The sequence below is a fragment of the Vitreoscilla massiliensis genome (assembly GCF_001457815.1).
GTDB classification, from domain to species: domain Bacteria; phylum Pseudomonadota; class Gammaproteobacteria; order Burkholderiales; family Neisseriaceae; genus Vitreoscilla; species Vitreoscilla massiliensis.
The window spans coordinates 169,544-226,108 of the sequence record NZ_LN898216.1; the positions used below are offsets into that span (position 1 = coordinate 169,544).

Annotated in this window: 59 protein-coding genes and 8 tRNA genes (2 of these 67 only partly in view); 24 read left to right on the forward strand and 43 right to left on the reverse strand. The window is 50.1% G+C overall.

All coding sequences use genetic code 11. The annotated features are described in order from the left end of the window. Positions 1-284 carry the end of an N-acyl amino acid synthase FeeM domain-containing protein gene (locus BN3003_RS01395; protein ID WP_058304956.1) on the forward strand. The gene continues 1,261 nt to the left of window position 1, outside the view, so only the last 284 of its 1,545 coding nucleotides appear in the window; its start codon lies off the left edge, out of view; its stop codon occupies positions 282-284. A gap of 74 nt (positions 285-358) precedes the next feature. Here the strand turns inward: BN3003_RS01395 and BN3003_RS01400 are convergent, their stop codons facing one another. The 3 genes from BN3003_RS01400 to BN3003_RS18730 form a co-directional block, all read right to left on the reverse strand. Next, positions 359-985 carry a hypothetical protein gene (locus BN3003_RS01400; protein ID WP_147645295.1) on the reverse strand — a complete coding sequence of 209 codons (627 nt, stop codon included), beginning with the start codon at positions 983-985 and terminating at the stop codon, positions 359-361. Between the two features lie 77 nt (positions 986-1,062). Then, positions 1,063-1,914 (reverse strand): bifunctional methylenetetrahydrofolate dehydrogenase/methenyltetrahydrofolate cyclohydrolase FolD, encoded by an 852-nt coding sequence (folD, locus tag BN3003_RS01405; RefSeq protein ID WP_058304958.1) that lies wholly within the window; start codon positions 1,912-1,914, stop codon positions 1,063-1,065. Further along, entirely contained in the window at positions 1,911-2,069 is a 159-nt protein-coding gene (locus BN3003_RS18730) for a hypothetical protein (RefSeq protein WP_159061371.1), read from the reverse strand. The genes folD and BN3003_RS18730 overlap by 4 nt, the downstream gene beginning before the upstream one ends. Positions 2,070-2,161: 92 nt before the next feature. On the opposite strand from BN3003_RS18730, the gene BN3003_RS01410 reads away from it, so the two are divergent. From BN3003_RS01410 to BN3003_RS01430, 5 genes are all read left to right on the forward strand, one after another. Further along, positions 2,162-2,239: transfer RNA gene (locus BN3003_RS01410), tRNA-Pro, on the forward strand. A gap of 34 nt (positions 2,240-2,273) precedes the next feature. Continuing rightward, positions 2,274-2,350 (forward strand) — tRNA-Arg (locus BN3003_RS01415). A 30-nt stretch (positions 2,351-2,380) separates the two neighbouring features. Next, positions 2,381-2,456, forward strand: a tRNA-His gene (locus BN3003_RS01420). 47 nt (positions 2,457-2,503) lie between these two features. Then, positions 2,504-2,581: transfer RNA gene (locus tag BN3003_RS01425), tRNA-Pro, on the forward strand. Positions 2,582-2,787: 206 nt separating this feature from the next. After that, complete coding sequence (locus BN3003_RS01430; RefSeq protein WP_082625480.1) at positions 2,788-3,714, forward strand: DMT family transporter; 927 nt, start codon at positions 2,788-2,790, stop codon at positions 3,712-3,714. Between the two features lie 66 nt (positions 3,715-3,780). On the opposite strand, the gene BN3003_RS01435 is transcribed toward BN3003_RS01430, so the two are convergent. Next, entirely contained in the window at positions 3,781-4,236 is a 456-nt protein-coding gene (locus BN3003_RS01435) for a universal stress protein (protein WP_058304960.1), read from the reverse strand. A gap of 77 nt (positions 4,237-4,313) precedes the next feature. Here BN3003_RS01435 and BN3003_RS01440 point away from each other — a divergent pair, with 77 nt between their 5' ends. The 9 genes from BN3003_RS01440 to BN3003_RS01480 all read left to right on the forward strand — a co-directional run bounded on the left by BN3003_RS01440 (position 4,314) and on the right by BN3003_RS01480 (position 11,618). Further along, positions 4,314-4,745 carry an acyl-CoA thioesterase gene (locus BN3003_RS01440; RefSeq protein ID WP_058304961.1) on the forward strand — a complete coding sequence of 144 codons (432 nt, stop codon included), beginning with the start codon at positions 4,314-4,316 and terminating at the stop codon, positions 4,743-4,745. Positions 4,746-4,755: 10 nt separating this feature from the next. Next, positions 4,756-5,172, forward strand: coding sequence for a hypothetical protein (locus tag BN3003_RS01445; RefSeq protein ID WP_058304962.1), 417 nt, complete (start codon positions 4,756-4,758; stop codon positions 5,170-5,172). Beyond that, on the forward strand, positions 5,169-6,086 hold the full coding sequence (locus BN3003_RS01450) for a tyrosine-type recombinase/integrase (protein WP_058304963.1): 918 nt from the start codon (positions 5,169-5,171) through the stop codon (positions 6,084-6,086). Before BN3003_RS01445 ends, BN3003_RS01450 begins: the two co-directional genes overlap by 4 nt. A 51-nt stretch (positions 6,087-6,137) precedes the next feature. Then, complete coding sequence (locus BN3003_RS01455; protein ID WP_058305103.1) at positions 6,138-7,157, forward strand: quinone-dependent dihydroorotate dehydrogenase; 1,020 nt, start codon at positions 6,138-6,140, stop codon at positions 7,155-7,157. 247 nt (positions 7,158-7,404) lie between these two features. Continuing rightward, positions 7,405-8,748 carry a Na+/H+ antiporter family protein gene (locus BN3003_RS01460; RefSeq protein ID WP_058304964.1) on the forward strand — a complete coding sequence of 448 codons (1,344 nt, stop codon included), beginning with the start codon at positions 7,405-7,407 and terminating at the stop codon, positions 8,746-8,748. A 12-nt stretch (positions 8,749-8,760) separates the two neighbouring features. Then, on the forward strand, positions 8,761-9,576 hold the full coding sequence (locus tag BN3003_RS01465; RefSeq protein WP_058304965.1) for a phytanoyl-CoA dioxygenase family protein: 816 nt from the start codon (positions 8,761-8,763) through the stop codon (positions 9,574-9,576). Positions 9,577-9,684: 108 nt separating this feature from the next. Further along, positions 9,685-10,143: a DUF441 domain-containing protein gene (locus tag BN3003_RS01470; protein ID WP_058304966.1), complete on the forward strand. Its 459-nt coding sequence runs from the start codon at positions 9,685-9,687 to the stop codon at positions 10,141-10,143. Between the two features lie 191 nt (positions 10,144-10,334). Continuing rightward, positions 10,335-11,291 (forward strand): DnaJ C-terminal domain-containing protein, encoded by a 957-nt coding sequence (locus tag BN3003_RS01475; protein ID WP_058304967.1) that lies wholly within the window; start codon positions 10,335-10,337, stop codon positions 11,289-11,291. A gap of 9 nt (positions 11,292-11,300) precedes the next feature. Continuing rightward, positions 11,301-11,618, forward strand: coding sequence for a chaperone modulator CbpM (locus BN3003_RS01480; RefSeq protein WP_058304968.1), 318 nt, complete (start codon positions 11,301-11,303; stop codon positions 11,616-11,618). Between the two features lie 251 nt (positions 11,619-11,869). On the opposite strand, the gene BN3003_RS01485 is transcribed toward BN3003_RS01480, so the two are convergent. The 4 genes from BN3003_RS01485 to lpxB form a co-directional block, all read right to left on the reverse strand. Next, entirely contained in the window at positions 11,870-12,718 is an 849-nt protein-coding gene (locus tag BN3003_RS01485) for a hypothetical protein (RefSeq protein ID WP_058304969.1), read from the reverse strand. Between the two features lie 120 nt (positions 12,719-12,838). Then, positions 12,839-13,204, reverse strand: a complete 366-nt coding sequence (locus BN3003_RS01490) for an immunity 22 family protein (protein WP_058304970.1) — start codon at positions 13,202-13,204, stop codon at positions 12,839-12,841. 27 nt (positions 13,205-13,231) lie between these two features. After that, positions 13,232-13,813, reverse strand: a complete 582-nt coding sequence (gene rnhB, locus BN3003_RS01495; protein ID WP_058304971.1) for a ribonuclease HII — start codon at positions 13,811-13,813, stop codon at positions 13,232-13,234. Next, a complete protein-coding gene (gene lpxB, locus BN3003_RS01500) occupies positions 13,810-14,970 on the reverse strand; it encodes a lipid-A-disaccharide synthase (protein ID WP_058304972.1) in 1,161 nt (386 codons plus the stop codon). The genes rnhB and lpxB overlap by 4 nt, the downstream gene beginning before the upstream one ends. Before the next feature lie 459 nt (positions 14,971-15,429). Here lpxB and BN3003_RS01505 point away from each other — a divergent pair, with 459 nt between their 5' ends. Beyond that, positions 15,430-15,846, forward strand: coding sequence for an NUDIX hydrolase (locus BN3003_RS01505; RefSeq protein ID WP_058304973.1), 417 nt, complete (start codon positions 15,430-15,432; stop codon positions 15,844-15,846). Positions 15,847-15,928: 82 nt separating this feature from the next. Here BN3003_RS01505 and BN3003_RS19270 read toward each other — a convergent pair whose 3' ends face one another. The 3 genes from BN3003_RS19270 to BN3003_RS01520 all read right to left on the reverse strand — a co-directional run bounded on the left by BN3003_RS19270 (position 15,929) and on the right by BN3003_RS01520 (position 20,555). Continuing rightward, a complete protein-coding gene (locus BN3003_RS19270; RefSeq protein WP_058304974.1) occupies positions 15,929-17,263 on the reverse strand; it encodes a calcium-binding protein in 1,335 nt (444 codons plus the stop codon). 241 nt (positions 17,264-17,504) lie between these two features. Next, a complete protein-coding gene (locus BN3003_RS01515) occupies positions 17,505-19,310 on the reverse strand; it encodes a calcium-binding protein (RefSeq protein ID WP_082625482.1) in 1,806 nt (601 codons plus the stop codon). Positions 19,311-19,541: 231 nt separating this feature from the next. Then, a complete protein-coding gene (locus BN3003_RS01520) occupies positions 19,542-20,555 on the reverse strand; it encodes a zinc-binding alcohol dehydrogenase family protein (RefSeq protein WP_058304976.1) in 1,014 nt (337 codons plus the stop codon). Positions 20,556-20,667: 112 nt separating this feature from the next. On the opposite strand from BN3003_RS01520, the gene BN3003_RS01525 reads away from it, so the two are divergent. Both BN3003_RS01525 and BN3003_RS01530 read left to right on the forward strand, forming a co-directional pair. Beyond that, positions 20,668-21,036 carry a winged helix-turn-helix transcriptional regulator gene (locus tag BN3003_RS01525; RefSeq protein WP_058304977.1) on the forward strand — a complete coding sequence of 123 codons (369 nt, stop codon included), beginning with the start codon at positions 20,668-20,670 and terminating at the stop codon, positions 21,034-21,036. Positions 21,037-21,077: 41 nt separating this feature from the next. Continuing rightward, on the forward strand, positions 21,078-21,866 hold the full coding sequence (locus tag BN3003_RS01530) for a hypothetical protein (protein ID WP_147645297.1): 789 nt from the start codon (positions 21,078-21,080) through the stop codon (positions 21,864-21,866). A gap of 32 nt (positions 21,867-21,898) precedes the next feature. On the opposite strand, the gene BN3003_RS01535 is transcribed toward BN3003_RS01530, so the two are convergent. The 15 genes from BN3003_RS01535 to BN3003_RS01605 all read right to left on the reverse strand — a co-directional run bounded on the left by BN3003_RS01535 (position 21,899) and on the right by BN3003_RS01605 (position 36,070). Then, a complete protein-coding gene (locus BN3003_RS01535; protein ID WP_058304979.1) occupies positions 21,899-23,161 on the reverse strand; it encodes an MFS transporter in 1,263 nt (420 codons plus the stop codon). Between the two features lie 70 nt (positions 23,162-23,231). Then, the gene (gene lpxA / locus BN3003_RS01540) at positions 23,232-24,014 is read right to left on the reverse strand and encodes an acyl-ACP--UDP-N-acetylglucosamine O-acyltransferase (RefSeq protein WP_058304980.1); all 783 of its coding nucleotides are present in this window, start codon (positions 24,012-24,014) and stop codon (positions 23,232-23,234) included. Positions 24,015-24,017: 3 nt separating this feature from the next. Next, entirely contained in the window at positions 24,018-24,473 is a 456-nt protein-coding gene (gene fabZ, locus BN3003_RS01545; RefSeq protein ID WP_058304981.1) for a 3-hydroxyacyl-ACP dehydratase FabZ, read from the reverse strand. 16 nt (positions 24,474-24,489) lie between these two features. Next, complete coding sequence (gene lpxD / locus BN3003_RS01550; RefSeq protein WP_058304982.1) at positions 24,490-25,524, reverse strand: UDP-3-O-(3-hydroxymyristoyl)glucosamine N-acyltransferase; 1,035 nt, start codon at positions 25,522-25,524, stop codon at positions 24,490-24,492. Between the two features lies 1 nt (position 25,525). Further along, complete coding sequence (locus BN3003_RS01555; protein WP_082625483.1) at positions 25,526-26,026, reverse strand: OmpH/Skp family outer membrane protein; 501 nt, start codon at positions 26,024-26,026, stop codon at positions 25,526-25,528. Between the two features lie 14 nt (positions 26,027-26,040). Then, positions 26,041-28,392, reverse strand: coding sequence for an outer membrane protein assembly factor BamA (bamA, locus tag BN3003_RS01560; protein WP_058304984.1), 2,352 nt, complete (start codon positions 28,390-28,392; stop codon positions 26,041-26,043). Between the two features lie 6 nt (positions 28,393-28,398). Continuing rightward, positions 28,399-29,739 (reverse strand): RIP metalloprotease RseP, encoded by a 1,341-nt coding sequence (gene rseP, locus BN3003_RS01565; protein ID WP_187119838.1) that lies wholly within the window; start codon positions 29,737-29,739, stop codon positions 28,399-28,401. Between the two features lie 23 nt (positions 29,740-29,762). Next, positions 29,763-30,962, reverse strand: a complete 1,200-nt coding sequence (gene ispC / locus BN3003_RS01570) for a 1-deoxy-D-xylulose-5-phosphate reductoisomerase (protein ID WP_058304986.1) — start codon at positions 30,960-30,962, stop codon at positions 29,763-29,765. After that, positions 30,959-31,753: a phosphatidate cytidylyltransferase gene (locus BN3003_RS01575; protein WP_058304987.1), complete on the reverse strand. Its 795-nt coding sequence runs from the start codon at positions 31,751-31,753 to the stop codon at positions 30,959-30,961. Before BN3003_RS01575 ends, ispC begins: the two co-directional genes overlap by 4 nt. Positions 31,754-31,758: 5 nt before the next feature. Continuing rightward, entirely contained in the window at positions 31,759-32,499 is a 741-nt protein-coding gene (uppS, locus tag BN3003_RS01580) for a polyprenyl diphosphate synthase (protein ID WP_058304988.1), read from the reverse strand. 14 nt (positions 32,500-32,513) lie between these two features. Further along, positions 32,514-33,071, reverse strand: coding sequence for a ribosome recycling factor (gene frr, locus BN3003_RS01585; RefSeq protein ID WP_058304989.1), 558 nt, complete (start codon positions 33,069-33,071; stop codon positions 32,514-32,516). Between the two features lie 51 nt (positions 33,072-33,122). Next, a complete protein-coding gene (gene pyrH / locus BN3003_RS01590; protein WP_058304990.1) occupies positions 33,123-33,845 on the reverse strand; it encodes a UMP kinase in 723 nt (240 codons plus the stop codon). 166 nt (positions 33,846-34,011) lie between these two features. Then, positions 34,012-34,878 (reverse strand): translation elongation factor Ts, encoded by an 867-nt coding sequence (tsf, locus tag BN3003_RS01595; protein ID WP_058304991.1) that lies wholly within the window; start codon positions 34,876-34,878, stop codon positions 34,012-34,014. Between the two features lie 116 nt (positions 34,879-34,994). Next, positions 34,995-35,726 carry a 30S ribosomal protein S2 gene (gene rpsB / locus BN3003_RS01600; RefSeq protein ID WP_058304992.1) on the reverse strand — a complete coding sequence of 244 codons (732 nt, stop codon included), beginning with the start codon at positions 35,724-35,726 and terminating at the stop codon, positions 34,995-34,997. 134 nt (positions 35,727-35,860) lie between these two features. Then, positions 35,861-36,070: a hypothetical protein gene (locus tag BN3003_RS01605; RefSeq protein ID WP_058304993.1), complete on the reverse strand. Its 210-nt coding sequence runs from the start codon at positions 36,068-36,070 to the stop codon at positions 35,861-35,863. Between the two features lie 46 nt (positions 36,071-36,116). Here BN3003_RS01605 and BN3003_RS01610 point away from each other — a divergent pair, with 46 nt between their 5' ends. Beyond that, complete coding sequence (locus BN3003_RS01610; protein WP_058304994.1) at positions 36,117-36,710, forward strand: 5-formyltetrahydrofolate cyclo-ligase; 594 nt, start codon at positions 36,117-36,119, stop codon at positions 36,708-36,710. 106 nt (positions 36,711-36,816) lie between these two features. Then, positions 36,817-37,056 (forward strand): TM2 domain-containing protein, encoded by a 240-nt coding sequence (locus BN3003_RS01615; RefSeq protein ID WP_234332983.1) that lies wholly within the window; start codon positions 36,817-36,819, stop codon positions 37,054-37,056. A gap of 376 nt (positions 37,057-37,432) precedes the next feature. On the opposite strand, the gene BN3003_RS01620 is transcribed toward BN3003_RS01615, so the two are convergent. After that, a complete protein-coding gene (locus BN3003_RS01620; protein ID WP_058304995.1) occupies positions 37,433-38,437 on the reverse strand; it encodes a hypothetical protein in 1,005 nt (334 codons plus the stop codon). A gap of 226 nt (positions 38,438-38,663) precedes the next feature. Between BN3003_RS01620 and BN3003_RS01625 the strand changes: the two genes are divergently transcribed. Beyond that, the gene (locus tag BN3003_RS01625; protein WP_058304996.1) at positions 38,664-39,029 is read left to right on the forward strand and encodes a hypothetical protein; all 366 of its coding nucleotides are present in this window, start codon (positions 38,664-38,666) and stop codon (positions 39,027-39,029) included. A 78-nt stretch (positions 39,030-39,107) separates the two neighbouring features. Here the strand turns inward: BN3003_RS01625 and lysS are convergent, their stop codons facing one another. The 13 genes from lysS to BN3003_RS01690 all read right to left on the reverse strand — a co-directional run bounded on the left by lysS (position 39,108) and on the right by BN3003_RS01690 (position 49,358). Continuing rightward, on the reverse strand, positions 39,108-40,625 hold the full coding sequence (gene lysS / locus BN3003_RS01630; RefSeq protein ID WP_058304997.1) for a lysine--tRNA ligase: 1,518 nt from the start codon (positions 40,623-40,625) through the stop codon (positions 39,108-39,110). A 178-nt stretch (positions 40,626-40,803) separates the two neighbouring features. Further along, on the reverse strand, positions 40,804-41,163 hold the full coding sequence (locus BN3003_RS01635) for a cupin domain-containing protein (protein ID WP_058304998.1): 360 nt from the start codon (positions 41,161-41,163) through the stop codon (positions 40,804-40,806). Between the two features lie 75 nt (positions 41,164-41,238). Next, complete coding sequence (locus BN3003_RS01640) at positions 41,239-42,174, reverse strand: pseudouridine synthase (protein ID WP_058304999.1); 936 nt, start codon at positions 42,172-42,174, stop codon at positions 41,239-41,241. Positions 42,175-42,409: 235 nt separating this feature from the next. Next, positions 42,410-42,485, reverse strand: a tRNA-Lys gene (locus BN3003_RS01645). Between the two features lie 108 nt (positions 42,486-42,593). Then, a tRNA-Lys gene (locus tag BN3003_RS01650) sits at positions 42,594-42,669 on the reverse strand. 38 nt (positions 42,670-42,707) lie between these two features. Further along, positions 42,708-42,783: transfer RNA gene (locus BN3003_RS01655), tRNA-Lys, on the reverse strand. Positions 42,784-42,822: 39 nt separating this feature from the next. Further along, positions 42,823-42,898, reverse strand: a tRNA-Lys gene (locus tag BN3003_RS01660). A gap of 101 nt (positions 42,899-42,999) precedes the next feature. Continuing rightward, positions 43,000-43,632, reverse strand: coding sequence for a MarC family protein (locus BN3003_RS01665; protein ID WP_058305000.1), 633 nt, complete (start codon positions 43,630-43,632; stop codon positions 43,000-43,002). 69 nt (positions 43,633-43,701) lie between these two features. Then, positions 43,702-45,807 carry a M3 family metallopeptidase gene (locus tag BN3003_RS01670; protein WP_058305001.1) on the reverse strand — a complete coding sequence of 702 codons (2,106 nt, stop codon included), beginning with the start codon at positions 45,805-45,807 and terminating at the stop codon, positions 43,702-43,704. Between the two features lie 249 nt (positions 45,808-46,056). Next, positions 46,057-46,764, reverse strand: a complete 708-nt coding sequence (locus BN3003_RS01675; RefSeq protein WP_058305002.1) for an SIMPL domain-containing protein — start codon at positions 46,762-46,764, stop codon at positions 46,057-46,059. 15 nt (positions 46,765-46,779) lie between these two features. Further along, entirely contained in the window at positions 46,780-47,232 is a 453-nt protein-coding gene (locus BN3003_RS01680) for an Rrf2 family transcriptional regulator (RefSeq protein WP_058305003.1), read from the reverse strand. Positions 47,233-47,297: 65 nt separating this feature from the next. Then, positions 47,298-48,512, reverse strand: a complete 1,215-nt coding sequence (gene hmpA, locus BN3003_RS01685) for an NO-inducible flavohemoprotein (RefSeq protein WP_058305004.1) — start codon at positions 48,510-48,512, stop codon at positions 47,298-47,300. A gap of 111 nt (positions 48,513-48,623) precedes the next feature. Next, positions 48,624-49,358, reverse strand: coding sequence for a cupin domain-containing protein (locus BN3003_RS01690; protein WP_147645299.1), 735 nt, complete (start codon positions 49,356-49,358; stop codon positions 48,624-48,626). Positions 49,359-49,602: 244 nt separating this feature from the next. Here BN3003_RS01690 and BN3003_RS01695 point away from each other — a divergent pair, with 244 nt between their 5' ends. The 3 genes from BN3003_RS01695 to glmS all read left to right on the forward strand — a co-directional run bounded on the left by BN3003_RS01695 (position 49,603) and on the right by glmS (position 53,180). Next, positions 49,603-49,860, forward strand: a complete 258-nt coding sequence (locus BN3003_RS01695; protein ID WP_082625486.1) for a hypothetical protein — start codon at positions 49,603-49,605, stop codon at positions 49,858-49,860. Positions 49,861-49,930: 70 nt separating this feature from the next. Then, positions 49,931-51,295 carry a bifunctional UDP-N-acetylglucosamine diphosphorylase/glucosamine-1-phosphate N-acetyltransferase GlmU gene (gene glmU, locus BN3003_RS01700; protein WP_058305006.1) on the forward strand — a complete coding sequence of 455 codons (1,365 nt, stop codon included), beginning with the start codon at positions 49,931-49,933 and terminating at the stop codon, positions 51,293-51,295. 43 nt (positions 51,296-51,338) lie between these two features. Further along, positions 51,339-53,180, forward strand: coding sequence for a glutamine--fructose-6-phosphate transaminase (isomerizing) (glmS, locus tag BN3003_RS01705; protein WP_058305007.1), 1,842 nt, complete (start codon positions 51,339-51,341; stop codon positions 53,178-53,180). A 193-nt stretch (positions 53,181-53,373) separates the two neighbouring features. On the opposite strand, the gene BN3003_RS01710 is transcribed toward glmS, so the two are convergent. From BN3003_RS01710 to BN3003_RS01720, 3 genes are all read right to left on the reverse strand, one after another. After that, positions 53,374-54,747: an MFS transporter gene (locus BN3003_RS01710; protein ID WP_058305008.1), complete on the reverse strand. Its 1,374-nt coding sequence runs from the start codon at positions 54,745-54,747 to the stop codon at positions 53,374-53,376. Positions 54,748-54,877: 130 nt separating this feature from the next. Then, entirely contained in the window at positions 54,878-55,879 is a 1,002-nt protein-coding gene (locus BN3003_RS01715) for a VOC family protein (protein WP_058305009.1), read from the reverse strand. Between the two features lie 11 nt (positions 55,880-55,890). After that, on the reverse strand, positions 55,891-56,565 hold the 3' portion of the coding sequence (locus tag BN3003_RS01720) for a fumarylacetoacetate hydrolase family protein (RefSeq protein ID WP_058305010.1). 318 nt of this gene lie beyond the right edge of the window; 675 of the gene's 993 nt are visible here — the last part of the coding sequence; its start codon lies off the right edge, out of view; it ends in the stop codon at positions 55,891-55,893.

Consider the following 56,565-nt stretch of genomic DNA (forward strand, 5'->3'; position numbering starts at 1 on the left):
AGCTGGCGCAGCGTTTGCACACACTGTTACACCATCCACTGTTACAAGCCCATTGCCTACACACCAACCATTATCCTACCGCTGTCAGCTACCAATTCCCAAGCACATGGCGGCTGAATACCGAGCTCAATGGCTTACACCTGCACCAACACAGCACCTATTTGCAAGCGCGCGCATGCTCGCAAATCAGCACCATACAGCCGACATTTGCACAAGATTTTGCGGCATTGAGCGCGTGGCTGGCGCACACAGAGCGCGTAATAGATGCTGCTGTATCGGTTTAATTGACCACCGCTCACAAGCACAAAAAAGCGGCCTGTAAATGATTTACAGGCCGCCTTTGATGGTGTTTTTACCATTATTTAGCAGGTTGATTTTGTTGTTGCAATTGCTGTTGCTCTTGCATGATTTGCTGCATTTTTTGCTCCAACTCTTTGGTGTCCAGTTGTCCGGCAATCATGAACATGCTCAGGATGAACATCATAGCCAGTATGAAAGACAGCATGGACAACACATACGACAACAAGACTTTCCAAGGTGAAATCAAGCGACCGGCCACATTGAACAAGCCAAAGATTTGCACCCAAAATGTCCAAATGCCAAAGAAACTGGCAACTATCATCAATTCCTTGGGCAAGTACATATAGGCAACAGTAAACATGCTAAATGCCTGTGTCACCAACATATAACCCCACAAATTCGGCACTTCAGCGCCAAAATGTTTCAATACTTTGGGCAACACAAAGCTCAAGCACCACCATTGGGCAGCCACATAGAGCACATAAAACACCACCATGCCAACTTGACTGGTAAACGGCAATGTTATTTCGGACTGAGCACTGACATTGAATTGCGCCACCGCCGCCATGCTGATACCGCACACCACGGTCACAACCACATACACCCACGCCGGGAATTGGTAGGTTTCAAACGGGCGATAACGCAAACGCAGCGTGTCCCACATATCACTTAAAAGCTGGTTCATTGGCACTTATCTGTAAACAAAAAAAGCAGAAAAAGAACAAGCTTACAGGCCGGCCTGTAAGCTTGTGGTGACGCGAATCAATCGTGCAATTCGCAAGCGTCTAAGGTATTTTGCATCAAGGTCGCAATGGTCATTGGACCGACACCACCCGGAACAGGGGTAATCATGCTGGCGCGCTCTTTGGCAATTTCAAACTCCACGTCGCCACACAATTTGCCGGTGTCCAAACGGTTGATACCGACATCGATCACCACCGCACCGGGTTTCACCCATTCGCCTTTGATGAAGTTCGGGATGCCCACGCCGGCCACCACGATGTCAGCACGACCGACTTCTGCCGCCAAATCTTTGGTTTTGGAATGACACACCGTCACTGTGGCACGCGCCAACAGCATTTCCAACGCTTGTGGACGACCGACAATATTGGAAGCACCGACAATCACCACGTCTTTGCCCATCACATCCACGCCAGATTGCTCCAACATGATCATCACACCGCGTGGCGTACATGGGCGCATCAATGGCATTTTCACTGCCAAACGGCCGACATTGTAAGGGTGGAAACCGTCCACATCTTTGTCTGGGCGGATGCGTTCGATGATTTGTTGCACATCTAAGTGCGCTGGCAATGGCAATTGCACCAAAATGCCGTCTACTTCGTCGTTGGCATTCAGTTCATCCACCAAAGCCAACAATTGTTCTTGGGTAAAATCACTGCCGTATTCATACGACAAAGATTTGATGCCCACTTTTTCGCAGGCTTTTTTCTTATTATTGACATACACAGCACTGGCAGCATCACTTCCGATCAATACCACTGCCAAACACGGCGCCCGTTTGCCCTCGCTGCTGCGTTGGCTCACTTTGGCTGCCACATCGGCCAACAATTGTTGTGATATGGCTTTGCCGTCTATTAAAGTCGCACTCATGAATCTGTTTTCCTAAAAGTGGTGCACACCGCACCCAATGCAAAGGTGGTATTTTGCCATTTTTTGTCGTTTTCCGCACCTATTCGATGCAGAAAAAAATCCAGCGCCGCACGCTGGCGCGCGCAAAATTCATTTTCATCGTAAAAAAATTTCACTGTTTTTCAATCTCCTATTGAATTCTGCGCATTTTCTTCAGGGACAGCGCTTGACACATTTCAGGGGACTGCGTATAGTTCGGATTCTCAGTCGGGGCGTAGCGCAGCCTGGTTAGCGCATCTGCTTTGGGAGCAGAGGGTCGTGAGTTCGAATCCCACCGCCCCGACCACAGAATAAGTAGTAGCATTCGACAGTCTCTTTGAGCGCCCGTAGCTCAACCGGATAGAGCACCGGCCTTCTAAGCCGGGGGTTACAGGTTCGATTCCTGTCGGGTGCGCCAAAATTTATATGCAGTAACGTTTTATCGGTGGTGGCTATAGCTCAGTTGGTAGAGCCCCGGATTGTGATTCCGGTTGTCGTGGGTTCGAGCCCCATTAGCCACCCCACCCATACAAAAACGTCACTCCTTGTGGCGTTTTTTTACCTCCTTCGTCGGGGCGTAGCGCAGCCTGGTTAGCGCATCTGCTTTGGGAGCAGAGGGTCGTGAGTTCGAATCCCACCGCCCCGACCACCATACAAAAAACCTTAATCGTAAGATTAAGGTTTTTTGCTTTTCCAGCCTTCATTCTCAACCAAGCCTTGCAACCATCTAGCACCGAACGAACCTTTTTTACGACATTATTAACTTAAAAATAACTGTTTTCATTGCTCCAAAAAAATCCTTGAAATAACTGACTTTTTTATTTCAATAACTTATGGCATAGTGTGGTTTTTATCATGAAGCACACGACGATGCAGCGACATTATTTCTTGGGATGCATATTGGTGGTCATCGCCGCCTGTTGTTGGGGTTTGATCGGTTTAATGGGCACCCAGCTCAATCAAGCCGGTTTTTCTGGCTTGGAAGTGGCCAGTTTGCGCATCGCCTTGGCTTCATTGGTGTTGATTGTCAGCAGCCCATTGGTGTGGCACAGCTTGCGCCAGTTTCAATTCAAACAATTGCCCATGCTCAGCCTGCAATCCCTACTGGGCGTGTTGATGATGACTTTGTTTTATTTCTTGGCCGTGCAATCGATAGGTGCGGCCTTGGCAGTGGCCTTGTTGTATACCGCACCGGTGTGGAGCGTGATTTTGGCGCACTTTTTACTCGGTGAACGCATTACCCCCATCGGTGTGGTGTTGACGCTGGTCACGGTATCCGGCGTGGCCATGTGTTTGAACAGCGCCGCCCCAATGAATGGCACCGGCATTGTGTATGGCTTGTTGGCCGGATTCAGCTATGCGTGTTTTGGGGTATTGGGCAAGAAAGCCGTCAACAACAACCCACCGAGCTTGGTGTTGTACAGCAGCGTGCTCATCAGTGGGCTGGCGATGCTGTTCACTCCCTTCTTCCACACTGCGGTGGACAAAATGCTGGCAGGAGTAGCGCCTAGCGTGTGGGTGGTGGCAGTGGCGATTGCCGTTATCGGCACTTTGGTGCCTTATGGCCTCTACACCAAAGCCTTGCAATGGATGCCGGCCACACGCGCACAAGTCTTGACCATCTTCGAGCCTTTGACTGCGGTCTTATTGGCCGCAGTGATTTTGCGCGAGCCTTTGGGCTGGTCACAATATGTGGGCATCGCCATGATTTTGGCCGCCGCCTTGTTCAATGCCTTGAATCAACCCAAGCCGAGCATGGCTTTAAGCAGCCAACAAGCTTGATTAATGCATAAATAAGCGGCCTGTAAACTGTTTACAGGCCGCTTTAATCTATTTAAATGAAGGTGATTAAGTCGGTGTGGCCATGCGCAATATCAATACCGGCACACCCGCTTGGCGTATCACGTCTTGTGCCACCGAGCCCATCAACAAATGCTTCACACCGCTAAAACCGTGCGTGCCCATCACCACCAAGTCGCAATGCCATTCATTCAGTTTGCTCACCAGTAAAGACGCCACTTTTTCGCCCACCGCTTCCAACACCGTGTGCTCGGCCTGTACATCACTGTACTCGGCCATAATCGGTTTGGCGCGTTCAAACACCGCTTTGGCCGTGTCGGCGCTGGCCATGGCCAATTCTTCGCTGCGCAGAAAACTCGCGCCCGACCATGAAAATTGCGCCAAATCGACCACATGCACGATGTGCAAGACCCCACCGGTCATGCGCCCCATCTTGCAAGCCTCAACCAAAGCCAATAAAGCGGCCTGACTGTCATCAAAAGGAACCAGAATGTGCTGATACATATTGACCTCCTTGCGCAAATAGCATAAAAACAGCTTAACATATTTCGCACCCCCTGCCAGCCACAAGGACAGCAAACATGAGCCGCGTCAAAATTGATTTACCCAATACTTGGCATTACCAAACCCAAATCACCGTGCAAATTGGTGACATCAATTATGGCAACCATTTGAGCAACGATGCGTTTTTGCGTTTGGCGCATGAGGCGCGTTTGCGCTTTCTCAAACACCACCATTACACCGAGATGGACATAGACGGGATGGGTTTGATTATGGCCGATGCTGCGATACAATTTAAGAATCAAGCGTTTCACGGCGATGAACTCAACATCCGCGTCGCCGTTACCGACATAGGCCGTGCCGGCTTTACCCTTATTTACCTGTTTGAGCGTGCATCTGACGCGCAACAAATTGCCCGAATCAAAAACGGCATGGTATTTTACGACTATCAACAACAAAGTGTTGCCAACACGCCCGCAGCCTTTCAAGCGGCGTTTGCCACTACCGACTGAGGAAAAACCCATGCGTTCGTATCCTGAAAACAGCCCCCAAGCCCGTGCCCGCATTTTAGCCATGTGCTTATTGGCTGACAGCGATTTAGATGAAGAAGAATTGGAACGTTTAAGCGAAAAAAACGTGTACCAATTGGTGGATTTGACCCCATTGGAATTCATGCAAGTGTTGCGTGATTATTTGCACGACTTGAGCAACAAACTCAACACAGCGGAAGCTCGCGTGTCCATGCTTGAGCCTGAGCAAGTGAACAAAATTTTGGCCGAAGTCACCGAGCGCCCAAGCCGCATCGCGGTATTGGCCACCGCCTTGTCCTTATGCAAAGGCGACCATGCGCTAAACCCTGCTGAATTGGCCTTGTTCCAACACATCATGGGCCAATGGCAATTGGACTTAACCGACTTGGAAATCGAAGTCTCTCGATGAGCACCCCGCACACATTGGCCGCATTTCGCGCCCAGATTGCGCCGTTCCTAGAGCGCATGCAGCAACGCAATCTGTCCGAACTGAGCATCAATGCCTATCGGCGTGATTTGCAGCAATTGTGCAGCCTGTTGGCAGAGAAGTTAACTGAAGACCAAGAACTGGCGGCTATGCATTTGCGCCAAGTGTTGATGCGTTTGAGCCAAAAAAGCTTAAACCCTCGCAGCTTGGGGCGCAAAATCAGCGTGTGGAAGCAATACGCGCAGTTTTTGCGCCAGTTTCACGATTGGGAAATTGATTTGAGTGTTGGCCTGAAAGCACCCAAAACCAACACCCGTTTGCCCAAAGCCGTACCAGCCGAACCGCTGAACCAATGGTTTAGCCATGGCGCCGACAAAGACGATGCCATGGCCATCCGCGACCAAGCCATGTTTGAACTGTTGTATGGTTGCGGTCTGCGCCTGTCTGAATTGCGCGCGTTGGATTTGAAAGATGTGCAATTGGAAGCTGGCTGGGTCAGCGTGCAAGGCAAAGGCAATAAGCAGCGCCAAGTGCCATTGGGCTTACAAGCGCGCTTGGCAGTCGAAGCGTATTTGCCTCTCAGGCAAGCCAACAGCAATGAAAACGCCTTGTTTACCTCACGTTTGGGCGCGCGCATCGGCCAGCGCCAAATTCAATTGCGCCTCGATGCGTGGGCACAGCGCCAAAACAGCGACCGCCATTTGAGTCCGCACATGTTGCGTCACAGCTATGCCTCGCATGTGTTGCAAAGCTCGCACAACATCCGTGCCGTACAAGAATTGCTCGGCCACAAACAGCTGTCCACCACCCAAATTTACACCAGTTTGGACTTCAGCCACCTGTCTGAAGTCTACGATGCCGCCCATCCGCGCGCCAAAAAGCACAAGCCCAAATAAGCCGCATCGCTTATAATGGCGGCTGTTCATTGTTTTCAGGCCGCTTTTTATATGTATTCGCTGATTAAACCGCTGCTCTTTCAATTTGACGCTGAAAAAGCCCACCATCTGACCCTAGACAATCTGCAACGTGCGCACCGCTTTGGTTTGCTCAGCCATTTTGGCAACAAAGTAATGCCTTGCCCCAGCACCTTAATGGGTTTGTCTTTGAAAAACCCAGTTGGCTTGGCCGCTGGTTTGGACAAAAACGGCGAATACATCGATGCCTTGGCCGCTTTAGGCTTCGGTTTCATCGAAATCGGCACCATCACCCCGCGTCCACAAGACGGCAATCCCAAGCCACGCTTGTTCCGTCTGCCCGAGCACCAAGCCATCATCAACCGCATGGGTTTTAACAACCACGGTGTCGATGCCTTGATTGCCAATGTCAAACGCGCCAAATTCCAAGGCGTGCTCGGCATTAACATCGGCAAAAACGCCACCACACCGATTGAAAACGCCGTCGATGATTATTTGACTTGCCTGACCAAAGTCTATGATTACGCCAGTTACATCACCGTCAATATCTCCTCGCCCAACACCAAAAATCTGCGTGCCTTACAAAGCGAGGACGAATTGAGCAAATTATTGGGCGCTTTGAAAGACGAACAAGCGCGCTTGCAACAGCAACGCGGCCGCTATGTGCCTATGGCGGTGAAAATTGCCCCAGATTTGAATCTGGAAGAAATCGAAGCCATCGCCCAAGTGGTAACGCAAGTGGAAATGGACGGCGTCATCGCCACCAACACCACCATAGACAAATCGTCGTTGGGCAATCACCCTCTCGCCGGAGAAGCCGGCGGTTTGTCAGGTTTGCCCGTGCGTGCGCAAAGCGAATATGTGTTGCAACACTTGGTGTACGCCTTAAAAGGCAAGCTGCCTGTCATCGGTGTTGGCGGTATTGTCGCTGGCCAAGATGCGGCCACCAAAAAACGCTTGGGCGCCAGCGCCGTGCAAGTGTACAGCGGCATGATTTACCAAGGCCCTAGCCTCATCGCCGACTGCGTGCGCGAGTGGGTGCACACACGCTGATTCAACCCATCTCCCATTTGTACCAAAGCGTCTTCTGCCCGTCAGAAGACGCTTTTTGAACATTTTGGCTAATTTTTTGCCATAAAATTGCCGATTCAAAATTTAGCCAAATGTTTAAATAATTTAAAATCAAATACTTACTAAATTTGAGTTTACTTGTATAGACAAATTCATTGACTTGTTGCAGTGCTCACTCCTAGCATGATTTCATATTTTGAAATCGTCAATGCATTGCAAAGGAAGAAAAATGAATTCTGTTGTGATTGCTGTCTTTATTGTCGTGATTTTAAGTTTGATGCGAGTGTCTGTGGTGTTGTCACTGATGGTCGGTGCCATCATTGCCGGTTTGCTCTCAGGCATGGACATCAAAGCCGTGGTAGAGGCTTTCAATGCTGGTTTGGGTGGTGGCGCGCCCATCGCCTTGGCTTATGCCACGTTAGGTGCGTTTGCGGTGGTGTTGTCACGCACAGGCATTACCCAACACCTGTCCGATTGGCTGATTGGCAAAGTGAATCACAAAGTCACTTTGGGTCAATCGCCGAACAACATCAAATGGGCCTTGTACATCGGTTTAATCTTGGTGGGCTTTACCTCAGGCACCATCATCCCCGTGCACATTGCCTTCATACCCATTTTGATTCCGCCGCTTTTGCATGTGATGAACAAATTGCAATTGGACAGACGCGCCGTTGCCTGTGCCATCACGTTTTCTTTGATTGTGATGTACATGACGTTCCCCATCGGATATGGGGTGATTTACCTCAATGACATCATGATCAGCAACATCAATAAAGCAGGTGCCGCCTTAAATTTCAGCGTGGACAAATCCATAGCCACACCTGCCATGTTGATTCCGTCTTCTGGCATGGTCATCGGCTTAATCATCGCCTTGTTCATCAGCTATCGCAAAAAGCGCACCTATTCCGATTTGCCCATTGAAGGTTTGGACAATGCTGCTGCGCCGCGCGTGCTACAAACATGGCAAAAAGCCTTGGTATTATTGGGCATCGTGCTGGCCTTGATTACCCAACTTTGGACAGGCTCGATGATTTTCGGAGGCTTGGTCGGCTTTGCCATTGTGTCGATGAGCGGTGTCATCAAATGGCAAGAACAAGACCATGTGTTCACACAAGGCATGCGCCTAATGGCCATGGTAGGATTCATCATGATTACCGCCACTGGTTTTGCCGCAGTGATGACGGCCACCGGCGATGTGCCTGCTTTGGTGGAATCTTCCGTGGCCATCATCGGTGACAACAAAGGTTTGGCCGCCTTTATGATGTTGCTCATCGGCCTGTTTGTCACCATGGGCATCGGTTCGTCTTTCTCGACCGTGCCGATTTTAACCGCCATTTATGTGCCCTTATGTGTGTCGTTTGGTTTCTCACCCATGGCGACAGTTGCCATCATTGGGGCGGCGGGTGCCTTGGGTGATGCAGGCTCGCCCGCTTCAGACTCTACCCTCGGCCCCACAGCCGGCCTGAACGCCGATGGTCAACACGACCATATGTGGGACACGGTCGTGCCCACCTTCATACACTACAATTTACCGTTGATTTGTACCGGCTGGATTGCCGCCATGGTTTTATAAAGGAAAACACCCATGTCTACCTCTGTATTTGCAATAGAAGACCAATTGATAGCTGACTTCGCCCGCGATGGCGTGGTGGTGGTGCGCGGCTTGGTGAAGCCCGAAATGATAGAACTGCTGGCCCGTGGCATAGACAAAAACATCGCCACACCCAGCCCGCGCGCCAAAACCGCCAGTCAAGCCGATGACCCCGGCTGGTTTTTTGAGGATTTTTGCAATTGGCAACACATACCCGAATACCGCGAATTCATTTTCAACACACCAATAGCCGCAGCCGCAGCGCAACTGATGCAAAGCCAACAAGTGCGACTGTATCACGACCATACTTTGGTCAAAACCGCCGGTACACAACAGCCAACACCATGGCACCAAGACCAGCCGTATTACAATATTGATGGCCGCCAAAACATCAGCATGTGGTTGCCGGTCGATCCCGTGCCACGCGCCGCGACGTTGGAATTTGTCGGCGGTTCCCACTTAGGCCCTTGGTTGATGCCACGCTCGTTTATGGACAAACAGGCCAAATGGTTCCCCGAAGGCAGCTTGCAAGACTTGCCCGATATTGAAGCCGACCGCAGTGTGCACAATATCTTGGGCTGGGAATTACAACCTGGTGACGCGGTGTTTTTCCACATGTTGGCACTGCACTCATCCCAAGGCTCGGCCACCACCCGTCGCGTCTTTTCGGTGCGTTTCTTGGGCGACGACATCACCCATGCGCCAAGGCAGTGGGTGACGTCACCGGAATTCCCCGGCTTGGCCGAGCGCTTGCCCGCAGGTGCTGCAATGCACGATGAGGATTTGTTCCCCTTGTTGTACAGCGCCTAAAACCCATCTGTTCGTATGTTCGATGCGGCTGCCAGCTATGCTGTTGGCAGCCTTTTTCTTTGTCTGTGAGGCTGTTACCATGTCGTTTTCTTTCTGAAATGTCAGACCATGCCCGCCCTACAATTTGAAAGCAGCTCCATGGTGTTGGTGGCCTTAATTGGCCTCGGCGTCTTGAGCCACAATGCTTCCATCACCATCGCCGCCTGCGTGTTATTGCTGTGCCAACAAACCGCCTTGGCGCAATACCTGCCGTGGATACAGAAGAACGGCCTTAACATCGGCATCATCATCCTCACCATAGGCGTGTTGGCGCCCTTGGCTTCCGGCAGTTTGAAAGTACCCGGTTTTATGGCCATCGTGACCAATTGGCAATTATTGGTGGCCATCAGCGTCGGCATCGTCGTTGCTTGGCTGGGTGGTCGGGGTGTGGGCTTGATGAGTGCACAACCCTTGCTGGTAACCGGCTTGCTGCTTGGCACCATCATTGGTGTGGCGGTATTCCGTGGCGTACCGGTGGGGCCTTTGATTGCCGCAGGGCTGTTGTCTTTATTGGTGCAACCCCATTAAACCACTCCTATAAGCTCTCAATGCGGCCTGTAAATGTTTACAGGCCACTTGTTTGTTTACTTAGCCTTCTTTTCAATGCCCTGTTTGAGCAGCGATTTTTTGCACACAGCGCTTACATCGCTCACGCGCTTGGTTATATACTCAAGGTCAGCTTGTTTACCCATCCCTCTTTTTTCGCAGGACGATGACACATGGCAGACACTCATTACCAAACCTTGGGCGTGGCACGCGATGCCGATGCCGACACCATCAAAAAAGCCTACCGCAAGTTGGCGCGCAAATACCACCCTGATTTAAGCAAAGAACCCGACGCGCAAGAGAAAATGCAGGCGATTAACATCGCCTACGAAACCTTGAGCGATGCTGACAAAAAAGCCGAATACGATTACCTGCTCGACCATCCGCATGCGTTTCAAGGCGGCAGTAGCGCAGGTGGACAGAGCTTTGACAGCAAGGCCTATGAACAACACTTTCACTATGGCGATGGGCAAGATTTCAGTGGTTTTGAAGACTTGTTTGGCCGCTTTGGTGCCGGCTTTGGTGGTGGCAACAGCCGCGCGCGCACGCAGCGTGAGCCACAATCATGGCGCGGCGAAGACCAACACGCCAGCATAGAAGTGGATTTGAGCGTGGCTTACAGCGGCGCCACCCAACAAATCGGCCTCAACATTCCCACTTACAATGCTTACGGTCAAGCCGAAATCCAGCGCAAAACCCTGCAAGTGAAAATCCCCAAAGGGGTGAAACAAGGGCAAAGCATCCGTTTGGCTGGCCAAGGCCAAGCCGGTGTCAACGGCGGCGACCATGGCGATTTGTACATTGAAATCCACTACCGCACACCAGAAGGCATCAGCGTTGATGGTTTGGATGTGCTGGTCAATACCCATGTCTTACCGTGGGAAGCAGCGCTGGGCGGGCCGATTACGGTTAAAACCCCTGCCGGCGAGCTGCAAGTCAACATCCCCGCCGGCAGCCAAAGCGGCAAGAAATTGCGCCTCAAAGGCAAAGGCATACCCAACAGCGCCGAAGCCGGCAATTTGTATTTGGTGTTAAACGTGGTGGTGCCGCCAGCGGTGACCGAGGCGCAAAAACAGGCTTATGCCGATTTGGCGGCTGCGTTTCCCAATTTCAATCCGCGCTCAGCCTAAGGAGGCCGTATGAAACACGTGAGTTTACACCACATCACCATCAGCGAAGTGTGTTATGCCGAAATCGTCGACGGCGCCCACACCTTGAGTTTCGAGCAATTTGTGCACGCCAGCGGCCAGGAGGCGGCGTGGGTATTGCAATTGTTTGAACACGATATTTTAAGCAGCGACACCGCGCCGCAAAGCCACCAATTTGTCAGCGATGAATTGGCGCGAGCGCGCACCGCCTTCCGTTTGCAACGCGATTTCGACGCCAGCTTGCAGGCAGTGGCGGTGATGTTGGATTTGTTAGAAGAAGTACAAGACTTGCGCAAACGCTTGTCTTAAGTATTTGAATAGGCATCAATGCGGCCTGTAAGCCCGATATTAAGGCTTACAGGCCGTTTGTATTGTTATCAGTGCTTTACTTTGAAGCTGCAAGATGTCCACATCAGCAACATCATCAAAGCGCGCCAAAATCAGCGCGCTTCGCTGCGTTCAATCTCTCGCTGTCAGAGCTTCAGCCCAATGGTTAACACATGCACTACTCCATTACAACCCATCAGCCTAACCCATTTTACAGGCCGCTTAAACCCGGTTTAAGTGCCTTGAAACGCCAACATCCGCCATTGCCAATCGCCTTCCAAATAATGTTGCCATGTCGGCACAAACACTTGGTAATCCAGCAAATACACCATGTCTATGGTGTTAACAGCGTGGTCGTTGGGGCGGGTTAAACATTGCACACTTTGGGCGCGGCCTTTGATATTGGGATGGATGCGCGTGGCTGCATACGGCTCACTGGCGCTGCACTCGCCGGTACTGCTGCGCTCAGTACTTGGCACATCCCATAAATAGCGGTAAGCAGTCACGCTGGATTCACGGTAATGCCGTGGCAAGGAGCCATCGGCCAAATAGTCCACTTGCTGCTGCGACAGCGTCGTGCTGATTTCTGAATGTTCACTGCTGTCCATCCACGTGCTCACCAATCCCATGGCAGGGTGGTATATCGCTTCGGCCTCAGTGCGAAAACGCTCCCCACCCATACGGCTCAACACCTGCATTTGCCACAAAGTCGCTTGCCCATTGGGCAAGGGCTGTAATTGGTGTGACATGCGCACGCTGAACGGCACGTTGCCGATGCGGCGTTCGGTGAGGGTTTGCGCCGACAACATGCGGTATTTGGGCGCAGGATAGCGCTGAGTACGCGTGGCCAAATCCTGTTGCAATGCCGGTGTTTGCGCAGCCCAAGTGAACGCGCGCAGCTGCGCCTGAGCACGCGCCCGAAATTCAGCCCGAGCCGGCAGTTTGGCCGTTTGTTGCAGTTTTTGCCAAGTGCTGGCCAACGGTGCAGGCACTGCCAGCTGCCGCCATGCCGCGTCCAACTCCTCCGCCAGCGCCATCTGCTGCCACAACAGCAATCCCACCATCACCCAACTGCGTATCATCGCCAACCCTCCCTCTGATCTGTGCTGCTTCTTATATCACAGTTTATGATTGCCCAGCAGCCAAGCGGCCTGTAAACGCTGATATCAGGTTTACAGGCCGCTATATTATTCAAACATCGCTTAAGGAATGTAGGCGTATTGCCCTATGAATGGCAGCTTGCACGCTTCAGGCGTGCTGATGCGGTTGGGACTGAACACGCAAATCACCGCATTGGCGCTGACATCGGCCGGCAAACGACGCAACCACTGTTCGCCATAAGAAGTCCCATCCAATAATTCAGCCAAGGGCAACACCTCACCTGCCTCCAACAATTCCGCCTCTATGCAATCGGGCTCGTAATCTTGCAAGCCCACTTCGCGCATAAACGCCGACGCTTGCGCATTGACTTGGGCATCGTATACTGGCTCGATATAGCGCTCCAGCGCCTCCCAGCCATCGAAATCGCCGCGGCCGGCAAACACCCACACACTGGCAAAACCTTTCATCGTCTTCCTTTCTGCTGTGGCAACGCCTTAAAACAACTCACGCTGCACCATGTCTTTAATCGGTTTGAAGCCAACGCGGTGTTCGGCCAACACGCCGTATTGTTCCAAAGCGGCCAAATGCTCGGGCGTGCCATAGCCTTTGTGGCGGCCAAAGCCGTATTCAGGATACAGCTTATCCAGCGCATACATTTCGGCATCGCGCGCGGTTTTGGCCAAGACCGAAGCGGCGGAAATCACCGGCTCACTCAAATCGCCTTTAACAATGGCACGCGCCGCATACGGCAATTCGGGCGGTACACGGTTACCATCTATCAACACCTCATGCGGCGCCAGATTTAAACCCAGAATCGCGCGTTTCATCGCCAACATGGTGGCGTGCAAAATATTCAGCGACTCGATTTCGGCAACATTGGCCGAAGCAATCGCATAAGCCAAGGCCTGTTCTTTGATTAAAGGCGCCAGTTCATCGCGGCATTTTTCGGTCAGCTTTTTGCTGTCGGTGAGTTTGGGCAAATCATAATCGGCGGGCAAAATCACCGCGGCGGCAAACACACTGCCGACCAACGGGCCACGCCCTGCTTCATCCACCCCTGCAAACAATAGGGTCACGGTAAGGCTTTCGCTTCTGCCAATACGGCATTGGCAGCGAGTTCATCGGTATTCAATTTTAAGCTCAGGTGCAGCTCGGTGAAAGCGGCCTGTAAGTCTTGCACTTCTTCCGGATGGTCTAGCCAATGCACCACTGCTGCGGCCAGCTTGGTCGGCGTGGCATCTTTTTGCAACAATTCTGGTACTGCACCGCGACCGAGCAAGATGTTCGGCAGACCGACATGTGGCACTTTGATTTTGTGTTTGACCAAACGGTAAGTCAAACCGGAAATCTTGTAGGAAATCACCATAGGTCGTTTGCACAAAGCCACTTCCAGCGTGGCCGTGCCACTGGCCACCAACACCACATCGGCGGCGACACAGGCCAAAGTCGCGTGTGCCGACATCACCCGTACTGGCAGTTTTTTATACTGATCTTTGTCCAACAATTCCAATAAACGCTGGCGCGTCGCTGTGGTGGCGGCCGGTATCAAGAATTGCGCGTTGGGGTAGGATTCCAAAATCAATGGGATGGTATCGAGAAACACCGTGCCCATGTAATCAATTTCGCTGACACGGCTGCCCGGCATCACCGCAATCACTTGCTCGGCTTCTTCCAGCTTTAATTGACGGCGTGCGCCCTCTTTGTCAGGCTCTAAAGGCAGAGTCTGCGCCAACGGATGGCCAACAAAATCGGCTTTGCCACCGGCGGCTATGTACAGCTGCGGCTCCATTGGAAACAGGCACAACACACGATTGACTTGGTGCACGATTTTGTTCACGCGCTCGCGCCGCCACGCCCACACCGATGGACTGACATAATGAATGGTCGGAATACCGGCGGCTTTAAGCTTTTCGGCCACACCCAAATTGAAATCGGGCGCGTCTATGCCAATAAACACATCCGGCCGCATGGCGGTTAATTGCGCCACCACGCCTTTGCGGATTTTCAAGATGCTCGGCAGGCGTTTCACCACCTCGGTAAAACCGCGCACCGCCAAGGCCTCTTGTGAATACAGGCTCTCGCAGCCCTCTTTTTGCATCAAAGGCCCAGCGATGCCAACAAAACGACAATGCGGATAATGCTGTTTCAATGCCGCAATCAAATGCGCACCCAGCAAATCACCCGATGCTTCGCCAGCGATTAAGGCGATGGTAAGAGGACGTTGTGTACTCATGTAGCCTAGACTATCCGAAAATAATCCGCCATTTTAACTGAAATTTACTTCTGTGGTTTTGTGTCCGCTTAAATTCGCTTATGTTGTGGCAACATCGCGCAATAAGGCTTTGCATCCACTCACAAAAATGTCATTGAAATATTGTCACTCGGATGGCTTGCCTAGAGTTCAGTCTGATGAATTCACCAATCATAAAGCAGGCGCTGACTCTAATGCCCAAAATCCGTACACCTGTGCGTTCCTATGTGTTCATATGGCAATACTGCCATTGTTCATGGCCAACAGTGCCGCCCACCATCACACAGACACTCCTGCTTGCGATGCAACCAAGTTCTCATAAGCGGCCTGTAAATCACTTACAGGCCGCTTGATACGATGCATAAGTTCCAACGTGACGGCGATTCATCCATATGTGTATCATGCACTCCTCTTGACCGTTAATTCTGCCCACCCAACACCATGACCCAAGCCCACACCCTCGCCACCGCTGGCCTCATCATCGTGCAGCATAAAGCTTTGCTCTTGGCCTACAGCAAACACAAACAGGCGTGGTATTTGCCCGGCGGCAAAATCGATGCCGGCGAAACCGCCGAACAAGCGCTGCTGCGTGAAATCAACGAGGAATTGTCTCTGAACTTAGACACCACCCGCCTGCGCCATTACACCCACATCAGCGCCCCCGCTTATGGCGAATACCCAGCCATCACCATGGAACAAGACTGTTTTGTGTATGACTTAGGCTGCGACACCTTCCAAGCCCAAGCCGAAATCGGCGCCGCCCGTTACTTTACTTGGGATGAATTCCAACAACTGGATACCCAAGTTGCCGGCGTGATTCAAGTGTATGCGCACTTACGCGCAGATGGCTGGGTATAAAGCCTGTGCCATAGACACAAACAAGCGGCCTGTAAATCATTACAGGCCGCTTAAAATACAGAGCAAGGTATGTATTAAACAACTAATTGCTTGCAGCCACCAATGAAGGTGTGTTGTTACTATTACTCACAACAGCACTGCTACCACTACCGGCACTAGAACCCATAGCACTCATAGCAGAAACCAACATGGCTTTCACTTGATCAGCACTAATGGTTTTATCATCAAATACAAAACGCTTACTATCTGCGCTTAAGGTTTCATTAAAAAACTCACGCACTGTCACTTTGGCTCCACCACCGTAACCATCTATGACCAAATTATCACCAAATTGGCTAAACCTTACGACACTACTATTGGTTTTCAAAAACCGTAATGTATCCACTGCGGTGGTATCGTCCGTATCTATGACTGCATCAATACCATGACCACTGGCAAAATTATAAGTATCGGCATCATTGCCAGTTCCGCCGTACAACAAATCGTTCCCCATTTGCCCATTTAAAGTATCACTACCCGCATTACCATTCAAACCATCATCACCATTACCACCATTAAGAATGTCATTGCCATCACCGCCTTGTAAGACATCATTGCCCTCCAAGCCATGCAATATATCATTGCGACCATTACCTAGTAAGATATCAGCAACATTACTTCCCATTAAAGTATCTGGATCATCCGAGCCAGTAATACTAAAACGCAATGCTCCAGACTGCATATACTTCAAATCCAATAGCATATCCTTAAATTGAAATTGCTTGGTATGTGCAAACAAACTGGAATTAAAATAGTTTTCAACCACCACCTGACTCGAGGTATCGTATTTGATGATAAGATTTTGATTAGCACGGGAAAATGTTGCATTAGTGCGATTGATATTGTCAAACACCAAAGTATCTACGGTAGTTTTATCATCAGTATCTATAAGCAAATCCACACCATTGCTTTGATAAGCGGAGAAATAATAAGTATCGGCATCGTTGGCAGCTCCCCCATACAACACATCATTGCCAGCACCTCCATACAACACATCATTCCCCAACCCACCATTCAAGGTATCGGTACCCAAATCCCCATACAATACATCGTTTCCGTCCTCACCTAACAACACGTCATTACCAATCTCACCATACAAAGTATCGTTACCTATACCTCCAAATAGTTGATCATTACCACTACCACCATATAGTTTGTCATGCCCAACTTCTCCTTTTAAGATATCGTCGCCTAAGCCACCATATAAGGTATCATCCCCCCATCCACCTGTGAGTATATCGTTCCCAGAACCTCCATCTAAAACATCATTCCCCAAGCCTCCGAATAATTGATCCGCACCTGCATACCCATAAATGGAGTCATTTTCGCTGGCACCTTGCAAAATATCGTCTAATAAAGTACCCCAGATCACAGCCATGATTAACTCCTTTAAAATCAAACAACAACCATAATAAATGCACTTTATTTGATTCTAATCAAAGTTATTTTAAAATACAACCAATTGATTTGATTTATATTATAGAGAGTAAAAATACTATTTTCATAATTTATTTTATCTATTTTTATCTATTTTTATCTATTTAAAATTGAATGTATCCTTCAAATACAAACGGCCTGTTACAATGTACAGGCCGCTATTTTTAATAATAGATGATGATTTACACTGCTGCTGCCATTGTATTGGCTGGAAGAGTATTAATACTCGCACTGGCAACAAGCGTCGTATCGCCACTGCTCAAACTCGCCACAGCCGTTTTCAAAGCTTGTGCTTGCTGCAGTAATGCAGGCACTTGCGCGGCGGTAATGGTTTTGTCGGCAAATTGGAATTGCTTGCGCCCGGCTTTGACGCTGGTGTCGTAAAACTGTTTAACCGTTACTTGATCGGTCGCGCCATATTTAACGATTAAATCCTTGCCGGACCTACTGAAAGTAGCGGCGGCGCTGTTGATGTTACTGAAGCGCAAAGAATCTGTCGCGGTGGTGTCGTCCGTGTCTATCACCACATCACGACCTGCACCAGCTTGAAACAAATATAAGTCGATGTCATTGCTGCTACCACCGTATAAAACATCATCTCCCGTACCACCACCCAAGGTGTCGTTGCCAGCATTACCATTCAAGCCATCATTGCCGGCATGACCAATAATATTGTCATTGCCATTGCCGCCCTGAATGACATCATTACCCTCGTAACCATAAATAATGTCATTGCCATTCAAACCGTATATCGCATCGGCAACTTTACTGCCATACAGTGTTTCAGCTGCCGCCGTGCCATTAAGGGGAACGCGGATGATACCCGACTGCATGTCACTCAAGGTCAAAGTCTTGTCGCTGAAGACGAATTTTTTGTTGTGGGCATTAACAGTATTGTCAAAGTAGCGCCACACCAACACACCATCATTGTCTGTACCATAACCACTGATGGTTAAGTGAGTATTCACCCCTGAAAATTTCACTTGAGTACTGGCGATGCCACTGAAGCGGATGGTATCTGTCGCCGTCGTATCATCAATGTCATAAATCTCATCCGCACCCGAACCTTTAGACACTATGTAAGTATCGCTGTCATTGCCCTCGCCACCCTCTAGCTCGTCATCACCCAATTCTCCTATCAAAGTATCATTGCCGAGTCCACCGACCAGATAATCGCGCCCACCACCACCATATAAGGTATCGTTTCCAGCTTCACCATACAAATCATCAACGCCCAAATAACCGTATAAGGTGTCATTACCAGCTCCCCCATACAAATCTTCAGACACATTGGAGGCCCGTATCACATCAGCGCCACTGCTTCCTTGCCAATCGGCGAAAAAGGCAAAGAGTTGCATTTCCTGCAATGAATACATATGCCCAGCAAAATTTAAATTCTTACGGTAGGCTTGATTGGCATAATTGAAAAAATCTTTGATGACGGTGGTGTTATTGGCATCGTCTGCATCAAGTACGCGCAAATCAAATCCCACTCTTTGAAATGAGTAGTCAAAACTGTTGATAAAATTAACCGTATCAATGGCAGTGGTATCGTCACTGTCTATGACGGTGTTATAGCCTTTATCCAGTGCATACAAATCAGTGTCGTTGCCACTGCCACCCAATAATTGATTCGTGCCATCACCACTTCTGAGCCAGTCATCACCAGCACCACCATCTAAATAGTCATCTCCCTCTTCCCCAAACAGTGAATCTACCCCTGCTCCCCCACGCAAGACATCATTGCCAAGGCTCCCCACAAGATAATCATCACCCGTGTCACCCCATAACACATCATTGCCAGCGCCTCCTTCTAACCTATCATCGCCGTCCCCACCGTACACGGTATCGTTTCCTGCTCCAGCATCAAAATAGTCTCCACCATCATACCCGTACAAAACATCATTTCCCGCATAACCATACAGATTGTCACGCCACCCTGTACCCTTTAACACATCGTTATTTTCCGTACCATAGTAAGAACTCATGATGCCACTCCCATTCAGTTGGTGATTAAAATCAGCTGCTTGTAGTGTTGGCTATTTTAATTGGAGTAATCCATCCAATTCAAGCCATGTTTTTGTTTTAGCTGGCTTTAGAAATAAATACCTAATCCCCTGCCTTACCTGTGGCAGATATTTTTGCTCACTCACAAGCCTACGCAATAAAAAAAGCGGCCTGTAATGATTTACAGGCCGCTTTTATTGAAACTGAATGCATTACCAACCTTGCAACACGATTTTGCCTATGCTTTTGCCGCTTTCGATGTCGCTGTGCGCTTGTTTCAGGTTGGCAACATTGATGGGGCTGATGACTTTGTTCAGCGTGGTTTTGATTTTGCCTGCGTCGATGAGCGCGGCGACTTCGGTCAGTATTTCATGTTGGCGCTGAATGTCGGCGGTGACGAACATACCGCGGGTGAACATGGATTCCCAGTTCAGTGAGATAGATTTGGCTTTAAACCATGTCAATTTTAAATTTTCAGGCTCATCTATCATCACCAATTTACCCTGCGGCGCCATCAAAGCGGCCAATTGTTCAGCGTAGTCGTCAGTGTGTTGGGTCGAGAATACCCAACTTGGGGCCGGCAAACCGGTTTTTTGCCATTCCTCCAGCAAATTATTGCGGTGGTCTATGACCACGTCCGCACCCAATTCTTGGCACCACGCTTGGCTTTCAGGGCGCGAGGCGGTGGCGACCACGGTCAAGTCGGACAATTGTTTGGCCAGTTGGATGATTTGTGAGCCGACACCACCTGAACCACCGATGACCAATAACACCCGATTGCGCATGTTACTGCTCACATTCACTTGCAAACGGTCAAACAAGCCTTCATACGCGGTCATACTGGTCAATGGTAAGGCTGCGGCTTGGGCAAAATCCAAGCTGTGCGGTTTTTTGGCGATGATGCGTGCGTCTACCGCTTGGTATTCGGCATTGCAACCGGCACGGTTGACCACGCCAGCGTAATACACCTCGTCTCCCACTTGAAAACCGCTGACATCTTTACCCACCTCGGTGATGACACCGGCGGCATCCCAACCCAAAATACGGGTTTCACCGGCAGGCGGTGCACCAAAATTACGCACTTTGATATCAATAGGATTAACCGCGATGGCGGCGATTTTCACCAATACCTCATGGGCGGCGATGGTCGGCATGGCGGCCTCAAAGGCAAACAATGAGCGCTCGTCAGCGATGGGCAACGATGTTTCAAAACCTATGGCTTGCATGGCAATACTCCTTGATGGACAGTGCTGCTATCATAGCGTGAACCCTGTGTTTGCGTAAGAACGCACTTAATCGACAGCCAGTGTCTTATCCGACACCATACAAGAGAACACCATGAGCAAGTTAAAACACGAACATTTTGATTGCGCCGTTGGCTGCAGCGTCGAAGCGACGTTGGAATTGATAGGCGGCAAATGGAAAGGGGTGATTTTGTACCATTTGCTGCAAGAATCGGTCTTGCGCTTTAGCCAATTGCAAAAGCTGTTTCCCAATTGCACCCAACGCACGCTCACCAACCAATTGCGCGCCTTGGAGGCCGATGGTTTTGTGCTGCGGGTGGTGTATGCGCAAGTGCCGCCCAAGGTCGAGTATTCGCTGACCGAACGCGGGTTAACTTTGGCGCCAGTAATATTGGCGTTGAAGGCTTGGGGTGATATGGAATTGGGTAAAACCACCGCCACCGAACACGCAAGCGGCCTGTAAACACTCTCAACCTGAAAAAACCCTCTGACAATGCGAGCCTTATGGATACACCACAACGCCTTTTTGCCTTTCTTGAGAGCAACCGTGTTTACAATCACGAAGTACAGCAAAATTACTATCGGCATACCTTGTCCCAACACACCACGTTGACGCAACGGTTGTATTGTTTATTGCACAGTGTTGTTCACACACAAAGCCGACCTAAAATGGATGCCATTGGCCCATTTTTTAAACAGTATTTTGCTTGTCACAGCAGCATTGAAACTTTTACCGATTTTGTTCGATTTTTGGAGCAAGGCACTCCGCCTAGCAAAGCAAAAATTGACCCCAACACCCAGCCTTATTTACACCTCTATGATGTTGTAAACAAACAAAAAGGTTGGGGGCCCAAAACTGCTGCACTGTTGGTTAAAGCACTCTACCACCTTCATTCCGACCACTACGCACCCGAGCTGGCTATTTTTGCAGCTTTCCCTGAGTTACAAACAGATGACCGACTGTTTTTACCTGTTGACTCCGTCATCACCCATGTTTTCAAAGTGGATTTAAAAGTGGATTGCCCTGCCAACTTCAATGGCATCAATGCATTTTTACAGCAGCGCTACAATGCAAAACAGATGGAAGTTTGGGATGATTTGTGGTTTTGGGGATACATCACCCAATCCACCAAAAACTCGTCAAGATACAGCTCTGGCTTCAACGAAAATAAATACTGGAGCAATCTCTACACCAATAAGCAACTGGATTTGCCTCTGCTCAAACTTAAAATTGATGAGTACCTGGAAATTATTAACGCGCCCTCTGCCCAAGCAATCACAAGCGGCCTGTAAACATTTACAGGCCACTTGTAGGATACAACCAGTTAAGCTGCGTCTTTGCTTTTATATTCCACATCGGCAAAACGGTTGGCATGTCTGAGGCTGGGAAACCATTTCGACCACAAGCCCACCACCAGCAAAGTACACACCCCACCCATCACCGCTGCAGGTATCACCCCAAACGCGGCCGCGCTGGAGCCGGCACGAAATTCACCCAATTCATTCGATGAGCTGATGAACAAGCTGTTGACCGAATTGACACGGCCACGCATGCTATCGGGCGTGGACAATTGCACCATGGAGCTGCGGATGTAGACGCTGACCATGTCGGCTGCGCCCGCCACAAACAAGGCTGCACACGACAATAAAAATAGGTGCGAAAACGCAAACACCAAATTGGCGATGCCAAACACCGTCACCGCAATAAACAGGTTGCGACCGATGTTTTTATTAAACGGATGGGTACTCAAATACAGGCCGCACAAGACCTCGCCCACGGCCATGGAGCTGCGCAAAATGCCCAAGCCGGAAGCGTTCACATGCAATACCTCTTGCGCGTAAATCGGCAATAAGGCGATGACGCCACCGAGCAAGACCGCAAACAAATCCAAGGAAATCGAGCCCAACACCACCGGATGGCGCCAAATAAAGCGCATGCCTTCGCGCACCCGTTCGACCATAGACGAAGTCGCTTGTCTGGCCAAACGCATCGCGGCTTTCACGCCCTCGGGGTCGAGCAAAGGCACGCGTGTGAGCAAGCTGCTGGCCAAACCAAAACACAGCGCGCACACGATAAACGTGGCACTGCCGCCGCCATAGGCATATAAGAAACCACCGACCAAAGGGCCACCGATGGCAGCGCCACGCATCAGCATGGAGTTGGCGGCAATGGCGGCAGGCAATTGTTCGCGTTCCACCACTTGTGGCAACAAGGATTGCATTGCTGGCGCGGAAAAGGCGCGGCTACAGCCATACACCATCAACACCGCATAAATGCCATTGATGCCCGATTCACCATGCCCTGCCAACCACCACAACATCAGCGAACAGGCACAGCCGACCAACCAACTGCCACCCAACACCCATTTGCGGTTAAACCTGTCTATCCAATCACCGGCGGGCAAAACCAATAGCAACATCGGAATAAACTGTGCCAAACCAACCAAGGCCAAAGCCATGGGGTCACGGGTCAAATCATACACTTGCCATGCCACCACCACAGACTGCATTTGCGTGGCCAAAACCGCCATTAAACGGGCACTGACAAACGCCACAAAACCTTGATGCTGGTATACCGACTTGCTCATATGGATACTTTTTCTGAATAAACAAAAGCGTCCTGTAATTTACAGGACGCTTGTACTGGAGTTCAAGACCTCAACGAATCACACCGCGCGTCGACTGGGCAAAGAAGTCGGCAAATACCTGCACTTCTTCTTGGCTTTGCGCCAATTCGATGATTTGCGCTTTGGCTTCGTTGTAAGCCAAACCTTGGCGGTAAAGGACTTTGTACACGTGTTGCACGCGTTCAATTTGCTCTGGACTCATGCCACGACGGCGCATGCCTTCGGTATTCAAACCTTTGGGTTCGGCACGGTAACCGGCTGCCATCACATACGGTGGCACGTCTTTGTGCACGCCGGCGGCAAACGCGGTCATGCAATAATCGCCTAGGATACAAAATTGATGCACCAAGGAATAACCGCCCAAAATCACCCAGTCACCGATGGTGACATGGCCAGCCAATGAGGCATTGTTGGCGAAAATGGTGTGATTCCCCACCACGCAATCGTGCGCCAAATGCACATAAGCCATAATCCAGTTGTCGTTGCCCAAGCGGGTTTCGCCTATGCCTGTGACCGTACCGGTATTGAAAGTGGTGAATTCGCGGATGGTGTTGTTGTCACCAATAATCAATTTGGTGGGTTCACCGGCGTATTTCTTGTCTTGCGGCTGCGCACCCAAAGAGGCAAATTGGAAAATCTTGTTGTTTTTGCCTATGCTGGTGTGGCCATCTATGACCACGTGCGGACCTACTTCGGTACCGGCATCAATGCGCACATTCGGGCCGATAATCGAAAACGGACCAACGCTCACGCCTTCGGCCAATTCGGCTTTCGGGTCAACAATGGCTTGGGGATGGATGTTGGTTGCTGCCATGGCTTATCCCACTACTTTTTTGGCACACATGATTTCGGCTTCGGCCGCCACTTGACCGTCCACTTTGGCCACGGCCTTGAATTTGCCTATGCCGCGTTTGCTTTGCAACAATTCCACTTCAAACACCAATTGGTCACCTGGAATGACTTGGCGTTTGAAACGGGCATTGTCTATGCCAGCAAAGAAGTAAATTTCTTTGTCGTTGCGACCGCCTTCCGACAAAATCGCCAAAGTACCACAAGCTTGCGCCAAGGCTTCGGTAATCAACACGCCAGGCATCACCGGAAAATCAGGGAAATGGCCTTGGAAAAACGGCTCATTCATGGTGACGTTTTTGATGGCGGTTAAGGTTTGGTTGGCTTCAAAAGCAGTGACGCGGTCGAGCAACAAAAAAGGGTAACGATGCGGCAATAAGGTTTGCAAAGTCTTGGCTTCGATGGGTAATGCATATTCGGTCATGCTTGAGTGTCCTCAGTTATTCTTTTGCGCCGCCAAGTGCAGCGATGTGTTGTTCAAGTTGTTTGATGCGACCATTCATGTCGGCAAGGCGGCGCACATACACCGCGTTTTTGCTCCATTCTTTGAAGGTCTGCATCGGATAGACAGAGGCATAATGCCCTGCTTCGGTTATGGATTTGGTGATGTTGGTGCCACCGCCAATAAAGGTTTTGTCAGCTATGGTCAAATGACCGGCCATGCCCACACCACCGGCAATCACCACGTGATTGCCAATTTTGCAACTGCCGGAAATGCCGGTACAAGACGCGATGACGGTGTGTTCACCGACTTGGCAATTGTGGGCAATTTGCACGAAATTGTCGATTTTACTGCCACGACCAATGCGGGTATCTTCCAAAGCACCACGGTCTACGGTGGAATTGGAGCCGATTTCAACATCATCGGCCAAGGTCACCCCGCCGGTTTGCGGTATCTTAAACCATGAACCATCGGCTTTCACCGGGGCATAGCCAAAACCATCGCCACCGATGACGGTGCCCGAATGGATTTCAACGCGTTGACCCAAGGTACAGCCATGGTACACAGTGACATTGGGATGTATGACGCAGTCGTCACCCAACACACAATCGTGTTCAATCACCGCACCAGCCAACACGCGACAGTTCTCACCCAATACCGTGTGTTCACCCACATAAGCATGAGCGCCAATTTCACAACTGGCCGGCACAATCGCACTGTCTGCCACCACCGCACTAGGATGGCGCTGGTGATTGGCTTGTGCACGAGGATGAAACAACCATGCCAATTGGGCAAAATACAGGTAAGGGTCGTCACTGCGAATAATGCTCAAGTGCTCAGGCACATCGACCACGCTGGGGTGAACAATGACTGCCGCCGCTTGGGTGTCTGACAATTGGTGGTGGTATTTGGGATTGCTCAAAAAGGCGATGGCCGTGCCATCTGCGCTTTCTAACGGTGCCAATTGCCCAACTTCCACATCGACCCCAAACAGCTCACCACCGATTTTTGCAACGATTTCAGATAACTTCATCTTAATTACGATTCATGATTTGTATCAGTTTATCGGTGATATCGAATTCAGAGCGCACATACACCACATCCTTCACTATCACGTCATAATGTTCCGCTTTGGCCAACTCAATCAAAGCCTGATTGGCTTTTTGCTGCATGGAAGCGAATTCCTCATTGCGGCGCAACGAGTATTCCTCATCGGTCGCAGACTTCAATGCCAAATACTCTTTGTTGATTTTGGCCATGCGTTCTTGTTGATTTTTTTGTTCAGCAGGCGGCAATTTATTGGAAAGCAACAGCTTTTGTAACTCTATGCCTTGCTTTTCCAATTTGCGCAACTGCTTAAACTGCGAGCCAAACTCTTTTTCCAAGGTTTTGTTTATGGACTGCGCATCTTTGGATTCACGATACACCTTATCGGTGTTCACAAAACCAATTTTTTGCACGGGTTCAGCCCATGCTGAAGCCGTGCTGGCCATTAAGGCCACTGTCATACCCGTTGCCATCAACCATGAACGCATCTTCACACACCTTTCTAGAAGGTTGTACCCAATTGGAATTGGAAGCGTTGTTCTTCGTCGCCGTCTTTTTTATTCAAAGGATAGGCATAACTGAATTTCAACGGTCCCATAGGTGACAACCATGTAAACGCAGCACCTGCAGAATAGCGCAATTCTTCAGTAAATGTACTCTTATACTTCGTATTATCATGTTTATCGTGTAAATCGTTATCCCATACCGAACCGGCATCGGCAAACAAACTCAAGCGCACCGAACGTTGGTCTTTGATGCCTGGCAATGGGAACAACAACTCAGCATTGGCCACGGCTTTCATATTACCACCCATGTAGTCGTAGTCATTGTCATAGCCATTCGGCTCTTTCGGGCCCAAGCTGCTGCTTTCATAACCACGCACCGAACCCAAACCACCGCCATAGAAGTTATGGAAGAATGGCAATTCATCGGTTTTGCCATAGCCATCGGCATAACCCACTTCACCGTTAAGCATCAAAGTCAGGTTTTTGCTTAGTGGGAAGAACCACGTTTGACCATGCGTCAATTTGTAATACTGAATGTCGCCACCTGGCAAACCGATTTCGGCATTGGCTTTCATGATGTAACCACGAGTCGGCCACAAAGCACTGTCGGTTTTGTTACGGCCCCAACCCACATTGGCTTTCAAAGTCAAGAAATCCGCACCCATAGAGCCTTTACCGTCGTATTTTTCCACGAATTCGGTATAACGAGCTGGCGCACCTTCGTACAACTTCAATTTCATCCATTCAGGCGTGAAACCAAAGTTAACACGGTCGTATTCGGTCACTGGCACGCCCATGCGGATGCCCACACCCGCAGTCGAGGTTTTGTAATTGCTGACCTCGGCTTCGCGCGCATCGTACTCACGGTAAAACACGTCGTAACCCAAGCTCACGCCATCGGGGGTGAAATACGGATCGGTAAACGAGATTGCCGCAGCTTTGGAAGACGAACTGTTAGACAAACGCAAGCTGGCCGACTTACCAGTACCAAACAAATTGTCTTGGGCAATACCACCTGACAACACGATGCCATCGTCTTGCACATAACCCAAAGCAGCATCAATTGAACCGGTTGAGCGTTCGGTCATCGCCATGTCCAAGTTCACTTGGTCGGGTGAATTTTGTACCGGTACCGCATCCACTTTCACATTGTCAAAATAACCCAATTGTTGGATACGCTCTTTGGAACGGTTGATTTTGGCTTGGTCGTAAGTGGCGTTTTCCATTTGACGCAATTCTCGGCGCACCACCTCATCGCGGGTTTTGTTGTTACCGGCGATGTTAATTTGGTTCACGTAAATCTTACGCCCTGGATTCACCATCACGGTAAAGTCCACAGTTGCGTCTGCGGCATTTGGACGCGGCTGTACTTCCACCGAGGTATAGGCATAACCATAATTGCCCATGGTCGATTGCACATCACGCACCAGCTCCATCACTTTATTGCGCTCATACAATTTACCGGCTTTGATTTTGTTCAAATCATTGATTTCTTCAGCCGGAACGTCTAACAAATCACCTACGATATCGACCGTACCAAAGCGATAGCGTTGGCCTTCGTTCACCGAAATTTTCATGTTCAATTCGGTTTTGTCATCAGGATTGGGCAAGACTTCGGCATTGGTCACTTTGAAATCAAAATAACCGCGGTTTTGGTAGAAATCGCTCAGGCTTTCCAAATCAGCAGGCATTTTTTCTTGCGAGAAACGGTTGCTTTTACGGAACCAAGTGAACAATCCGCTTTCGGTATGGCTGATTTGGTTGCGCAAAGTACGGTCTGAGTAATGCTCATTGCCGTCAAATTCAATGTTTTTGATGGTGGTGGTTTCACCCTCATCAATGGTCAATTCCACCTCAACACGGTTGCGATCTAAACGGGTCACTTTTGGGGTGATTTTGGCATCGTATTTACCGCGGTTGGCATACTCGCGTTTCAAACCTTCCACTGCTTGTGCCAAAATCGCCTCATCAAACGTTTGTGAAGTGGCCAAACCAAAGTTTTGCAAATTGGTGCGGATTAAGTCGTTTTTAATTGCCTTGCCACCGCTGACACGCAAATCGGTCACTACAGGCCGCTCTACCACGGTTAACAATACCTGATTGCCCATGGTTTCCACTTGCACATCGTCAAAGAAACCGGTGGCATACAAATCTTTAATGATGGCTTGCGCTTGCGCATCACTGAAACGATCACCTACTTGTACTGGCAAATAACTGAAAACCGTGGTGGGCTCAGTTCTTTGCAAACCCTCGATGCGAATGTCTTGAATGGTAAATGGCTCAACCGCCCAAGCCGCTGTAGACATGCCCAAACCAACAATACTTGCAGCAATTAATTTTAATTTCATAAAGTTTTATCCAAAAATTCGCGTGAAATCGTTAAAGAAGGCCACGAGCATAAACAAACCCATAATGCATAAGCCAATTTTCAAACCCACGGTTTGCACGTGTTCGCTCAATGGTTTCCCACGCACCCACTCAATGATGTAATACAACAAATGTCCACCGTCCAAGACGGGGATGGGCAGCAAATTCATCACACCCAAACTGATGCTGATGACTGCCAAGAATTGAATGTAGGTTTCCAAACCCATCATCGCCGACTTACCTGCCATTTCACCGATGGAAACAGGACCGGAAATGCCTTTGATCGAAGCTTGGCCGGTAATCAATTTGCCCAAGAATTTTAAGGTTAAGGCCGATAAATTCCAAGTTTTGCTGGCAGCCAAACCCACGCTTTCCAATACACCAACCGCGCGTTGGCTTTTGACTTGGGCTTCCCAGTCTTTATCCAAAGTCGCCGCCACACCGGCCTTGCCCACCAATTGCTGACCTTGGTCTTCCGAATCTGGACGCAACATCAATTGCAAAGTCTGATTTTGACGCTGCACTTCCAAAGCCAAATCCTTACCAGGGCTAGCCTTAATCACGTCTACCCAAGCATTCCAATTGGCCAATTTTTGACCATTCACCGCCAAGACTTTGTCACCGGCTTTTAAGCCCGCGCGTTCTGCGGCGGAATTGGGCAAAATTTGGCTGATTTCAGGTTTAACCTTCACGGGCCAAATGCCCACACCTTGTCCTTGCGTTGCCGCTTCTACCGCAGCTGGATTCGCTTCAGCATTCAACACCCGCGTTGTGGCTACACCATGAGCATCTTGCACGCCCACGTTAACATTGCCGGCCTGTAAAGCGATAACCAATTCGGTTTGCGCATCCATCCACTCGTGCACGGCTTTGCCATTGACACTGGTGATGCGATCGCCTTCTTGGAAGCCCGATTGCGCCGCAATCGAGCCACTTTCTACTGAACCTACCCACGGTTTGATTTCGGTCACACCAAACAGATTGAAGCTGGCCACATACAACACCACAGCCAGCAGCAAATTCACCAACGGCCCTGCCACCACGATGGCAATGCGTTTTAGCGGTGGTTGTTTGTCAAACGCATATGGCAAATCGGCTTCCGCCACTTCGCCCTCACGCGTGTCGACCATTTTCACATAGCCGCCCAGCGGAATCGGCGCCAAACACCATTCGGTGTCACCGCGTTGCTTTTTCCAGAATGGCTTACCAAAGCCCACACTGAAACGCAGGACTTTAACGCCACACCAGCGCGCAACAATGTAATGGCCAAACTCATGCAAGCTGACCAAAAACAAAATTGCCACCACAAACGCGACCAAATAAATCAGTCCTGTCATCTCATTTTTCCAGATTAAACCCGCAACACTTGCTGTTGCGCGGCAATACGGGCCCAAGCATCTTTGGCCAATAAGTCGTCGATATTATGGCTGATTTGCGTATTTGCTTCAGCCAGAACCTGTTCAACCACCCGTGCAATGTCGGTAAAACCGATTTGCTGTTGTAAAAATGCTGCGACTGCAACCTCATTGGCGGCGTTCAACACACACGGTGCATCACCACCACTGGCCAATACTTGCATCGCCAATTTCAAACACGGAAAACGCTCCAAATCCGGCTCGGCAAACGTCAATTGGCTCAAAGTGGTGAAATCCAATGGCTTCACCCCAGAGTCGATGCGCTCAGGTTCGCCCATGCAATACGCAATCGGCGTGCGCATATCGGGCGTACCCAATTGTGCCAATACCGAACCATCGCGGTAGCGCACCATGCTGTGGATCACGCTTTGCGGATGGATGACGGCCGTCAATTGCTGTGGCTTGGCATTGAACAACCAACGTGCCTCTATCAGCTCCAAGCCTTTGTTCATCATGCTGGCCGAATCCACCGAAATCTTTTGCCCCATAGACCAATTCGGGTGTTTCACCGCTTGTTGCGGGGTAATGTCTTGCATCGTCGCCACATCGCGTTGCCAAAAAGGGCCACCCGACGCGGTTAAAATAATTTCGTTAATGCCAAAATCGGCCAAGTCTTGCGTAATCGGACGGCCGTGTTGGGTCAATTCATGTGGCAACACTTGGAACACCGCATTGTGCTCACTGTCCACCGGTAACACGCGCGCACCATGTTCGCGCACCGTGTCCATAAACAATTGACCCGAAACCACTAAAGTCTCTTTGTTGGCCAATAAAATGGTTTTGCCGGCTTTCGCCGCTGCCAATGCCGACGGCAAACCTGCTGCACCCACTATGGCCGCCATCACCATCGTCACTTCGCTGGCGCTGGCCACCTCACACAAGCCTTGTTGCCCCAATAACACTTGCGTAGCACAAGATGCGGCCTGTAAGCCTTGTTTTAAGGTTACGGCAACGTCCTCATCCATCACCACCACGTATTGTGGTCTGAACTCGGTGCACAACTCGATTAATTTTTGCCATTGACGGTTGCCCGCCAAGGCGAATACTTCATATTGGTCACGGTGGCGACGCACGATGTCCAAAGTGCTGTCACCTATGCTGCCGGTGGCCCCTAAAATGCTGATTACCTGTTTCATAAGCCCCACTGACTGAACACCCAATACACGCTCAATACCGCAATCAAGGAGTCCACTCGATCAAACACGCCGCCATGTCCTGGCAGTAATTGGCTGCTGTCTTTCACACCAGCCGTGCGTTTTAACATGGATTCAAACAAATCGCCGCCTATACTCACCGCCGTTAACAGCGCCGCCAAAATCCACGTCAGAAATAAACTGTCTGGAAAACCGCTTAAGGCACTGTGTGCCAAAGTCACATATACCAATACCGCGGCCAAGCCGCCCAATGCACCTTCCACGCTCTTACCCGGGCTGATGCTGGGCGCCAATTTGCGTTTGCCGTATTTTTTACCGACAAAATATGCACCGGTATCGGCAATCCACACCAACACCATCACCGCCAACAAAGGCAAGGCATTATCGCCATCATCGCCGCGCAAATTCACCATCGCGCCCCAGAAAGGCAGCATCAACAGCAGGCCCAAGGCGTATTTTTGCCAAGGCGTACTGATGGCTTGTTTGCGTTTTAACAAATACGGCATGCCGATAAACCAGAACAGCAAAATCAACCATTGCCACAAGCCGCTCAAGTCATCGGTACGGATGATGAACAAACCCCAAAACGCGGTTAAGCCCAAATACAGTTTTTGATGCAAACCGACGATGCCCACCAAGCGGGTGTATTCCCACAAAGCGGTGATGGCAATCACGCCACTGAAGCACAACCACACTGTGTCATTTGACCAAAACAACATGGCCATCATCAATGGCACCAGCACCATGGCAGTGATGAAACGCTGTTTTAACATATCGATTAATTCCGTTGTTCGTGTTCAGGCAGTTGTTCACTGGTGCGGCCAAAACGGCGCTCGCGCTGACCAAATGAATCAATAGCGGCCTGTAAAGCAGCCAAATCAAAGTCTGGCCACAGTGTTTCGGTAAAATACAATTCGGTATACGCCAATTGCCACAATAAGAAATTGCTGATGCGGGTTTCGCCGCCGGTGCGGATGAACAAATCCGGCGTGGCCACATCGTTCAAACTGATGTGCGCTTGGATGTCGGCCTCGGTCAGCTCGGTTTTACCGCTGGCAATGGCCTTATTGGCGGCCTGTACGATGTCTTGATGACCACCGTAATCGACGGCAATGGACAATAATAAACCGCTATTGCCCGCTGTCAATGCCTCGGCTTCGGCGATGCCATCACGAATGTCGGCACCAAAACGGTCACGCTTACCAATGACGCGCAAACGGATGTTGTTGTTGTGCAGGCGTTTCACCTGTTTTTTCAACGATTGCAAAAACAAATTCATCAAAAATCCGACCTCATCGGCCGGACGACGCCAATTTTCGGTTGAGAAGGCGAAGACGGTTAAGCACTCCACCCCCAACTCTTGGCAATTTTTTACCGTTGCTTCCAGTGCATCCAAGCCCCGTTTATGCCCCATCACACGGGGCAATAAGCGCTTTTTAGCCCAACGCCCATTGCCGTCCATGATGACGGCAACATGCCTTGGAATCAAACGTGTTACGGTGCTGTCTGCACTGCTCATACTCAACCTCTGGCTTAAACCGCCATCAAATCCGCTTCTTTGGCAGCCAAAATTTTGTCTACTTCAGCAACGCTTTTATCGGTTAATTTTTGAATCGCATCTTCACCACGGCGCGCATCGTCTTCAGAGATTTCTTTGTCTTTTAACAAGGCCTTGAATTCATTGTTGGCATCACGGCGCACATTGCGCAAAGCCACACGGCCGTCTTCCGCTTCGGCACGCACGATTTTAATCAAATCTTTGCGGCGCTCTTCGGTCAACATCGGCATAGGCACACGAATCAAATCGCCCATAGAAGATGGATTCAAACCCAAATCAGAATCGCGGATGGCTTTTTCAATTGGGCCAGCCATTTTGCTTTCAAATGGTTTCACACCGATGGTGCGCGCATCCATCAAGGTAATGTTCGCCACTTGGCTAACAGGCACGGGCGAGCCGTAGTAATCAACGCTCACTTGGTCTAACAAACCGGTGTGGGCACGGCCAGTACGCACTTTGGCCAAATTGTTTTTCAATGCTTCCAGCGATTTTTGCATCTTGCTTTCAGCACTACTTTGAATTTCATTAATCATGTCTAACCCTTAATTAAACTGCACTTACAGGCCGCTTATCGACCCTAAAGTTTAGCAATGCACCAACGTACCTTCGTCTTCACCTTGTACCACGCGTTTTAACGCGCCATCTTTGAAGATACCAAATACTTTGATGTTCAGTTTTTGTTCACGACACAAGGCAAATGCCGTTGCATCCATGACTTTTAGATTTTTTTGAATGGCTTCATCGAATGTCACGGTTTGATAACGTTTGGCATCCGCATTTTTCTTAGGATCGTCGTTATACACCCCATCCACATTGGTGGCCTTGAGCATAATATCACAATTCATTTCGATACCACGCAAAGCAGCGGCGGTATCGGTGGTGAAGAATGGATTGCCTGTACCGGCACCGAAAATCACCACTTTGCCTTCTTCCAAATACTGCATGGCTTTGCCACGGGTATAGGTTTCGGCAATTTGTTGCATGCTCAGTGCTGATTGCACACGCGCTTTCACGCCTATGGATTCAAAGGCTTCTTTCAAAGCCAACGCATTCATCACGGTGGCCAACATGCCCATGTAGTCGGCAGTGGCACGTTCCATGCCTTTGGCCGATTGTGCCATGCCACGGAAAATATTGCCGCCACCGACAACCACCGCCACTTGCACACCCAAATCAACCACTTCTTTAATCTGGTTAACGATTTGCATGATGGTATCACGATTAATGCCAAACGCATCAGAACCCATTAAGGCTTCACCAGATAATTTGACCAATATGCGTTTGTAAGGAAGAGCGGCTTCAGCCATGAGAACACCTTTAATAGAAAGTCGTTTTAAACGAAAGAATTCAAGCTGAGGCAGGATGTTAAAGCAATCGCTTGCTTGTGACAAACCGCCGCGCTGAAATTACAAAAATTTTACCTAAAAAAACACCCTGACTCAGGGAATCAGGGTGTTCATTGCCTTAACAGGCTTAGATTTTAGCGGCAGCAGCCACTTCAGCAGCGTAATCTACCACTGCTTTTTCAATGCCTTCACCCACGTGGTAAGCAGTGAATGCTGACACAGAGGTGTTTTTCTCTTTCAAGAATTTTTCGATGGTCAAGTCTGGATTCATCACGAATTGTTGACCCAACAAAGTCACTTCAGCCAAGAATTTGCGCACACGACCTTCAACCATTTTGGCAACGATTTCAGCAGGTTTGCCTTCTTGAGCCGCTTGTTCTTCGTAAATGTGACGTTCTTTAGCGATCAAGTCTTGGTCTACTTGGTCAGCAGACACACATTGTGGACGCGCAGCAGCGATGTGCATGGCCACTTGACGAGCCACTTCAGCGTCGCCTTTGAATTCTACCATCACGCCGATTTTCGCGCCGTGCATGTAAGACACCAATTGGTCAGCAGTTTCGTAACGAACGAAACGGCGTACAGTGATGTTTTCGCCCAATTTAGCGATCACAGCTTTACGCAATTCTTCAACAGTGGTGTCACCAGAAGCCACGTCAGCCAATGCAGCAACGTCAGCAGGGTTTGCAGCAACCACAGCGTCAGCAACGGCTTGTGCAAAGCCTTTGAAGCTGTCGTCTTTGGCAACGAAGTCGGTTTCGCAGTTGATTTCTACCAAAGCACCTACTTGGCCATTGATAGAGCTAACCACGATACCTTCAGCAGCAGTACGGCCTGCCAATTTACCGGCTTTGGCGCCAGATTTGATGCGCAAGATTTCTTCTGCTTTTTCGAAATCGCCATCAGCCTCAACCAAAGCTTTTTTACATTCCATCATGCCCAAGCCAGTAGCTGCGCGCAAATCGCCAACCATTTTTGCAGTAATTGTAGCCATTGTTTACTCCTTAAATAAGTGTTCGTTTTGTTCAGGCCGCTTGTTTGCACAATACGGCCTGAATTTTAAAAAAGGGGCGAGAGCCGCCCCTTTTTCAGATGTGTCGCAACCAGCTATTATTCAGCAGCTTTAGCGTCAGCTACCGCAGCTTGAACTTCTTGCAATGATTGTGCTTTGCCTTCCAATACCGCGTCAGCGATACCACGGCAGTACAAACGAATGGCTTTAGCAGAGTCATCATTACCAGGAATCACGAATTTCACGCCATCTGGGCTGTTGTTGGTATCAACCACACCGATAACAGGGATGCCCAATTTTTCGGCTTCAACGATGGTACCTTTTTGGTAGCCAGTGTCGATAACGAAGATTGCGTCTGGCAAACCTTTCATGTCTTTGATACCGCCCAAAGAACGTTGCAATTTGTCTACTTCACGTTGCAAGTCCAACAATTCTTTTTTGTTCAAACCGCTTTGTTCAGCGTTTTCCAAAATCGCGCTTTTTTCTTCCAAGCGTTTGATAGATTGTTTCACGGTTTTGTAGTTGGTCAACATACCACCCAACCAACGGTAATCTACATAAGGAGCACCTGCGCGAGTTGCTTCTTCTTGTACGATTTCACGAGCTTGACGTTTGGTGCCCACGAACAATACAGTGCCTTTGTTAGCGGCCAAACGGCGTACAAAGTCTTGAGCTTCAGTGAACAATGGCAAAGTTTTTTCCAAGTTCACGATGTGGATTTTGTTACGCGCACCAAAAATGTACTCAGCCATTTTAGGGTTCCAGTAACGGGTTTGGTGACCAAAGTGCACACCAGCTTCCAACATTTGACGCATAGTCACTTGTGACATAATCTTATTCCTCAAAGGGTTAAGCCTAACACCGCAGCGACAGAACCCGAAGGCACCCTTTGACGCACGGCGTGAGCATTAAAAAGTTAATGCTTTTCTACTGAAAAGCGGCCGCTATTGTAAAATAGTTTCAATCACTTGGCAACCACATCGCTGTTTTCGGTGGCATTTTGCTGTTGCCATTTCTCCAAACGGTTGCGCCGGCGCGTGCGCAATACCCATGCCACCAACAGTGTCGGCAATACCGCCAGCAACACAAACAACACCGCCCCACGCAGCAAACTCTCTTGTGCAAAGCAAAACATCGTGATTACAAATAAATAGCCCAACCATATAATGTGCACAGTTTTCCCCTTTCACACACCTCACACACAGCCCATAAGGATGGACATGCACGACAAAGCCACCTTGCGCCGCCATTTGCGCCGCCAACGCTTAAACCTCACCGCCACTGAGCGCCGCAGTGCCCAAGCGCAAGTGTGTCGCCTGCTCAAGCCCTTGCTGCGCCGTGGCAAAAACATCGGCATGTATTTGGCCAGCGGCAGTGAACTCAATATCAGTGCCATTTTACCCGACGCGATGCGCCAAGGTTGCCAGTTATACACGCCTTATATTGAGCCAAATCAACGTCGCTTGTGGTTTACCCCTTACCCTGCCGCGCCGCAGCATGGCCACCATGTGTTGAACATTTTGCAATATGAAGGCAAAAAGCGCCGCCTGGAACAATTGGACATCGTGCTGATGCCTTTAATCGGCATAGACCAGCGCGGTATGCGCTTGGGCCAAGGCGGTGGCTTTTACGACACCAGCCTGTCGTTTGGACGCGCACAGCAACCGCTGCGCATCGGCATCGGCTTTGCCGTGCAACAATACGACCACATCCCCAATGAAGCGCACGACCAAGCGCTGGACGCTTTTGTGTGCGAAAACGGCATCACCGTCTTCAGCACCCGTGCGCGCGCCTGGCTCGCGCCTTATGTTTAAAAGCCGCTTAAAGTCTGCTTTACAACGGTTAAATCTGATTAAGCCGCTTGAAATAGCGGCCTGTAACACTATTTATCAAGCATATCCACTGTCTAAGGTTACCCTCTTGAACACGCTTTATTCTTACGCCGCCCAATACCCACACACCTGTAACAAAGCCTTGTACATCGCCATGGCCTTGCTGTTTGGTTCTTTTGGCATACACAAATTCTGTGCTGGGCGTTTTTGGATGGGCTTGCTGTATTTGGTTTTCAGCTGGACGTTTATCCCCGGCTTGGTCGGCATTATCGAAGGCATCTTGGCCGTCTTCAAAACCAGCGACGATTTGGGCGCCATCGTGGTGTAAATCGCCATACCCGTATGGCTCTCCCGCGTCCATGACATAACATGCATTAAGCTGCATCATGGCCAAACCAGCCAAGCATACATAAGCGGCCTGTAAAACTTACAGGCCGCTTTTTGACTTAATGGCATACAAATGCGCATTGCCCAGCTATGCAACTCACAACATTCTTACAACCCTGTGCCCCATTCCGCGTATTCCACTGCACGCTGACTCAGCAAATAGCGCAGGCCTTACCATTTTGATGATTCAATATGGCAAGTCATATTTTTTTGCACACATAAAAGCGGCCTGTAAACACTGTCAAGGTTTACAGGCCGCTTATGATGGTCTGATGCAAACAGTCATCAACCGACGCTATATCACACTACCGCCACACTTACTCCGCAGTTTTGTTAACGGCAGGTACAGCTTGCAATTTGATTTCACCTGCGGCTGCCATAGGCTGCAAATGCAAGGTATTCAACACATCAGCGTTTTGATGCAACCATTTGCCCCATTGCTCGGCCGTGGCCGCGCCTTTTTCGGCGTACACCGCACGGATGGCCGCGCGCAAAGCCTCTTTGTTAGGAGTCGCGCCCAATTGGTCGATTTGTTGCTGTGTTGCCGCTGAGATTGCCGTATTGACTACTGCCGCCACTGGAGCTGCTGGCGTTTTGGCCACTGCCGCAACAGGCTGAGCTTCTGCCTGATTGGCGACCACAGCTTTGTTGGCTGCCTCTTTCGCCACTGCTGGTTTGGCAGCGACAGGTTTGGTCTCAGCAGCTTTGCTTGCCACTGGCTGTGCTGCCACTGGTTTAGCGGCAACAGGTTTGGCCTCTGCTGCTTTGCTTACTGCCGCAGGAGCGGCTGTTTTTGCCTCTGCGGCCTTAGCAACAGGCGCACTGGCAGTGTTTGCCGCGTTGGCTGCCGGTGCAGCAGCGGTTTTGGCAGCTGTTTTCGCCGCAGGTGCCGCTTTTTTCACCGCAGCGGTGCTGGCTTTGGCCGCAGGTGTGGCCGCTTTAGCGGTCGTTGTCTCTGTGCTTGCGGCCGCTTTCGCTGGCGCGCGTTTGGCTTTGGCCGCTGGTGCGGTTTTGGTTTCAGCGGTCGCGGTTTTGGCAGCAGCCGGTTTTTTCACTGCGGTTTTTTTCACCGCCGTTTTGGCTGCGGCTTTTGGTGCCACTGCGCTGGCTGTTGTAGGCTCGGCAACGGGCTCAGCCTGTTTCAATACTTTGGCGGCTGCCGGTGCTGGCACAGGATTTACCGGCACACTGCCCACACGCACTTGCATGCGAAACAAGGGCTGATTGGCATCCAACCATGGCCACCACAACTTCCACAACACCGGTACACCTGTTTTGGGGTCTAAACCCCACAATTTCATCCATTCATTCATGTTCAACATCCCCTACCTCCAATCACATGTGTTTTCTTGCAGTCATTCAAAGATTTCAAGTATTTAGTTTTGCTATTTAGCATCATATCCAAGTCATTGCTGCAACGCAACATTTACACTCTTCACATTGTTTTCACTGTACAAAAATGTCACGCCTCGCTAATCTGAACACCTCAACGCAGCATCTGTGCAGTGCACAAAGTTGCAAGATTTTTTTAATTTAAGGAGTCTTACTATGAAATTATGGTTATTGCCTTTGTTGGCTGTTTTTGCCGTTGCTGCTTGCTCACAAGAAACCCAAGAAAAAGCGGCTGAAACTGCCAGCTCTGTAAAATCTGATGCCAAAGAAGCGGCTTCTGCGGTGAAAGAAGGCGCGGACAATGCGGTTGAAAACGCCAACAAAGCTGCTGAAACTGCGGGCAACAAAGTAGAAGCTGCCGGTGACAAAGCTGCTGAAGCCACCAAAAATGCGGCTGAAGATGTCAAAGATGGCACCAAAGAATTGGCCAACGACGCCACTGCCGCTGCACGTGAAGCCGGCCAAAAAGCCAAAGAAGGCGTGAACGATGCTGCTACTGCGGTGAAAGAAAAAACCGAATAAGTTTTTTTTACCCCTTTCTAGTCGGGAAAAGCCCTGCAAGGCAACTTGCAGGGCTTTTTCTTACTGCTTACAGGCCGCTTAGATTTCGCGACGCATTTGTGGGAACAAAATCACATCACGAATGGTTTGTGAATTGGTGAGCAACATCACCAAACGGTCGATACCAATGCCACAACCGCCTGTTGGTGGCAAACCAAACTCCATCGCACGGATGTAATCGGCATCGTAATGCATGGCTTCGTCGTCCCCAGCATCCAATTGCGCCACTTGCGCTTGGAAACGGCGCGCCTGGTCTTCTGAATCGTTCAACTCTGAGTAGCCATTGGCCAATTCACGGCCGACCACAAACAATTCAAAACGCTCGGTGATTTCAGGATTGCTGTCGGATTTGCGCGCCAATGGCGACACTTCCACTGGGTAATCAACGATGAATGTCGGTTGCCACAATTTGCCTTCGGCCACTTCTTCAAACAAGGCCAATTGCAAACTGCCCAAGCCGCCAGCCATAGGCAAGGCACCACCTTGTTTTTTGATTTCGGTTTTCAACCATGCTTCGTCTTGCAATTGCGCATCGTCGTAATGCGGATTGTGCGCTTTAATCGCTTCGACGATGGTCATGCGCGCGAATGGTTGTTCCAAATTCACTTCTTGCTCGCCATAGGTCACGATGCTGCTGCCGTTCACTGCCATCGAAGCGGCACGAATGACGTTTTCAGTCATGTCCATCATGCGGTGGTAATCGGCATAGGCTTCGTAGAATTCCATCATGGTGAATTCTGGATTGTGGCGGGTAGACATGCCTTCGTTACGGAAATTGCGGTTGATTTCGTACACGCGTTCCAAGCCACCAATGACCAAGCGTTTCAAATACAACTCAGGCGCCACGCGCAAGTACAAATCCATGTCCAAGGTATTGTGATGGGTCACAAACGGTTTGGCAGTGGCACCACCGGGGATGGTGTGCATCATTGGGGTTTCGACTTCCAAGTAACGCTCTGACGCCATGTAATTGCGCACGGTTTGCACGATTTGGCTGCGTTTGATGAAGGTGTCGCGTGAATCGGCATTGGTCATCAAATCAACATAGCGCTGACGGTATTTCGCTTCTTGGTCGGCCAAGCCTTTGTGTTTGTCTGGCAACGGACGCAATGATTTGGTCAACAAACGCAAACTGCTGGCGCGCACGGTCAATTCACCGTGGTTGGTTTTCATCAACTCGCCTTCGCAAGCAACGATATCGCCCAAGTCCCAGTGTTTGAAAGCATCGTGCACGTCTTCGCCCACGCCTTGGTTATTGATGTACAGCTGAATCTGACCGCTGACATCTTGGATGGTGGCAAAACTGGCTTTACCCATATTGCGCTTGAGCATCATTCGACCAACAACCTTCACGTGCACCTGCTTCTCAGCCAAGCCTTCCTTATCAAACTCACCGTAAGCGTCTTGTAAATCGCCTGCAAAGGCGTCGCGACGGAAATCGTTTGGATAAGCATTGCCTGCTTGTTGTAAAGTGTGCAACTTCTCACGGCGCAAGGCCATGATTTGGTTTTCGTCTAAATGTTCGGTCTCAACCGAATGGTTTGCTTGTTCGCTCATGCCACTTCCTAATGAAAAATGCAGCCTGTAATGTTTTTACAGGCCGCCTACTGAATTAACGCGTTATTTTAACGGATTTTCTGCCGCAACACACGGTTAAGTGCCGATTTAAACCCACAAGCGGCCTGTAACAGCCGCCGTGGTATGGGCAATACGGTGTTTTACAGACGCCGTGTGCTCACACGCGTTCGTATATCACATACACTTTGCGCGTAGCCTCAACCACTTCCCAAGTGCCCGAAAAACCAGCAGGAATGACAAAATGGTCGCCCGCTTGCACGGTAATGCTGTCGCCGTCGGTATTGGTGACCACGTTCTTGCCTTCCAAAATAAAGCAATACTCGTCTTCGCTGTAACTCACTTGCCACTTACCGACATCGGCTTGCCACACACCGGTGTGAAACTCATTGCTGGCATTGCTGTAATGTGGCCACATTTTTTGGCTGGGATTGCCAGCGATGATTTTGGCGGCATCGGGTAAAAACGCTGCGGTAGCGGTGTTGACGTTTGTGTCTAAAGGCAAAATTTTCTGACTCACTCTATCACTCCATGTTTATAAGTAATGTTATGGAGTCAGCATCTTGGCTGAAGCGCCTTGGAATAACAAGTCAAATCACGGACACACATCTTGAAAACCCACCGCCGGCAAAGGCAATAATTGCCGCTGCGACACAAATTCGCATGCTTGTTGGCTGATGGGATCGGTAAAACGTATCGACTTGGCCAATAATTGCAAAGGCTGGGCATAATCACCCGTGTTTACAGGCCGCTTATGCGGATACAAGCTGTCGTATAGCAAAGGCATGCCCAAAGCCGCCATGTGCACGCGCAATTGATGGCGTTTGCCACTGATGGGCGACAAGACATAGCGCGCCCATGCATCATTGTGTTCCATCACTTCAATGATGGTATGCGAATTGGCCTCACCCGCCACTTCTTGCATGCGAAAAAAATCCGTACTTTCTTGCATCCGCGCCTGATGCTCCAGCGGATACGCATATTCAGGCCGCCACGGCGCAAGCGCTTCATAGTGTTTGTGGATACGCCGTTCACGAAACAGCGCTTGATAGGCACCGCGCACGCTTTCTTGCTTGGCAAACATCACCAAACCCGCGGTTTCACGGTCGATGCGGTGCAGTGGCGTCAACTCAGGCAAATCATATTCACGCCGCAAACGCACCAACAGCGTTTGCTGCAAATACTCGCCTGCTGGCATCACTGGCAAAAAATGCGGCTTGTCCGCCACCAACAAATGTTCATTCTCATAGATAACGCTGGCTTGAAAAGGAATCACGGTTTCATTGGGCACATCGCGGTAATAATACAAATGTAAGCCCAAACGCCCAGCCAACACATCGTCTGCTCGCACCGCCACGCCATGCTCATCCACCACTTCACCTGCGCCCATGCGCGCTAACCACACCTCGGTCGCCACATTGGGAAAGCGCTGCTGCAAAAACGCCAATACCGTGCCGCCTTGATCCAGATTGGGCAAGGCCACGCAACTGGCATTAACACCATCGCGCATTGCTAAAGGAATAAGCGTCATAGAAAATCAACATCAATCAGAAAATAAATCACATCTTAATACGAATCGCGACTGCACGTGTTTTTAGGCGCTTTTTATCGTTCAAAAGGTTTACAGGCCGCTTATGCTTAGATTGCAAGCGCGACAATAGGACACACCATCACTAACGGTTATCAATAGGAAATCAATACAATCATATGGATGACACTGTGGCATTGTTACAGAAAATCAGACTCTGCCCATGTGGACAGGTAAATGGTGGGTCGTGAGGGGGTCGAACCCTCGACAAATAGATTAAGAGTCTACTGCTCTACCAACTGAGCTAACGGCCCTGACAAGGAATGGATGAAACGATACGCTTATGAAATCCAAATGGCAAGTTATTAACTTGGTAATAGAATGCAAAAAAGCCCGTCTCGAAAGACAGGCTTTTTTGTTTTTGGTGGGTCGTGAGCGATTCGAACGCTCGACCAACGGATTAAAAGTCCGCTGCTCTACCGGCTGAGCTAACGACCCGGTAAGGGCAGTTACCTAACACTGTTAGATAACCTAATTGGTGGGTCGTGAGCGATTCGAACGCTCGACCAACGGATTAAAAGTCCGCTGCTCTACCGGCTGAGCTAACGACCCGGTAATGCAATCAACTGATTTCGCAGTCAATTTAAATCTTGGTGGGTCGTCCGCGACTCGAACGCGGGACCAACGGATTAAAAGTCCGCTGCTCTACCAACTGAGCTAACGACCCAAGAAAGACGCGTATAATAAAGCGATTTTTTGCAGTCGTCAACACATGCGCGCAACTTTTTATTTAAATCATATCGAAGATATTTAGAAAACTTTTAAATTTCAAGCAAATAAATTCGGGAATAAATTTTTCAGGCCGCCGGCAATAATCTCGATTGATACCGCTGCCAACACCATGCCCATGATGCGGTTGATGATGTTAATCCCAGTAGCGCCCAATAATTTGCTGAGTTTGGTTGCGGCCAACATGCCAACATAACAAACAATGGCTACCACCAAACCGGCCAACATGATTTCGGCAATGCCCCACCAATTTTTGGCGGTAGACGCGTAAATAATCACCGTGGAAATCGAACCAGGGCCAATGAGCATCGGTATCGCCAAAGGCACGACGGCAATGCTGTTGCGCTGCCCTGCTTCTTGTGCTTCTTCCTCATTGTGTTTGGTCGGATTGGGCTGTGCATTCATCATCGCAATCGCAATCAACAAAATCAAAATGCCGCCACCGACTTGGAATGAACCGATACTGATGTTCAAGAAGCGCAATATCAAATCACCGACCAAGGCAAAAATACATATGGTAATCGCCACCGTAATTGAGGCGGTTTGAGCGATTTTGCGGCGTTCGCGCGCAGAGTTGTACGGGGTGAGGCTTAAGAATATCGGCGCTGCACTTAAAGGGTTGATCAACACCATCAAGGCGATGATGATTTTGAAGATTTGGATGTGTTCCATCGAGCGTGAACCATAAAAAAGTGCTATTGCGCGAACAATAGCACTGTTAATCCATTTTAGATACGGCAACTACGCAGCTTCGCCCACTAACATGCCGCTGTGACGCAATAAAGCATCAATCTTAGGCTCACGGCCACGGAAGGCTTTGAACGAGGCCATGGCATCACGACTGCCGCCTACGGCCAAGATTTCATGCCAGAACTTCTGCCCCATTGCCGCCACATCTTCGGTTTCTTCAAACGCGCTGTAAGCATCGGCCGACAACAATTCCGCCCATTTGTAGCTGTAATAACCGGCAGAATAACCACCGGCAAAAATATGGCCGAAGCTGTGGGCAAAGCGGTTGTATTCCATGCTAGGCAATACCGCCACTTCACGGCGCACATCCAATAAGACCGAAGCCCAGTTTTCCGCCGCACCTTGTTGGTAAATCAACATATCAAACAGGCCAAATTCAATTTGGCGCAAGGTTTGCAGGCCGCTTTGGAAGTTTTTCGCTGCAATCATTTTGTCGTACAAGGCTTTAGGTAAGGCGTCGTGAGTGCTCTCATGTTCACTCATGCCTTGCAACACGTCGTATTCCCACACGAAGTTTTCCATGAATTGGCTCGGCAATTCCACCGCATCCCATTCCACGCCATTAATGCCTGACACACCCAATTCGTCCACTTGCGTGAGCAAATGGTGCAAACCGTGGCCCATTTCATGGAATAAGGTCACGATTTCATCGTGGGTGAGGCGCGATTCTTTGTCGCCCACCGGTGGGGTGAAATTGCACACCAAATAAGCAATCGGTGATTGCGTGCCGTCTTTGAGCACACGGCGACCGCGGTAATCGTTCATCCATGCGCCGCCACGTTTGCCTTCGCGCGCAAACAAATCCATGTACACGCCGCCAAACACTTTGCCGTCGCGCATCAATTCGTAATAGCGCACGTCTTTGTGCCAAGTCGGCACGGTTTTTTGTTGTAAGCTGATGCCGTACAAAGTCTTGATTTGCGCAAACAAACCTGCAATGACCTTGCTCACAGGGAAGTATTTTTTCACTTCTTGCTCTGAGAACGAGTATTTGGCTTCACGCAGTTTTTCGCTCACATAAGTGAAATCCCATGGTTGTGGGTCGTCCAAAGCCAAGCTTTCCTTGGCAAACGCCCACACTTCCGCCTTGTCTTGTTCGGCAAATGGGCGCGCTTTGGCAGCCAAATCGCGCAAGAATGTGGTCACTTGGTCTGGGGTTTCGGCCATTTTGGTGGCCAAAGACAATTCGGCGTAATTGGCAAAACCCAATAATTGCGCTTCTTGCGCGGCTATTTCCAAGATGCGTTTGATGTTGGCGGTATTGTCGAGTTTGGCATCGCCCAATTCACTCGCGCGTGTCACATAGGCTTGGTACATTTGCTGGCGCAAGGCACGATTGTCCGAATATTGCATCACCGCCAAATAATGCGGGATTTGCAGGCCGATTTTGTAACCCGTTTTGCCTTCGGCCTCAGCCGCCGCAGCGAACATCGCCAAGGCATCGACAGGCAAGCCTGTGAGCTGGCTGTCGCGTTCCAACACCTCTGTCTCAGCATCCGCGCTGCAAGGCGAAGACGCGGATTGACTCAAACCTGCCAATGCGTGACCATCGTCAAAATACAGCGCAAACGCATCGGTCGCGTCCATCACGTTTTGGCTGAACTGTGCCGACAATTGCGCGCTTTCGGTTTGCAAGGCCGCAAAAACCTGTTGTTGTTCTGGGTTTAATTCGGCACCCGACAAGACAAAATCGCGCAAATCGTTGTCGAGTTTTTTCTGCTCGGCCGCGCTTAATTGGGCAAATTCAGGCGCGGCTTTGATGGCTTTAAAGCGGCCATACAATTCGATATCGAGGGAGATTTCGGTAAAAAATTGTGTCACTTCTGGCATCAAGCCGTTGTACACCGCACGCAATTCGGGTGTGTCCACCACCGAGTTCAGGTGCGCCACCACGCCCCAAATGCGCCCCACTTGTTCGGTAATGTCGGTCAAACGGGTAACGGTATTGTCCCAAGTAATGTCTGTTTGTGCTTTCACGGCGGCGATGGCAGCGCGCGCCTCGGTCATCGCTTGTGTCATGGCAGGTTCAATTTGTGCCACTTCTATCGCGTCAAAACGCGGCTCATCCTGCAATTGCAGCAAAACATTGTCTGACATAATCGGCTTTCTGTGCTTTTAAGATTCAATAGGATTTTAAATAAGGCTAGACGCGCCAATTTCAATATCGGCGCTGGAAACATCTGTGGCCTTACTGTAAGCAATCTGCGGCAGACACTCAAGCTACTTGTCGCTATCGAGCCGATATGCACAGCGTGAAAATGCCTGCACAAACACACAAAAGCGGCCTGTAAACATTTACAGGCCGCTTTTTAATCTCTACAAACAATCTACTGGCTTAAATCATATTTATTGCAATTGTATGCTGCCGCTGACATTGACGGTGATTTCGGTTTCGCCCGCCATGTCATTGGCGACACCACCGCTGTTGTCCATTTCCATTTTGGCCGAAGCCGCCAACGCATACATGCGCGGTGGGCGCACATTGACATTGGCATCGCCAACATTCAATTCCACGATTTTGTAATTGCGCGCACCCAACACGCGGGTGATGTGCGCCGCTTGTTGTTGGAAATTGTGTATCGCTTGTTCGGTTAATTGCATTTCATACTGACGGCGTGCGGCAGTGGTCAAACCATAATTTTGCGATTCCAAACGCGCGTCTTGCTGTACTGCAGCCACCAATTGGTTGACCTTGGCCGTGTCTTCACTGAAGACGCTGAATTGGGCGTAATCGCGCCAACCGCGTTTTTCCATTTTGTTGTTCACATACTCGTTGTGTTCGTTAACAGAACGGTTGAGCAACTGCCCTTTCAGGCCGGCTTGTTCGATGGCCGCCATCACCCGATTGAGTTTGACCGTGTTGTCACGACTGGCATCGTTGCGGTTGGCGGCGGTGCTTTCCACCACCAAAGTCACGTTCAATTGGTTTTGCGGCACATTCATTTGCGCGCTGTCGCTCAATTGAATGATGTTGTAATGGATGTCTTTGGCCTGTGCCAACGAGGCGGCGCCCAATGCCACGCCCAAAACTGCCACGGTTTTCCAAAATGCCATAGGTGCTCCTTAAACTTAAGAATGGGGGGTATGTTCAACAATGACCGGCAAGATGCTTGCCAATGGCTGTGTCACCACATCGGCCAAGCTGTATTGATTCAGAAACAGGTAAAATTGTTCCAATGCTTGTTGCAAGATGGTTGGCAAACCGCAAGCCGGCAACAACACGCACGGTGGCTGTTGGCAATTGACCAAGCGCTCACCGTTAACGCTGTTTTGCTCCAACGCTCGCACCACATCGCCTATGGCATAGTTTACAGGCCGCTTGGCCAAGGCAATGCCACCGCTTTTGCCGCGACTGGTATTGAGCCATTGCTGTTGCGCCATAAAGTGCACCACTTTGACCAAGTGGTTTTTGGAAACCTGTAAATCCTCAGCCAAACGCGCAATGGTGACGCTGGGCGCGTCGGTACTGCTCAAATACATCAAAACGCGTATGCCCAAATCCGTGAAGCGATTTAACTGCATGCTGCCAACCCAATTGTGTCAAACAAGTCAGCAGCATACCTTAAATCGCTGATATCCCCCAAATCTTATGCCATCGCCGCCGCAATACCACCGGTATTGAAGGCTTCCATGTGAATTTGTGCGGCAGGAATGCCCAAAGCCTGCAGGCTTTGGTATTGCGCACGCATAAAGCCAACCGGACCACAAACATAGTAATCGGCATCTGCTGGCAACAAATCGGCATCGACTTGCTGCAAATCCAAGCGGCCTATCGCTTGTACTGCCAAATCGGATTGCGGCGCCGCTTCACACGCTAAATACGTGTGCAATTGTGGGAAGCGCTGTTTGATGGCGGTAATGGCATGGCTCATGCTCAAGCTCGCCTCATCGCGACAGGCATGGATGAAACTGGTGGTGTGTGGCATATTGTGCGCCGCGACCTGACCCAACATCGCCATCATCGGCGTAATGCCCACGCCGGCGCTGATGAAGACATTGGCTTTGTCCGCGTTTAGCAGCACAAAATCACCATTTGGATGCGACACTTCCAACACATCACCCACTTGCACATGTGCATGCAAGGTATTGGACACATAACCTGCGGCATAAACCTCGCTGGCGCTTTCGCGCTTCACCGAAATGCGCCATTCATTGCCATTGGCCGCTTGTGACAGCGAATATTGGCGCGGTTGTTTGATGCCCAGTTCAGGCACTTCCACGCGCACCGACACATATTGTCCCGCTTGATAATCTGGCAAGGCAGCACCATCAACAGGCTGCAAATAAAACGAGGTGATGACATTGCTTTCAACTTGTTTGCGCACCACTTTGAAACCGCGCCAACCATTCCAGCCACCTTGTGTCGCCGCTTGTTCGGCATAGCGTTGTTTTTCAGCTGCAATCAAAATGTCGGCCAATTGGCCATATGCCGCCGCCCAAGCCGCAATCAAATCGCTGTCCATGGGCACGTTCAACACCTCGCTGATGGAATGCAATAGGTTTTCGCCCACAATCGCATATTGGTCGGCCTGTATGTTCAAACTCACGTGTTTGGCGACGATTAAATTCACCGCATCACCCAAAACCGCCAAATTCTCAATGTTTTCTGCGTAAGCCAAGACCGCACCTGCCAAGGCTTTGGCCTGAGCGCCGCTGCGTTGGTGCCCCAAATTGAAGGTTGCTTTCAATTCAGGATGCTTGTTCAACATGCGTTGGTAAAAATAATCGGTTAAGGCCACACCGCTTGCGCGCAAAACAGGGACAGTGGCTTTGATGAGTTCAAGTTGTTGTGTGTTCAACATGGTGATGCTTTCATGGGTGTTTGTTTAAAGATGTATTTAAAATACATTATTAATATTAACACAAAAGCGGCCTGTAAACTTACAGGCCGCTTTTTATTTAATGTGAATCAATCAGCGCGTTTCGATGGCATTGAAAAAGCGGCGCAAACCTTGTGCAGCCAACGAAGGCTCGCCTTGTTCCACCAACACCATAGGATGCTCAGTACCATCGGCATAACCCAACCACGCTTCAGCTTGGTGCGCTTGTGAGATCCCTTTCACCACTTGATACGGGATGTCGAAATACTGCACCGAACCATTTTTGCGCCCTGCATTTTGAATGGCTTCAGCAGGCCACGTCGCCACATAATCGTAAGCAGTACCATCAATATCGAAACGAATATTGGTCATGTCTTGCGCACGCACACGGTGGTACACATACAAGCGCACAGTTTGTGGCGTGGTATTGTGCCAACGCGCTTCGATTTCGCGGCTTTGGTCCAATACCCCTTTGCCTTGCAAAGTGGCATATGGCAACATCCAATAATAAGTACTGCCATCTTGGAAATGGCTGCGCGTGTACACACCGCTGCTGTCACTGAACGAAGGTGGCGTTTGCATCAAACTTGAACTTTCGGCCACAGTCTCGTTTTGCAGCGCATCGGCCTTACTGGTTTCAACGATGCCTGTGTGCCTGTCCACATCCGCCACGCACGGACGCGCAAAATGTTCGCCATAGCGTTTTTTCACTTGCTCGTAATTTTGATGACAGGCGCGACCGTCTGCATCTTGCACCAAAATCGGCGTTGTACATGCTGATAATAAGCACGCTGCCAACAGCATGCCTCCTATGTGTCCAAGTTTCATAGCATCTCTTCTCAATCGGGTTACCCGGTTCAATGGGAACACATGGTAAGTTAAATGACATCATTTTGTGTAAAATTTGATGTGATAGCACCGCAATTCGCACCAAAAGACCAACATCGGCACTTGCATTGAATCTTAACGCTCAGCTGCAATTTTACCTGTTAGTCAAACTGTGGTAAAACGCCACTTTAGCGAGCGTTGTTTCGCGCTTCGTGCCACCTTAAATCTTACAAAGACATATGCCATGACCATAATGAATTTACTCAAACCTTTGTGTGTGTGTGTGATGAGCGGCTTGATACTGACAGCCTGTAGTTGGAATACCTATACCAAAGAAGATGGCACTACCGGTTTGCGCCCCACCAATAAATTTGGTCAATCAGTGTATTACGAAGATGGCACTTACGCCCGCGATCAGCGTTATAACGAATATCGCCCCATCCGTCGCGTGTTGAGCGAAGAGCCTGCAAGCCCAAATGATGAGCGTGTGCGCTGGCAGTAAGCCCGCCATAGAGGCATTGTTTTTGCTTCGCAGACCCAGTTTATTAATTTATTCATTTTAAAGTGCTTGTATGAATGCTTCATTGCATATTGTGATTTTAGCGGCCGGTAAAGGCACGCGCATGTATTCCAAACTCCCCAAAGTATTGCACCAAATCGGTGGTTTGCCCCTAGTGCAACATGTGATTAACACCGCCCAAAGTTTGGATCCTGCCTCGATACAAGTGGTCATCGGCCACGGCAAAGAATTGGTACAAGAACAGATACACAGTGATGTTACTTGGGTGGTACAAGACCAACAATTGGGCACAGGCCACGCCGTTAAATGTGCGTTACCGCACTTGCCCAAAGATGGCAAAACCCTGATTTTGTACGGCGATGTGCCGTTAACCGATGCCGAAACCTTACAGCAATTGTTACAACAAGCCGGCGATGAAGTCGGTTTGCTCACCGATGTGTTGGAACACCCGCACGGCTATGGTCGCATCATCCGCAATGAAAACGGTATATGTGCCATTGTTGAGGAAAAAGACGCCAACGCCAAACAAAAAGCCATCCGTGAAATCAATACCGGCATCTTGGTCTTGCCCAACAGCCATTTGGAAAAATGGTTGTCTACCTTGCAAAACAGCAATGCCCAAGGTGAGTATTATTTAACCGATGTGATTGCCTTGGCCGTGGCCGATGGCATTACCGTGCATGGCATGACCGTGCGTGAGAGCTATTTGGCCGCCGGCATCAACAACAAATTGCAATTGGCCGAAATCGAACGCGTGTTTCAATTGAACCAAGCGCAGCAACTGATGACTGCCGGTGTCACTTTGCGCGACCCCAACCGCTTTGATTTGCGTGGCAGCTTAAGCCACGGGCAAGATTGCATCATTGATGTGGGCGTGGTCATCGAAGGCGCATGCGAGTTTGGCGACGATGTCGAAATCGGTGCCCATTGTGTACTGAGCAATGTCAAAATCGGCTCAGGTTGCCAAATTGCCCCATTCAGCCATTTGAGTGATTGTGTGATCGGCAACGACGCCCGCATTGGCCCGTTTGCGCGTTTGCGCCCAAATGCGCATTTGGGCAACGATGTGCACGTAGGCAATTTTGTCGAAGTGAAAAACAGTACCGTTGGCAATGGCTCCAAAATCAACCATTTGACTTACATCGGCGATGCCAGCATAGGCACAGACACCAATGTCGGTGCCGGCTCCATCACGTGTAATTACGATGGGGTAAACAAATTTAAAACCGTGATTGGTGACCATGTGCGCATCGGTTCAGGCACGATGATGGTGGCGCCAGTCAACATAGGCGACAAAGCCACCACCGGTGCAGGCAGCGTCATTACCAAAGACTGCCCAGCAGGCCAGTTGACCATAGGTCGTACCCGTCAGGTGACGATAGAAAAATGGCAACGTCCTGAAAAAACCGACAAATAACACCCAATCACACCTAATAGCAATCTTAGAATAAGGAAGCAGTATGTGCGGCATTGTTGGCGCCATTCGCCAGACTTCAAACGCAGTAGAATTTTTAGTAGAAGGTTTAAAACGCCTTGAATACCGTGGTTACGATTCTTCAGGCATCGCCGTCGATACGCCCAATGGCATAGCACGTGTGCGCCGTGTTGGCCGTGTGGCCTCTATGGAAGAAGCCGCCAACGAAGTGGGCTTAAGCGGCTATTTGGGCATAGGCCATACCCGTTGGGCCACCCACGGCGGCGTGACCGAGCCAAATGCCCATCCACATGTTTCCAATGATTTGATTGCCGTGGTCCACAACGGCATCATTGAAAACTTTGAAAGCGAACGCGCACGTTTGCAAGCTTTGGGCTATGCCTTCAGCTCACAAACCGACACCGAAGTGATTGCACATGCGGTGCATTACGAGTACACCCACGCGCATCAAGGCCAGTTGTTTGCTGCAGTACAAGCGGCCTGTAAACACTTCCACGGTGCTTACGCCATTGCGGTGATTGCACAAGACCAAAAAGACGAATTGGTGGTGGCGCGCATGGGCTGTCCATTGCTGGTGGCTTTGGGTGATAGCGAAACCTTTATTGCCTCTGACGTGTCAGCTGTCATTGCCCACACCCGCCGCGTGGTGTTCTTGGAAGACGGCGATGTGGCGCGTTTGACCACAGCTGGCATCGCCGCATTGGTCGATAAAACTGGTAACAGCGTGGAACGTGCGGTGCGCGTGTCTGAATTGTCATTGGCCTCGTTGGAATTGGGCCCTTACAACCATTTCATGCAAAAAGAAATCCACGAGCAGCCTAAAGCCATCGCCGACACCGCTGAAGTGTTGATAGACGACGCCTTCCATCCCGAAATCTTTGGTGAAAAAGCCGCTGAGGTGTTTAACGACATCCACAGCATCAAAATCTTGGCTTGCGGCACTTCGTTTTATGCCGGTTTGACCGCCAAATACTGGTTGGAAAGCATCGCCAAAATCCCGTGTGATGTGGAAATTGCCAGCGAATTCCGCTACCGCGACGTCATCGCCGATCCTAAGCAATTGATTGTGACCATTTCCCAATCGGGCGAAACCTTGGACACCATGGAAGCGTTGAAATACGCACATTCCTTAGGTCAAACCCACAGCTTGTCGATTTGCAATGTGATGGAAAGCGCCTTGCCACGCGAAAGCGAATTGGTGTTTTACACCCGCGCTGGTGCCGAAATTGGCGTGGCCTCAACCAAAGCGTTTACCACCCAATTGGTGGCCTTGTTTGGTTTGTCTGTGACTTTGGGCATTTTAAAAGGCCATGTCGATGCGGCCAAACAGCAAAGCTATTTGGAACAATTGCGCCAATTGCCAGGCAGCATCCAACACGCGTTGAATTTGGAACCGCAAATCGTGTTGTGGGCACAGCAATTCGCCAAAAAATCCGATGCACTGTTCTTGGGTCGTGGCATCCATTACCCAGTGGCTTTGGAAGGCGCGTTGAAACTGAAAGAAATCACTTACATCCATGCCGAAGCCTATCCAGCCGGTGAATTGAAACACGGCCCATTGGCCTTGGTGGATGAAAACATGCCAGTGGTGGTGATTGCGCCGCACGACAAACTGCTCGACAAAGTCAAAGCCAATATGCAAGAAGTCAGCGCCCGTGGCGGTGAATTGTTTGTGTTTGCCGATTTGGACAGCAATTTCACCGAATCGGAAGGCGTGCACGTCATCCGCACACCGCGTCATGTTGGTGATTTATCGCCGATTTTGCACACCATTCCGGTGCAATTATTGTCTTACCACGCCGCTTTGGCGCGTGGCACCGACGTCGACAAGCCGCGCAATTTGGCCAAATCGGTAACCGTCGAATAATCCGCTGACACCGCCGCCAGCAGCGGCTGGTAATCCTACAACCACAATGTGTGTTCATCACATTGTGGTTTTGTTTTTTGGTTTGCATCACACCTGTTGATACATTTACAGGCCGCATCAGTGATTTGATGCGGCCTGTAAAACCAATACCCTGCTCGATAGCAGGGTATTGAAAATGTGAAAGTAAACTGGGTTATGACTTCCACCACAATGGCGAACGGTTTTGTTCGGCCTCATGGTCGGGGCCCAAAGGGATGTTGCTGCGGTCGCGCAAGGTCAAGGCTGCCAATAAGGCCAATACCGTCATCGCGCCCAAATACAGGGTGACCGCTACGGTACTGCCTGTTTTGCCGATGAGATAAGCAGCGATCATTGGAGAAAACGCGCCGCCAAAAATTGAACCCAAGGCATAGGATATCGACACGCCAGAGAAGCGGATGGAAGCGGGAAACAATTCCGATGCAAACACCGATTGCACGCCATATGTCAAACCGACACCGACCGACAACAAGACCAAGGCCAGCAACACTGTCCAAATACTGCCCATGTTCACCAACCAGAACAAGGCCGCCACACCGATAATTTGCACCAAAAAGCCAACGATGTACATATTGCGACGGCCAAACTTGTCTGACCAGCAACCTGATAACCACGTGAACGTCAGCCACACCAAAGCCGAGAAAGTCACCACCAACAATACGGGCGTGCGCTCCATGCGCAGCAAACCAGCCGGATCTGTAGTATAGTTTTGGATAAAGCCACCGGTAGTCATATAACCGACGGCTGTGGTGCCTGAAAACACCAGCGCTGCCAACAATACCGTCGCCGCATGGTGTTTGAACAATTGTGCTATCGGGGTTTTGGAAGCGGATTTGCGCTCTTTGATTTCCTCAAATACTGGGCTTTCATCTACCGAGCTGCGTATCCAATGACCGATGAACAATAAGGCGATACTGAACAAGAACGGCACGCGCCACCCCCACTCCATAAACGCCTCTCCTGGCGACACCACTCCCGTCATCAAGGCCAACATCGCCGACGACAATAACAAGCCCAAAGGCACACCCAATTGTGGGAAAGCACCAAAGCGGCCACGTTTGCCAGTGGGCGCATGCTCAACCGCCATCAACACTGCCCCGCCCCATTCACCACCGGCGGAGATGCCTTGCAAGATGCGCAGCAAGATTAACATCACCGGTGCCAACACACCGATGTTGGCATACGTCGGCAACAAACCGATTAAGGCAGTAGAACCGCCCATCAACACCAAAGTCGCGACCAACATCGCGCGTCGGCCCAATTTGTCACCAAAATGGCCGGCCAAAAATGCGCCCAACGGGCGGAACAAAAAGCTGATGCCGACTGAGGCAAAGGCCAGCAAAGTCGCCATGCCCGCACCAGCGGGTTGAAAGAAAATTTGATTGAACACCATGCCCGCGATCGCGGCATAAATGAAATAGTCGTACCATTCTATGGTGGTGCCAATGATGGTGGCGTAAGCGACACGCTTCTCGTTTTGGCGTGCGTGGTCGGCCTGCTGCACAGTGGCAGCCAAGGTTTTTTCCATGTTTCTTCCTTCTTTGTAGGTGTGAATGCGTGGTTCACGTCGTTATTATGTTGAAACCAAGGTGAGGCAGTTTCTGCCCCACTGGCAGCACGCCCAGCTCTGTGGCGAGCGTGCTGCGGTGACTGCGGCCTTAGGCGACTGCTGCCAATTGTGCCTGCCACCACGGACACACTTCTTGCATGGTGTGGTGATTGCCGGCCATCACTTGCACCAATTCGCGGTGGCCATCACGAGCGGCCTGTATGCGCAAATCGCGCGCTTCGCGTTTCTTGTCTTCGGTGAGCCACGAGCGCTCATGCCCCCACAGGCTGGGGCCATATTCGCATTCAAATGGCTGCCACGTCGCAGGTTCAATCTCGCGCCCGCCCCAACCGTATTCAATCATCACGCCAGCCGGACTTTTGAAGTAAAACGAGGTCATGAAATCATTGGTATGGCGACCCAAAGTCACACCAACCAACTCATCGCGCTGCGCCAAATCATAGGCTTGACCCACATCGTCGAGCGAAAACAATTCCATCATCAAATGGTGCACACCGTTGACACCGGTTTCCACCATTGCCAAGCTGTGGTGGCGACTGTTGGTGTGGAAGAAATAAGCGCGAAACGGGCGCAACGCATAATCGCTGAGTTGAAAACCCAAGATGTCTTCATAAAATGGCTTTACCGCGTCTATGCTGCTCACCGTGAGCACAATGTGGCCCAAGCCTTGGGTGCCGGTGCGAAAACCCGAAATATTGCGACTAGGCACAAACAGCGTGTCAGCCACCGCCGCGCCGTAAAACACCTCCAACGGATTGCCCAATGGGTCTTGCAAGCACACCAATTCGCTCACATGGCGCTGTGCGGCCAAGGCGGCCGAGCCGCGGCTGAACGCCACATCATGCGCATCCAAATGGCTTAAAAATGCCTCAAACGCGGCCTTATCGGCCACTTCCCAACCAAAAAAGCGCTGCGCCGCATCGCCATCGCTGTCTATCACCACACGCTGCTTGCGGTCGTCCATGCGAAAGCTCAAGCTGCTGCGAGCTGCGTCCTGTAATTGCAAACCGATGTACTCGCTGGCGAAATACTGCCATTGCTGCAAATTTTGGCCTTTAAAGCCGACATAGCCCAAAGAATGTAACCACATCCTGCTCTCCTTTATGCCGGCGCATACGCCTCAACTGTTTGTTCTATCGCGCCAAAAATACTATCGCCATTGGCATCCAAAGCCTCAATGCGCACCACATCGCCATACGTCATAAACGGCGTTATCGCCTCGCCCGTGGCAATGGTTTCGAGCATGCGAATTTCTTGCAAACACGATGAGCCGACTTGTTCAGGATTGCGGTTGGACACCGTGCCCGAACCGATGATGGTGCCAGCTTTTAAATTGCGGGTTTTGGTGGCATGGGCAATGATTTGGGCGAAGTTGAAATTCAAATCGGTGGCGGCATTTGGCGCGCCCAATTTTTGGCCATTTACATGGCTGACCACGCTGGCATCCAGGGCGCTGTTGCGCCACAAATCGGCCAATTCATCCGGCGTGACCGCCACTGGCGCAAACGCGGTGCTGGGTTTGGATTGGTAAAAGCCAAAGCCTTTGGTCAATTCAGGCTTCATGATCAGGCGCAGGCTGACATCGTTGACCAGCGTCACCAATTTGATGTGCGCATGCGCTTGCTCCACGCTCACACCCATCGGCACATCGTCGGTAATCACCGCAATTTCCGCCTCCAAATCCAAACCCCAGTCATCGGCAGCAATGTAAATGGGGTCGTGCGGGCCACTCAAATCATCCGAGCCACCTTGGTATAACAAAGGCTCGTGGTAGAG

Excerpts from the sequence above, each read along its gene's own strand:
- BN3003_RS01400 (WP_147645295.1), bottom strand. The coding sequence starts at position 985 with ATGAACCAGCTTTTAAGTGATATGTGGGACACGCTGCGTTTGCGTTAT.
- folD (WP_058304958.1), bottom strand. The coding sequence starts at position 1,914 with ATGAGTGCGACTTTAATAGACGGCAAAGCCATATCACAACAATTGTTG.
- BN3003_RS01430 (WP_082625480.1), top strand. The coding sequence starts at position 2,788 with ATGAAGCACACGACGATGCAGCGACATTATTTCTTGGGATGCATATTG.
- BN3003_RS01435 (WP_058304960.1), bottom strand. The coding sequence starts at position 4,236 with ATGTATCAGCACATTCTGGTTCCTTTTGATGACAGTCAGGCCGCTTTA.
- BN3003_RS01440 (WP_058304961.1), top strand. The coding sequence starts at position 4,314 with ATGAGCCGCGTCAAAATTGATTTACCCAATACTTGGCATTACCAAACC.
- BN3003_RS01445 (WP_058304962.1), top strand. The coding sequence starts at position 4,756 with ATGCGTTCGTATCCTGAAAACAGCCCCCAAGCCCGTGCCCGCATTTTA.
- BN3003_RS01450 (WP_058304963.1), top strand. The coding sequence starts at position 5,169 with ATGAGCACCCCGCACACATTGGCCGCATTTCGCGCCCAGATTGCGCCG.
- BN3003_RS01455 (WP_058305103.1), top strand. The coding sequence starts at position 6,138 with ATGTATTCGCTGATTAAACCGCTGCTCTTTCAATTTGACGCTGAAAAA.
- BN3003_RS01460 (WP_058304964.1), top strand. The coding sequence starts at position 7,405 with ATGAATTCTGTTGTGATTGCTGTCTTTATTGTCGTGATTTTAAGTTTG.
- BN3003_RS01465 (WP_058304965.1), top strand. The coding sequence starts at position 8,761 with ATGTCTACCTCTGTATTTGCAATAGAAGACCAATTGATAGCTGACTTC.
- BN3003_RS01470 (WP_058304966.1), top strand. The coding sequence starts at position 9,685 with ATGCCCGCCCTACAATTTGAAAGCAGCTCCATGGTGTTGGTGGCCTTA.
- BN3003_RS01475 (WP_058304967.1), top strand. The coding sequence starts at position 10,335 with ATGGCAGACACTCATTACCAAACCTTGGGCGTGGCACGCGATGCCGAT.
- BN3003_RS01480 (WP_058304968.1), top strand. The coding sequence starts at position 11,301 with ATGAAACACGTGAGTTTACACCACATCACCATCAGCGAAGTGTGTTAT.
- BN3003_RS01485 (WP_058304969.1), bottom strand. The coding sequence starts at position 12,718 with ATGATACGCAGTTGGGTGATGGTGGGATTGCTGTTGTGGCAGCAGATG.
- BN3003_RS01490 (WP_058304970.1), bottom strand. The coding sequence starts at position 13,204 with ATGAAAGGTTTTGCCAGTGTGTGGGTGTTTGCCGGCCGCGGCGATTTC.
- lpxB (WP_058304972.1), bottom strand. The coding sequence starts at position 14,970 with ATGAGTACACAACGTCCTCTTACCATCGCCTTAATCGCTGGCGAAGCA.
- BN3003_RS01505 (WP_058304973.1), top strand. The coding sequence starts at position 15,430 with ATGACCCAAGCCCACACCCTCGCCACCGCTGGCCTCATCATCGTGCAG.
- BN3003_RS19270 (WP_058304974.1), bottom strand. The coding sequence starts at position 17,263 with ATGGCTGTGATCTGGGGTACTTTATTAGACGATATTTTGCAAGGTGCC.
- BN3003_RS01515 (WP_082625482.1), bottom strand. The coding sequence starts at position 19,310 with ATGAGTTCTTACTATGGTACGGAAAATAACGATGTGTTAAAGGGTACA.
- BN3003_RS01520 (WP_058304976.1), bottom strand. The coding sequence starts at position 20,555 with ATGCAAGCCATAGGTTTTGAAACATCGTTGCCCATCGCTGACGAGCGC.
- BN3003_RS01525 (WP_058304977.1), top strand. The coding sequence starts at position 20,668 with ATGAGCAAGTTAAAACACGAACATTTTGATTGCGCCGTTGGCTGCAGC.
- BN3003_RS01530 (WP_147645297.1), top strand. The coding sequence starts at position 21,078 with ATGGATACACCACAACGCCTTTTTGCCTTTCTTGAGAGCAACCGTGTT.
- BN3003_RS01535 (WP_058304979.1), bottom strand. The coding sequence starts at position 23,161 with ATGAGCAAGTCGGTATACCAGCATCAAGGTTTTGTGGCGTTTGTCAGT.
- lpxA (WP_058304980.1), bottom strand. The coding sequence starts at position 24,014 with ATGGCAGCAACCAACATCCATCCCCAAGCCATTGTTGACCCGAAAGCC.
- fabZ (WP_058304981.1), bottom strand. The coding sequence starts at position 24,473 with ATGACCGAATATGCATTACCCATCGAAGCCAAGACTTTGCAAACCTTA.
- lpxD (WP_058304982.1), bottom strand. The coding sequence starts at position 25,524 with ATGAAGTTATCTGAAATCGTTGCAAAAATCGGTGGTGAGCTGTTTGGG.
- BN3003_RS01555 (WP_082625483.1), bottom strand. The coding sequence starts at position 26,026 with ATGCGTTCATGGTTGATGGCAACGGGTATGACAGTGGCCTTAATGGCC.
- bamA (WP_058304984.1), bottom strand. The coding sequence starts at position 28,392 with ATGAAATTAAAATTAATTGCTGCAAGTATTGTTGGTTTGGGCATGTCT.
- ispC (WP_058304986.1), bottom strand. The coding sequence starts at position 30,962 with ATGAAACAGGTAATCAGCATTTTAGGGGCCACCGGCAGCATAGGTGAC.
- BN3003_RS01575 (WP_058304987.1), bottom strand. The coding sequence starts at position 31,753 with ATGTTAAAACAGCGTTTCATCACTGCCATGGTGCTGGTGCCATTGATG.
- uppS (WP_058304988.1), bottom strand. The coding sequence starts at position 32,499 with ATGAGCAGTGCAGACAGCACCGTAACACGTTTGATTCCAAGGCATGTT.
- frr (WP_058304989.1), bottom strand. The coding sequence starts at position 33,071 with ATGATTAATGAAATTCAAAGTAGTGCTGAAAGCAAGATGCAAAAATCG.
- pyrH (WP_058304990.1), bottom strand. The coding sequence starts at position 33,845 with ATGGCTGAAGCCGCTCTTCCTTACAAACGCATATTGGTCAAATTATCT.
- tsf (WP_058304991.1), bottom strand. The coding sequence starts at position 34,878 with ATGGCTACAATTACTGCAAAAATGGTTGGCGATTTGCGCGCAGCTACT.
- rpsB (WP_058304992.1), bottom strand. The coding sequence starts at position 35,726 with ATGTCACAAGTGACTATGCGTCAAATGTTGGAAGCTGGTGTGCACTTT.
- BN3003_RS01610 (WP_058304994.1), top strand. The coding sequence starts at position 36,117 with ATGCACGACAAAGCCACCTTGCGCCGCCATTTGCGCCGCCAACGCTTA.
- BN3003_RS01620 (WP_058304995.1), bottom strand. The coding sequence starts at position 38,437 with ATGTTGAACATGAATGAATGGATGAAATTGTGGGGTTTAGACCCCAAA.
- BN3003_RS01625 (WP_058304996.1), top strand. The coding sequence starts at position 38,664 with ATGAAATTATGGTTATTGCCTTTGTTGGCTGTTTTTGCCGTTGCTGCT.
- lysS (WP_058304997.1), bottom strand. The coding sequence starts at position 40,625 with ATGAGCGAACAAGCAAACCATTCGGTTGAGACCGAACATTTAGACGAA.
- BN3003_RS01640 (WP_058304999.1), bottom strand. The coding sequence starts at position 42,174 with ATGACGCTTATTCCTTTAGCAATGCGCGATGGTGTTAATGCCAGTTGC.
- BN3003_RS01665 (WP_058305000.1), bottom strand. The coding sequence starts at position 43,632 with ATGGAACACATCCAAATCTTCAAAATCATCATCGCCTTGATGGTGTTG.
- BN3003_RS01670 (WP_058305001.1), bottom strand. The coding sequence starts at position 45,807 with ATGTCAGACAATGTTTTGCTGCAATTGCAGGATGAGCCGCGTTTTGAC.
- BN3003_RS01675 (WP_058305002.1), bottom strand. The coding sequence starts at position 46,764 with ATGGCATTTTGGAAAACCGTGGCAGTTTTGGGCGTGGCATTGGGCGCC.
- BN3003_RS01680 (WP_058305003.1), bottom strand. The coding sequence starts at position 47,232 with ATGCAGTTAAATCGCTTCACGGATTTGGGCATACGCGTTTTGATGTAT.
- hmpA (WP_058305004.1), bottom strand. The coding sequence starts at position 48,512 with ATGTTGAACACACAACAACTTGAACTCATCAAAGCCACTGTCCCTGTT.
- BN3003_RS01690 (WP_147645299.1), bottom strand. The coding sequence starts at position 49,358 with ATGAAACTTGGACACATAGGAGGCATGCTGTTGGCAGCGTGCTTATTA.
- BN3003_RS01695 (WP_082625486.1), top strand. The coding sequence starts at position 49,603 with ATGACCATAATGAATTTACTCAAACCTTTGTGTGTGTGTGTGATGAGC.
- glmU (WP_058305006.1), top strand. The coding sequence starts at position 49,931 with ATGAATGCTTCATTGCATATTGTGATTTTAGCGGCCGGTAAAGGCACG.
- glmS (WP_058305007.1), top strand. The coding sequence starts at position 51,339 with ATGTGCGGCATTGTTGGCGCCATTCGCCAGACTTCAAACGCAGTAGAA.
- BN3003_RS01710 (WP_058305008.1), bottom strand. The coding sequence starts at position 54,747 with ATGGAAAAAACCTTGGCTGCCACTGTGCAGCAGGCCGACCACGCACGC.
- BN3003_RS01715 (WP_058305009.1), bottom strand. The coding sequence starts at position 55,879 with ATGTGGTTACATTCTTTGGGCTATGTCGGCTTTAAAGGCCAAAATTTG.